This is a genomic window from Citrobacter freundii complex sp. CFNIH4 (genome assembly GCF_002934505.1).
Taxonomy (GTDB): domain Bacteria; phylum Pseudomonadota; class Gammaproteobacteria; order Enterobacterales; family Enterobacteriaceae; genus Citrobacter; species Citrobacter freundii.
The window spans coordinates 1,262,159-1,317,253 of record NZ_CP026231.1 but is presented as its reverse complement, the minus strand read 5'-3'; the positions used below and the strand labels follow the sequence as shown (position 1 = coordinate 1,317,253).

General features: G+C 50.7%; 65 protein-coding genes, 3 tRNA genes and 1 pseudogene (2 of these 69 only partly in view). 24 read left to right on the top strand and 45 right to left on the bottom strand.

The features are described from left to right. From C2U41_RS29660 to C2U41_RS06580, 24 genes and pseudogenes are all read right to left on the bottom strand, one after another. Positions 1-417, bottom strand: the 5' portion of a protein-coding gene (locus tag C2U41_RS29660; RefSeq protein ID WP_224774996.1) for a Fur-regulated protein. It extends 285 nt beyond the left edge of the window; the window shows 417 of its 702 coding nt (coding positions 1-417); the start codon lies at positions 415-417; its stop codon lies off the left edge, out of view. 87 nt (positions 418-504) lie between these two features. After that, positions 505-621, bottom strand: coding sequence for a YnfU family zinc-binding protein (locus C2U41_RS29655; RefSeq protein WP_233592382.1), 117 nt, complete (start codon positions 619-621; stop codon positions 505-507). 210 nt (positions 622-831) lie between these two features. Beyond that, complete coding sequence (locus tag C2U41_RS06690) at positions 832-1,338, bottom strand: DUF2514 domain-containing protein (RefSeq protein WP_103848996.1); 507 nt, start codon at positions 1,336-1,338, stop codon at positions 832-834. Next, positions 1,335-1,883, bottom strand: coding sequence for a lysozyme (locus tag C2U41_RS06685; protein WP_103848997.1), 549 nt, complete (start codon positions 1,881-1,883; stop codon positions 1,335-1,337). Before C2U41_RS06685 ends, C2U41_RS06690 begins: the two co-directional genes overlap by 4 nt. Further along, positions 1,855-2,133 (bottom strand): phage holin, encoded by a 279-nt coding sequence (locus C2U41_RS06680; protein WP_016150433.1) that lies wholly within the window; start codon positions 2,131-2,133, stop codon positions 1,855-1,857. The genes C2U41_RS06685 and C2U41_RS06680 overlap by 29 nt, the downstream gene beginning before the upstream one ends. A gap of 393 nt (positions 2,134-2,526) precedes the next feature. Continuing rightward, complete coding sequence (locus C2U41_RS06675) at positions 2,527-3,126, bottom strand: hypothetical protein (RefSeq protein WP_103848998.1); 600 nt, start codon at positions 3,124-3,126, stop codon at positions 2,527-2,529. After that, positions 3,123-3,482 carry a RusA family crossover junction endodeoxyribonuclease gene (locus tag C2U41_RS06670; RefSeq protein ID WP_103848999.1) on the bottom strand — a complete coding sequence of 120 codons (360 nt, stop codon included), beginning with the start codon at positions 3,480-3,482 and terminating at the stop codon, positions 3,123-3,125. Before C2U41_RS06670 ends, C2U41_RS06675 begins: the two co-directional genes overlap by 4 nt. Next, the gene (locus tag C2U41_RS06665) at positions 3,475-3,783 is read right to left on the bottom strand and encodes a Ref family recombination enhancement nuclease (protein ID WP_103849000.1); all 309 of its coding nucleotides are present in this window, start codon (positions 3,781-3,783) and stop codon (positions 3,475-3,477) included. The genes C2U41_RS06670 and C2U41_RS06665 overlap by 8 nt, the downstream gene beginning before the upstream one ends. A 145-nt stretch (positions 3,784-3,928) precedes the next feature. Then, on the bottom strand, positions 3,929-4,111 hold the full coding sequence (locus tag C2U41_RS06660; RefSeq protein WP_103849001.1) for a hypothetical protein: 183 nt from the start codon (positions 4,109-4,111) through the stop codon (positions 3,929-3,931). Between the two features lie 121 nt (positions 4,112-4,232). Further along, positions 4,233-4,469, bottom strand: coding sequence for a DinI family protein (locus tag C2U41_RS06655; protein ID WP_103849002.1), 237 nt, complete (start codon positions 4,467-4,469; stop codon positions 4,233-4,235). Between the two features lie 310 nt (positions 4,470-4,779). Next, positions 4,780-5,037 carry a DNA polymerase III subunit theta gene (locus C2U41_RS06645; protein WP_016247099.1) on the bottom strand — a complete coding sequence of 86 codons (258 nt, stop codon included), beginning with the start codon at positions 5,035-5,037 and terminating at the stop codon, positions 4,780-4,782. Positions 5,038-5,129: 92 nt separating this feature from the next. Then, the gene (locus C2U41_RS06640; RefSeq protein WP_048997999.1) at positions 5,130-5,366 is read right to left on the bottom strand and encodes a hypothetical protein; all 237 of its coding nucleotides are present in this window, start codon (positions 5,364-5,366) and stop codon (positions 5,130-5,132) included. 272 nt (positions 5,367-5,638) lie between these two features. After that, positions 5,639-5,884, bottom strand: a complete 246-nt coding sequence (locus C2U41_RS06635; RefSeq protein WP_103849004.1) for a hypothetical protein — start codon at positions 5,882-5,884, stop codon at positions 5,639-5,641. 775 nt (positions 5,885-6,659) lie between these two features. Then, positions 6,660-7,034, bottom strand: a pseudogene (locus C2U41_RS06630) (DUF550 domain-containing protein); the annotation flags it as partial. Between the two features lie 824 nt (positions 7,035-7,858). After that, a complete protein-coding gene (locus C2U41_RS06625; RefSeq protein ID WP_103849005.1) occupies positions 7,859-8,227 on the bottom strand; it encodes a hypothetical protein in 369 nt (122 codons plus the stop codon). Continuing rightward, on the bottom strand, positions 8,224-8,436 hold the full coding sequence (locus tag C2U41_RS06620) for a hypothetical protein (protein ID WP_103849006.1): 213 nt from the start codon (positions 8,434-8,436) through the stop codon (positions 8,224-8,226). Before C2U41_RS06620 ends, C2U41_RS06625 begins: the two co-directional genes overlap by 4 nt. Then, complete coding sequence (locus C2U41_RS29650) at positions 8,433-8,774, bottom strand: hypothetical protein (protein ID WP_233901291.1); 342 nt, start codon at positions 8,772-8,774, stop codon at positions 8,433-8,435. The genes C2U41_RS06620 and C2U41_RS29650 overlap by 4 nt, the downstream gene beginning before the upstream one ends. After that, a complete protein-coding gene (locus C2U41_RS06610; protein ID WP_103849007.1) occupies positions 8,771-8,995 on the bottom strand; it encodes a hypothetical protein in 225 nt (74 codons plus the stop codon). Before C2U41_RS06610 ends, C2U41_RS29650 begins: the two co-directional genes overlap by 4 nt. Next, entirely contained in the window at positions 8,992-9,654 is a 663-nt protein-coding gene (locus C2U41_RS06605) for a DUF1627 domain-containing protein (protein WP_103849008.1), read from the bottom strand. Before C2U41_RS06605 ends, C2U41_RS06610 begins: the two co-directional genes overlap by 4 nt. 13 nt (positions 9,655-9,667) lie before the next feature. After that, positions 9,668-10,123: a replication protein P gene (locus C2U41_RS06600; protein ID WP_103849009.1), complete on the bottom strand. Its 456-nt coding sequence runs from the start codon at positions 10,121-10,123 to the stop codon at positions 9,668-9,670. Beyond that, positions 10,107-11,141, bottom strand: a complete 1,035-nt coding sequence (locus tag C2U41_RS06595; RefSeq protein ID WP_103849010.1) for a DnaT-like ssDNA-binding domain-containing protein — start codon at positions 11,139-11,141, stop codon at positions 10,107-10,109. The genes C2U41_RS06600 and C2U41_RS06595 overlap by 17 nt, the downstream gene beginning before the upstream one ends. Next, positions 11,138-11,380 (bottom strand): DUF4222 domain-containing protein, encoded by a 243-nt coding sequence (locus C2U41_RS06590; RefSeq protein ID WP_103849011.1) that lies wholly within the window; start codon positions 11,378-11,380, stop codon positions 11,138-11,140. Before C2U41_RS06590 ends, C2U41_RS06595 begins: the two co-directional genes overlap by 4 nt. Positions 11,381-11,392: 12 nt before the next feature. Continuing rightward, a complete protein-coding gene (locus C2U41_RS06585; RefSeq protein WP_103849012.1) occupies positions 11,393-11,869 on the bottom strand; it encodes a toxin YdaT family protein in 477 nt (158 codons plus the stop codon). Next, positions 11,869-12,108, bottom strand: coding sequence for a Cro/CI family transcriptional regulator (locus C2U41_RS06580; RefSeq protein ID WP_016152706.1), 240 nt, complete (start codon positions 12,106-12,108; stop codon positions 11,869-11,871). Before C2U41_RS06580 ends, C2U41_RS06585 begins: the two co-directional genes overlap by 1 nt. A gap of 80 nt (positions 12,109-12,188) precedes the next feature. Between C2U41_RS06580 and C2U41_RS06575 the strand changes: the two genes are divergently transcribed. Next, on the top strand, positions 12,189-12,599 hold the full coding sequence (locus tag C2U41_RS06575; protein ID WP_016150004.1) for a helix-turn-helix domain-containing protein: 411 nt from the start codon (positions 12,189-12,191) through the stop codon (positions 12,597-12,599). 373 nt (positions 12,600-12,972) lie between these two features. On the opposite strand, the gene C2U41_RS06570 is transcribed toward C2U41_RS06575, so the two are convergent. Further along, a complete protein-coding gene (locus tag C2U41_RS06570; protein WP_048217444.1) occupies positions 12,973-13,473 on the bottom strand; it encodes a hypothetical protein in 501 nt (166 codons plus the stop codon). Between the two features lie 626 nt (positions 13,474-14,099). Between C2U41_RS06570 and C2U41_RS06565 the strand changes: the two genes are divergently transcribed. The 9 genes from C2U41_RS06565 to potD all read left to right on the top strand — a co-directional run bounded on the left by C2U41_RS06565 (position 14,100) and on the right by potD (position 20,256). Next, positions 14,100-14,294: a hypothetical protein gene (locus C2U41_RS06565; RefSeq protein WP_071696723.1), complete on the top strand. Its 195-nt coding sequence runs from the start codon at positions 14,100-14,102 to the stop codon at positions 14,292-14,294. Continuing rightward, positions 14,287-14,472: a hypothetical protein gene (locus C2U41_RS06560; RefSeq protein WP_047502010.1), complete on the top strand. Its 186-nt coding sequence runs from the start codon at positions 14,287-14,289 to the stop codon at positions 14,470-14,472. The genes C2U41_RS06565 and C2U41_RS06560 overlap by 8 nt, the downstream gene beginning before the upstream one ends. A gap of 458 nt (positions 14,473-14,930) precedes the next feature. Continuing rightward, the gene (locus C2U41_RS06555; protein ID WP_233901290.1) at positions 14,931-16,571 is read left to right on the top strand and encodes a hypothetical protein; all 1,641 of its coding nucleotides are present in this window, start codon (positions 14,931-14,933) and stop codon (positions 16,569-16,571) included. Then, positions 16,568-16,801 (top strand): hypothetical protein, encoded by a 234-nt coding sequence (locus C2U41_RS29295; protein WP_146051403.1) that lies wholly within the window; start codon positions 16,568-16,570, stop codon positions 16,799-16,801. Before C2U41_RS06555 ends, C2U41_RS29295 begins: the two co-directional genes overlap by 4 nt. A 60-nt stretch (positions 16,802-16,861) precedes the next feature. Continuing rightward, on the top strand, positions 16,862-17,125 hold the full coding sequence (locus C2U41_RS06550) for an excisionase (RefSeq protein ID WP_103849019.1): 264 nt from the start codon (positions 16,862-16,864) through the stop codon (positions 17,123-17,125). After that, positions 17,100-18,218 (top strand): phage integrase Arm DNA-binding domain-containing protein, encoded by a 1,119-nt coding sequence (locus C2U41_RS06545; protein ID WP_103849013.1) that lies wholly within the window; start codon positions 17,100-17,102, stop codon positions 18,216-18,218. Before C2U41_RS06550 ends, C2U41_RS06545 begins: the two co-directional genes overlap by 26 nt. Further along, entirely contained in the window at positions 18,197-18,406 is a 210-nt protein-coding gene (locus tag C2U41_RS06540; RefSeq protein ID WP_104427096.1) for a hypothetical protein, read from the top strand. Before C2U41_RS06545 ends, C2U41_RS06540 begins: the two co-directional genes overlap by 22 nt. Beyond that, positions 18,403-19,182, top strand: coding sequence for a spermidine/putrescine ABC transporter permease PotC (gene potC, locus C2U41_RS06535; RefSeq protein WP_003030794.1), 780 nt, complete (start codon positions 18,403-18,405; stop codon positions 19,180-19,182). Before C2U41_RS06540 ends, potC begins: the two co-directional genes overlap by 4 nt. Positions 19,183-19,209: 27 nt before the next feature. After that, the gene (gene potD, locus C2U41_RS06530; protein ID WP_103849020.1) at positions 19,210-20,256 is read left to right on the top strand and encodes a spermidine/putrescine ABC transporter substrate-binding protein PotD; all 1,047 of its coding nucleotides are present in this window, start codon (positions 19,210-19,212) and stop codon (positions 20,254-20,256) included. A 99-nt stretch (positions 20,257-20,355) separates the two neighbouring features. Here the strand turns inward: potD and cobB are convergent, their stop codons facing one another. From cobB to lolC, 5 genes are all read right to left on the bottom strand, one after another. Next, a complete protein-coding gene (gene cobB, locus C2U41_RS06525; protein ID WP_003030799.1) occupies positions 20,356-21,177 on the bottom strand; it encodes a Sir2 family NAD+-dependent deacetylase in 822 nt (273 codons plus the stop codon). A gap of 15 nt (positions 21,178-21,192) precedes the next feature. After that, on the bottom strand, positions 21,193-22,104 hold the full coding sequence (gene nagK, locus C2U41_RS06520) for an N-acetylglucosamine kinase (protein WP_003030802.1): 912 nt from the start codon (positions 22,102-22,104) through the stop codon (positions 21,193-21,195). Positions 22,105-22,193: 89 nt separating this feature from the next. Then, the gene (lolE, locus tag C2U41_RS06515) at positions 22,194-23,438 is read right to left on the bottom strand and encodes a lipoprotein-releasing ABC transporter permease subunit LolE (protein ID WP_103849014.1); all 1,245 of its coding nucleotides are present in this window, start codon (positions 23,436-23,438) and stop codon (positions 22,194-22,196) included. After that, on the bottom strand, positions 23,438-24,139 hold the full coding sequence (gene lolD / locus C2U41_RS06510; protein ID WP_003030805.1) for a lipoprotein-releasing ABC transporter ATP-binding protein LolD: 702 nt from the start codon (positions 24,137-24,139) through the stop codon (positions 23,438-23,440). Before lolD ends, lolE begins: the two co-directional genes overlap by 1 nt. Next, positions 24,132-25,331: a lipoprotein-releasing ABC transporter permease subunit LolC gene (gene lolC, locus C2U41_RS06505; protein WP_003030806.1), complete on the bottom strand. Its 1,200-nt coding sequence runs from the start codon at positions 25,329-25,331 to the stop codon at positions 24,132-24,134. The genes lolD and lolC overlap by 8 nt, the downstream gene beginning before the upstream one ends. Positions 25,332-25,592: 261 nt before the next feature. Between lolC and C2U41_RS06500 the strand changes: the two genes are divergently transcribed. The 3 genes from C2U41_RS06500 (at position 25,593) to ldtC (ending at position 31,337) form a co-directional block, all read left to right on the top strand. After that, on the top strand, positions 25,593-26,657 hold the full coding sequence (locus C2U41_RS06500; protein WP_003846719.1) for an acyltransferase family protein: 1,065 nt from the start codon (positions 25,593-25,595) through the stop codon (positions 26,655-26,657). A 118-nt stretch (positions 26,658-26,775) separates the two neighbouring features. Next, positions 26,776-30,222 (top strand): transcription-repair coupling factor, encoded by a 3,447-nt coding sequence (mfd, locus tag C2U41_RS06495; RefSeq protein WP_032936145.1) that lies wholly within the window; start codon positions 26,776-26,778, stop codon positions 30,220-30,222. Between the two features lie 149 nt (positions 30,223-30,371). Next, positions 30,372-31,337 (top strand): L,D-transpeptidase LdtC, encoded by a 966-nt coding sequence (ldtC, locus tag C2U41_RS06490; protein ID WP_048241193.1) that lies wholly within the window; start codon positions 30,372-30,374, stop codon positions 31,335-31,337. An 85-nt stretch (positions 31,338-31,422) separates the two neighbouring features. Here the strand turns inward: ldtC and bhsA are convergent, their stop codons facing one another. Beyond that, entirely contained in the window at positions 31,423-31,680 is a 258-nt protein-coding gene (gene bhsA, locus C2U41_RS06485; RefSeq protein ID WP_003030810.1) for a multiple stress resistance protein BhsA, read from the bottom strand. 243 nt (positions 31,681-31,923) lie between these two features. Here bhsA and comR point away from each other — a divergent pair, with 243 nt between their 5' ends. Continuing rightward, positions 31,924-32,559, top strand: coding sequence for a TetR family copper-responsive transcriptional repressor ComR (comR, locus tag C2U41_RS06480; RefSeq protein WP_016149993.1), 636 nt, complete (start codon positions 31,924-31,926; stop codon positions 32,557-32,559). Between the two features lie 254 nt (positions 32,560-32,813). After that, on the top strand, positions 32,814-34,994 hold the full coding sequence (locus tag C2U41_RS06475) for a TonB-dependent siderophore receptor (RefSeq protein WP_032936147.1): 2,181 nt from the start codon (positions 32,814-32,816) through the stop codon (positions 34,992-34,994). A gap of 57 nt (positions 34,995-35,051) precedes the next feature. Here C2U41_RS06475 and C2U41_RS06470 read toward each other — a convergent pair whose 3' ends face one another. The 9 genes from C2U41_RS06470 to C2U41_RS06430 all read right to left on the bottom strand — a co-directional run bounded on the left by C2U41_RS06470 (position 35,052) and on the right by C2U41_RS06430 (position 42,259). Then, positions 35,052-35,591 carry a glycine zipper 2TM domain-containing protein gene (locus C2U41_RS06470; RefSeq protein WP_032936150.1) on the bottom strand — a complete coding sequence of 180 codons (540 nt, stop codon included), beginning with the start codon at positions 35,589-35,591 and terminating at the stop codon, positions 35,052-35,054. A gap of 168 nt (positions 35,592-35,759) precedes the next feature. Continuing rightward, the gene (gene ndh, locus C2U41_RS06465) at positions 35,760-37,064 is read right to left on the bottom strand and encodes an NADH-quinone dehydrogenase (RefSeq protein WP_003030815.1); all 1,305 of its coding nucleotides are present in this window, start codon (positions 37,062-37,064) and stop codon (positions 35,760-35,762) included. A gap of 236 nt (positions 37,065-37,300) precedes the next feature. Beyond that, positions 37,301-37,843, bottom strand: a complete 543-nt coding sequence (gene ycfP / locus C2U41_RS06460) for an alpha/beta hydrolase YcfP (protein WP_003030817.1) — start codon at positions 37,841-37,843, stop codon at positions 37,301-37,303. A gap of 21 nt (positions 37,844-37,864) precedes the next feature. Next, complete coding sequence (gene nagZ / locus C2U41_RS06455) at positions 37,865-38,890, bottom strand: beta-N-acetylhexosaminidase (RefSeq protein WP_003841848.1); 1,026 nt, start codon at positions 38,888-38,890, stop codon at positions 37,865-37,867. 10 nt (positions 38,891-38,900) lie between these two features. After that, a complete protein-coding gene (gene thiK / locus C2U41_RS06450; protein WP_103849015.1) occupies positions 38,901-39,725 on the bottom strand; it encodes a thiamine kinase in 825 nt (274 codons plus the stop codon). Then, entirely contained in the window at positions 39,706-40,347 is a 642-nt protein-coding gene (lpoB, locus tag C2U41_RS06445; protein ID WP_003846732.1) for a penicillin-binding protein activator LpoB, read from the bottom strand. Before lpoB ends, thiK begins: the two co-directional genes overlap by 20 nt. Before the next feature lie 13 nt (positions 40,348-40,360). Beyond that, positions 40,361-40,735, bottom strand: a complete 375-nt coding sequence (locus tag C2U41_RS06440; RefSeq protein WP_003030823.1) for a YcfL family protein — start codon at positions 40,733-40,735, stop codon at positions 40,361-40,363. Positions 40,736-40,737: 2 nt separating this feature from the next. Next, complete coding sequence (hinT, locus tag C2U41_RS06435) at positions 40,738-41,097, bottom strand: purine nucleoside phosphoramidase (RefSeq protein WP_003030826.1); 360 nt, start codon at positions 41,095-41,097, stop codon at positions 40,738-40,740. Between the two features lie 271 nt (positions 41,098-41,368). Continuing rightward, on the bottom strand, positions 41,369-42,259 hold the full coding sequence (locus C2U41_RS06430) for a LysR family transcriptional regulator (RefSeq protein ID WP_032936156.1): 891 nt from the start codon (positions 42,257-42,259) through the stop codon (positions 41,369-41,371). 146 nt (positions 42,260-42,405) lie between these two features. Between C2U41_RS06430 and C2U41_RS06425 the strand changes: the two genes are divergently transcribed. From C2U41_RS06425 to C2U41_RS06405, 5 genes are read left to right on the top strand one after another with little or no spacing between them, the layout of a single operon-like run. After that, a complete protein-coding gene (locus tag C2U41_RS06425; RefSeq protein ID WP_048216605.1) occupies positions 42,406-43,005 on the top strand; it encodes a cysteine hydrolase in 600 nt (199 codons plus the stop codon). Beyond that, positions 43,002-44,039 carry a hydrogenase expression/formation protein HypE gene (hypE, locus tag C2U41_RS06420; RefSeq protein ID WP_003846740.1) on the top strand — a complete coding sequence of 346 codons (1,038 nt, stop codon included), beginning with the start codon at positions 43,002-43,004 and terminating at the stop codon, positions 44,037-44,039. Before C2U41_RS06425 ends, hypE begins: the two co-directional genes overlap by 4 nt. Continuing rightward, positions 44,011-46,377 (top strand): carbamoyltransferase HypF, encoded by a 2,367-nt coding sequence (gene hypF / locus C2U41_RS06415; protein ID WP_103849016.1) that lies wholly within the window; start codon positions 44,011-44,013, stop codon positions 46,375-46,377. Before hypE ends, hypF begins: the two co-directional genes overlap by 29 nt. Beyond that, positions 46,370-47,089: an HAD family hydrolase gene (locus tag C2U41_RS06410; RefSeq protein WP_032936159.1), complete on the top strand. Its 720-nt coding sequence runs from the start codon at positions 46,370-46,372 to the stop codon at positions 47,087-47,089. Before hypF ends, C2U41_RS06410 begins: the two co-directional genes overlap by 8 nt. 17 nt (positions 47,090-47,106) lie before the next feature. Beyond that, on the top strand, positions 47,107-48,276 hold the full coding sequence (locus C2U41_RS06405; protein ID WP_032936161.1) for an MFS transporter: 1,170 nt from the start codon (positions 47,107-47,109) through the stop codon (positions 48,274-48,276). A 43-nt stretch (positions 48,277-48,319) separates the two neighbouring features. Here the strand turns inward: C2U41_RS06405 and C2U41_RS06400 are convergent. Further along, a tRNA-Asn gene (locus tag C2U41_RS06400) sits at positions 48,320-48,395 on the bottom strand. 160 nt (positions 48,396-48,555) lie between these two features. Here C2U41_RS06400 and C2U41_RS06395 point away from each other — a divergent pair. Both C2U41_RS06395 and C2U41_RS06390 read left to right on the top strand, forming a co-directional pair. Beyond that, positions 48,556-50,043 carry an EmmdR/YeeO family multidrug/toxin efflux MATE transporter gene (locus C2U41_RS06395; protein WP_003846749.1) on the top strand — a complete coding sequence of 496 codons (1,488 nt, stop codon included), beginning with the start codon at positions 48,556-48,558 and terminating at the stop codon, positions 50,041-50,043. Between the two features lie 99 nt (positions 50,044-50,142). Further along, positions 50,143-50,218, top strand: a tRNA-Asn gene (locus C2U41_RS06390). A 140-nt stretch (positions 50,219-50,358) separates the two neighbouring features. Here the strand turns inward: C2U41_RS06390 and cbl are convergent. Both cbl and nac read right to left on the bottom strand, forming a co-directional pair. Further along, positions 50,359-51,309: an HTH-type transcriptional regulator Cbl gene (cbl, locus tag C2U41_RS06385; RefSeq protein ID WP_003846751.1), complete on the bottom strand. Its 951-nt coding sequence runs from the start codon at positions 51,307-51,309 to the stop codon at positions 50,359-50,361. 101 nt (positions 51,310-51,410) lie between these two features. Next, the gene (nac, locus tag C2U41_RS06380) at positions 51,411-52,328 is read right to left on the bottom strand and encodes a nitrogen assimilation transcriptional regulator NAC (RefSeq protein ID WP_003030855.1); all 918 of its coding nucleotides are present in this window, start codon (positions 52,326-52,328) and stop codon (positions 51,411-51,413) included. A 326-nt stretch (positions 52,329-52,654) separates the two neighbouring features. Between nac and C2U41_RS06375 the strand changes: the two genes are divergently transcribed. Further along, positions 52,655-52,730 (top strand) — tRNA-Asn (locus C2U41_RS06375). Between the two features lie 72 nt (positions 52,731-52,802). Here the strand turns inward: C2U41_RS06375 and C2U41_RS06370 are convergent. Next, positions 52,803-53,135: a type II toxin-antitoxin system PemK/MazF family toxin gene (locus tag C2U41_RS06370; RefSeq protein ID WP_003836692.1), complete on the bottom strand. Its 333-nt coding sequence runs from the start codon at positions 53,133-53,135 to the stop codon at positions 52,803-52,805. After that, positions 53,136-53,393: an AbrB/MazE/SpoVT family DNA-binding domain-containing protein gene (locus C2U41_RS06365; protein WP_003836694.1), complete on the bottom strand. Its 258-nt coding sequence runs from the start codon at positions 53,391-53,393 to the stop codon at positions 53,136-53,138. Between the two features lie 614 nt (positions 53,394-54,007). On the opposite strand from C2U41_RS06365, the gene C2U41_RS06355 reads away from it, so the two are divergent. Continuing rightward, positions 54,008-55,095, top strand: the 5' end (the start) of a protein-coding gene (locus C2U41_RS06355; RefSeq protein WP_103849017.1) for a hypothetical protein. Its footprint extends 2,812 nt past the window's final position; 1,088 of the gene's 3,900 nt are visible here — the first part of the coding sequence; it begins with the start codon at positions 54,008-54,010; its stop codon lies beyond the right edge, outside the window.

Here is a 55,095-nt window from a genome sequence, read left to right as displayed (position 1 = left end):
TGCGTGGATCGCACCATTGGCGATAGTGGCGTCGTTGATGAATGGCACTCCATTGCGAATAAGTTCGAAGGAGACGGTGTCACGAATGCGCTGATCCAGCTCGTCGATTGCCTTCTGTGCAGCGGAGGTATAAATATCAACGCCAAGCGTCACCGAAGCGCAATATTGCTGCTCACCAAAGCGCGTATTGACCAGGTGTTCTACGGCAAATTTCTGCCCTTCTGATGTCAGAAAGGTAAAGTGATTTTCTTTCTGGTATTCAGTTGCTGTATGCCTGGTTTCAGCAAAACCCAGCTCGCGTAATTCAGCGGCACCAGATTTAGACGGCAGGTCACCTGACAGCAACGCGCCACGGAAAAAGAGCGCATAAAGCACTTCATTAGCAGCGCCAGATAGCGTAATAATTTTGTTACTCATGGTATTTTTCCTTTTACATGTGGATGTGTGATACGCATAAAAAAGCCTCGCAATTGCGAGGCCTGGGGTTATTTGTATCGCGACCCACTACCTGTGAATGACAAACAGCGATTTACATTTAGGGCAAAGTAACGCCTGTTGCTGGCGTACTTTCGTGGTCGAGTGTGTGGATTTATGTCCACATATCGGACACGTGACAGTCATATTGGCTACAAGCCCAACACGCTGCATTGCGTAATCGAAGAATGACATGATGGCTGACCTTTTAATGAATGTGGTTTATCATACCGCATTCCGTTCAATTATTAACCAATTACTGTCGTCCAACTAGCAAATGTGGATGCATAATGTACTCATGCTCAATAGCCAGTACATGCTTATTTTCTTTCATCTGGCGACTGCTGATTGCGAAGCTCATTGTTGGTTATTTGACTCTCTCACCGAGTCATGAATCCGCTCACACGTCATTCCAGCGCGGTAGCTTTCATCAGCTCGTCCAGCATAATATCGAGCTTCTTCTGCAAGGCGTCCGAGCATGTCGGCGAGCAATCCTGCGTCGGCTCCGGCTGTTTTGCTTCTGACGGCAGCGGCAAGATCTGCGGTGTGCTTTGCGGCGTCCAGGCGGGTGGCAAGCTTTGTTGCTTCGGTGCGCAACTGGCTAACAGTGGCAGACAGACCAGCAGCAGTGGCAGCAGCTTTTGCCGCTTGTTGTTGTGCATCTTTCACAGCCTCATCACGGGCAATAATTCGCCCTTGTTCAATCATGCGGGCGGCGGACTGCGCGTTCGCGGTTTGCGATGATTCCACGCTGTCACGCTCTGCCCACTTCTTTTCCCAACCGCGGCTGCTCCATACGCTACCGGCGATGAATGCAACGGCCACCAGCAACGAAATAGCAATGAACTGAAAGCGCAGGTTCACTGGTCTATCCCCCAGCACGTCAGCGCGCTTTCCTGGTCTCGTCGTTCTACCTGGCCATAGCAGCCATTTTTCTGGCCTTTGGTCAGACGACAGTCGCGGCCACCGTCTTTAACCCACCAGCGAATCGCCTCACATGCGCCTTTACGGTCGCCAGCATTTATTCGCTTATAGAACGTAGACGGGAAACATTTCCCGGGGCCAATGTTGTAAGGGCAGAAAGAAGCGATACCAGCTTTCTGCGGCTCGGTCAGCGGAACTTTTATATTTCGCTCAACCCACGCCAGTGCCTTATCACGCTCAATGGCGTTTACCTGAGCGCATTTTTCAGCAGACAGCTTCATGCCCTGAACTACTGGCTTGCCATCAACCATCGTGGCGCCACGGCAAATAGTCCAGAGTCCACCGCCGTCGCGATACGCCGTCAGACTATTACCCTCTTTCTCATCCAAAAACTGATCGAGAATCACGGGCGCGGAAGCCCCGGCAAGAATCAAACCAACGACCGCTGCGCTCAGCTTATTCCTCAGCTTTGGTGGCATACCCATTGCGCCGATCCTCCCGTTCTTTCCAGCGGAAATACCAGTTCACTGCACAAGTGATAACAGTGCATGCGATACCGACAATAATTGCCCAGTCGCTCAGGCTTAACCCTGCAATTCTGTCGGCCAACATCCAGGATACCTCTTTTGCTGTTTTAGCTGTTTCGGCGTATGCCTTCGCTGATACACCGCAGCCGGCAAGCGTGGTTCCTGATCCATATGAAAGTCTGCTGTAAATGGTGCTCATTCTGGTCATAGCCTCACCTCCGATTCTTCGGATGGCGCTGTGTGTGATGAAAGGGTCAGGCTTCACGGGCTGGATTTATCAACAAAGCACGCAGTGAGTGATACCCGTGAGCCTGAAATGAAAAAGCCCCGCAGAATTGCGAGGCTTTATATTTGTGGAAGATTAGATCGACGATATGACAGGGGTACTGGTGCAATGCACATCGCGAATACCCCTGTCGTATCGCCGGAAAGCAAAAACCCCGCGCTGGCGGGGTTCTCGTTATATTCAAATTGTTCGCTTTTCGTCGCTGCCATCGTGGCGCAGCTCTGCCAAGCATGAATGGATTATCTGATTTTCTGGCCCGTTTTCAACTCCACTATCAAAAAATAGCACTAATAGCTAAAAAATGGTTCATTGAGTCTATTCAGATAATTGTTTGCGGGCTTCCAAAAAGACCTTTGCTCTGAATATTTCCAGACACCAGCGCACGCGCTTTCTCGCCTCCCCGTCAGTTAACCACGGCGCAATCGCCTGCAGTTCCCGGGTTATGTCTGAGATTTTTTTTCGTGTGGTGTAATACTGAAGACCAACAACATAAACCGGATCATTTGTATCCAGCGCCTGCAGCACGCATTGCTCAACAAAATCGACATCGTCATTATGCAGGGCCTCGTCAATTACACTGGCAGGTGACTGGGGCCAGAGAATGCTGTGCGCCCTGTTCATTGCCTGCTGTCCACGGAATCCCTCTTCTCTCGCCTGATTCAACGCAGCAGTGAAACGCTCAAGCGCCTTATCTGACCAGTTACGTCCCTTAAGCACATTCCAGCACGCATGACCCCGCGGCATACGAGGTGCTGTTTTTCCTCCCACACTCTCGCCCCATGTAGTGAGCAGGGATTTAATCCATCCGGACTGAATCCCCGTCAGGAGAATGCATTTACCCAGCCAGCTTTTACGCGGCGCAGTTGCTGCTTTTTCAAGTGCTGACTGCTGTAGTCTTCGTTGGCGTGGGGTCATGCTTTTAGCTCCTCAATAATAATTCTCCCTGTTTCACCCCATAATTTTGATACCCGTGCATCCCATATATGAGCATCATTTTCGTAAATAGCGTCCATCAGGCCTTTCATCATGTTGTCGAAATCAGGTTTAACCTGGTGCGGTTTACCATTGAACTCAGCCCGTTTCTTTTTGCTCCAGCTCGCTGGCATCGGAAGGATGAAGGTGACATGCGAACCACTTTCCGGCAGCTCAATACCCTGCAGACGAACTTCATCACAGAAAGCCCGGTAACGCAGAACCTCGGGGCGCTTTTTCCATTTGTCAGCGCGGGTCATCCTGGGCTTACCGACTGGCATGATTTTATATTCAGGCATGAGTCGATTCCCCCAATTCATAGAAAACCTGCGCCAGCAGCTCTGTTTCAGTACCGTAATTGTCTTCCCATGACTGGCGCCCGGCATGAATGGCTACGCCGTGTCCGCCCTGGCGGTGATGGATTGGGCAAAGAGGAATAACTTTGAAATTGTCAGCGCGCTGGCCAACCCCCTGACCAGTTCGGATGTGATGTATCTCTGCTGGGGTTTCACCCAGATTCAGTTTTTTGCAGACAATGCAGCCCAGACCAGCTACGCGGGAAAGATGAAGTTTTTCGGCTTTGGTCTTAGATCTGCTCATGCTGCACCACCAGCACAAACAGCGACACCGCTCACGAAGGAACGGTGTGAATGGGGTAATTCAGTTTTATGCGCCATCGCGTTTTCCCGGTTGGCGCAGTGTTACTCAGCAGGCTGTTCAGACCCGTATTTGAGTATAACCCAACTTATCCTGCATCTGAAACAGGAAGGCCAGCTTTCTTTCTGGCCTCTTCCAGTGCCCGCAAAGACGTAACAAATTCATCTTTACGTAAAGCGAATCCCCTCACCACATTCCCCTTCACGAAATAAATCAGAACCGGGCCAGTGTGCTCCGGCAACCCTGGGATTAAATCATCCGGAATTTGCATGAGATGCCCCTTGCAAAGATTCCCACACCTGAATCGACCTGAATTGCCTGGCAATAATTGTGCGAGGCGATGCGGAAACTCGATTTAAAAAATGGCAGCAGGAGCTACCAGCTAAGGGGTGTTAGTTAACAAACCACTCGTCTGCACTTTCCCAGGTATCCTGGAGGATTGATTCAATTTTCTTTTTATCGTCCTTGTCACCACCAAAAACACTTAACCCATCGGACCCGGCACGGCGGATTGTGAGCCTGCAATTGTCATAGTGATCATTCAGGCGCTTAAGCAATTCTTTCTCCAGTGCTGGTACCGCGCCTTTAGGAAGTTCTTTCATGCGATCAATGCTTAATTCAACTTTCATAATGGCCTCCATTGCATGTACTGTGTTTTTATACAGTATACCTATGCACGGAAATGATCAACGTTTTAAGAGCACAAATTGTTAATTTTCTGTCAGTAGTAAAAAAAGAAAACCCGCCGTAGCGGGTTGAATTCGTGATGGTTTATAAAGATGTAATTTCTCTCTACTGACAAATCTATGGCTACCCATTTTCCCTCGAACGGGAATACGGCATATGCACCGACACACCGGTTATCAGCATGCGGATCCGGGTATGACTCACCTTCTGCCAGAACGTAAAACTTGATGCCGCTTACAATGAGACAGCCCATTACTTCTTCTCGTTCTGCGCAGCCATATCCAGATAGCGCGAATCGGATGCTTTCGGCAGCGTCAGGCTCTGCTCGCGGTAGTAACGAACGCGCTCCATGAAGTATTCGCGAAGATTCTCTGGCTGCTCGCGGGCCACCTGCTCAGCGATAACTGGCATGTTTAGGCGTTCTTTGTACGCCACACCAGAAGCAGCAAGGTCAACGTTCACCTTGTCCTGTTCTTCTTTTGATTTTGCTGCGATGTTATGGCTAGACATGATGAATCCCCCTCAATGCTTTGAGAAGGATTATACAAAGAAAAACCGCCGAAGCGGTTTTGTAGTTTTCAAATATTCATCTCAATATCTGGCTAGTTGATATCAAATGCCAGTGGATTTGGGCGAACAGCGTTTATTTGTCCAATGGCCCATTGATGATTGTAGGCGGTTCCTACAGGTAGAAGATACCCGTAAGTACCATCTTTAAGCGTCACATGCATACACAAATGGTCTCCACCATCTATATCGTAAATTGAGCCTTGAGGAATAAATTCCTCAGTTTTAATCAGTGTTATGCCGTTATTGCGTGGAAATATATAGTGATGCATTTTATAGCTCCTTTGTCGATTGGAGCCCAATTATATCAAGTTTAAATCTACGTCATTGAAGTAGCAGAATTTGTTACGCCCTGCCCTGAAACTCAGACTCTAAGCCGCTATTTGTTTCGATTAGCATAGTTCCGGCAAATTAGCACGCACCAGTACCTCAGTGAACGACATAGTCGTAGCGTTACTCTACTCTCCAGGTATGAAAAAAGCCTCCGGAGAGGCCTTTATTGTTGCAAGGAGAATCTCAGCTCCTCCCTGAGTCCATGGAAATATCAGCCTTCATCGGCTCTTTGATAAATGATCCCGCTTATACCAGCCATTCCGTCCTTAATGCCTTCAAAGAACATTGGCTCCTTAGCATCAACCCAGCGCCCAATAAATTCAGCTGGGCCAGTGATGTACATTTCCTTAAGGTACAAACCATCCCTTTCAACGACGATACGACTCGCATCTAGGGTGGAAGCTTGAACGGCAGCTTTTGTGCTGTATTGCAGCTTGCAGGTGGTGAAAGACATCATAATGAGACTCCAGTTGTTATTGGAGTCTCATTATATCAAGACAATAACCACTATGTAGGAGTGGGTATTAGCCGCATTTCACCTCCGACTGCGGTGCTGACGAATGATGCCCAAGACCTTTGTCCGTGAATGAGATAATGACCTTTGTAGGGTCAGCGCACTGAGGTTCCTCGCCATTCCTGAACACAACAAAGCTGCAGCCATGCATCTCGGCCAGTCGCTCTGCCTCTACCCTCCAACCATCCGGAGTTGCCGGAGAGTTGCGCATAGCAATCTTCAATGCCTCGTAGAAGCAACCCTTTAGGTTGTTGAACTGGTGACCATTAAGTGGCCCATGCTCTGTAAGCATGTCGTGTAATTTCCATGCGGCGTCATTAACTTCGTTAGATGACTGAGAAGGCAACTTGTAAGCATCACTTACAGGTTCGTTAAGTTTTTCTGCATTGCTTGCTGGTTGCTTGATTTCGCCGGCAGAAGCGTTGCTTTCACTGCCCTGATTTCTTGACGGGTGCTTGATGAGTTGTTCGGAATTACCGAACGACTGCATGGCGCGCTGCGGAAAAGCACTTTCACCATCAGCATGCAGAGTTGGCGCGGTATGGATGGCATGCTGCGGGTCGTTATCAACCATGTCGCCGCGACCACCATTGCCAATCATCGCTTTAAACTCAGCAATCCCTGCATCATGTTCTGCTCGCTGTTCCGGCGTCATAGCTTCCAGTTCAGCGTAATAATCAGCACGGCGGCGTAATGCGTCCATCAGGCACTGAGTGCGCACACCTTTGCCGAATTTAAGACCAGGCTCAAGATGTACAGGGCAAGGGAGAGTTTCCGGCACTAACGGCGCTGGTTGCTCTTTGATGTGCAGACGCGGCTCACCATCTTTCGGCTCAGGCCATTCGCGCTGTTTGTTAACCGCCAACTTTTCTACCATCGCTTGGGTAATCTGCTCATCACTGATACCGGCACGACGTTGCGCATCCCATAACAGGAATTGCATGTCAGCCCATTCAGAGTGGTCGTCAGGCTCGGCGGCGGCTTCCATTGCCTCTTTGCTGAGGTGCTTCAGCGGGCCAACGGGACCAACATCGCCGAAAGTAGCCAGTGACCACTCGGCGTGGGCGCTGCGAACTTGCTCGCGTTCGCTATCAGCCTTGCGGCGTTCCTGTAGCTCTGCGGCGTACTCGTTAGCCTGATTATCTGCCTCGTATAACTGTGACTGTACGTCCTCAATCTCGCCACGTAGCGCCAGATAGGAACGGCGAATTTCCTGCAGCTCAACCAGTGCTCGGCGCACAACTTGCTTACCTGCTGCGTTAATCCCTGCCGGATGCTCAAGAGCGTCAATTACCCCCAGCAGGTCTTTATCTTCTACCGCTGCCCGGTGTTCCTGTAGCTCTGCTGGTTCGTAGGTTGCCGAAAAAATATCAGGCTTGCACGGGTAGTGCTCACCATGGATGCCGCGAATAATCCAGTCACCGGGGAGCGCATCCATTACTCCTTCCAGGGTGAAAATTTTGAACCGGTTGCCGTCTCCACGCACATGAGCCACATACTCGTCCATATCCGCAAACCAGTCGCTCCAGCGCGGGTGCTTACCAGTAAATTCAATTACGGCTGGCAGATTGTCGCCTGTCCACTGGATAGCACTTATTGTCACTGGTTTTTTGGTGAACTGCTTTATGTCTGTTAGTTTGTTAGTTGTCATGGGTTAGTCCTCAAAGTTCACCGTTCTGTTTTAGCCAACGCAACTCACGGCGAGCAGCGGAGCTATTTGATTTGTACGCGTGACCACAATTTTTGCATTTGCAGATTGGTGTTCCGTTTTTTGTTTCACTAATGACAGTAACGTTTCTCCACTTGATATATTGACTATCTCTGTCACCGGATGCGGATGTGCCTGAAGATAACAGCCATGCTCGCTCCCACAACTTAAAGCATTTCATACATCTGAGACTATGATGCGCCGTCATCTCACTCCCCCTTCACGCCAATGCCAGCGGCTTGTAGTTCATCTTCGAGGCGACACACATCTTTCGCCAGCCTCATTTGGTTGCTTTCAGCGCGGTCCTTGTAGTCACGGAACTCTCGCTCTACTTCTAAGCGCTTCTCTCGGTGGATGCCTTCCAGTGATTTAGCTTGGTGTAAATCTTCTACCTGTCTCTCAAGCTTGAATCGCTGAAGTTCTACCAACTCATTTGCGGCATCCAACTCATCCAGCAGAGCCAGGACGGCATCAGGCGTTGCTTTGTCGTGGAAGTTGTCAGCATCACAGCCCCAGTCATCCTCCGTCTTTGCATGCATCGCAGCCTTGCGTAATGCGCGTTTGTCGATGTTGCTCATTGGGCGGACTCCCAGCAAATTTGTACTGCGTAGCTACTTTTAACGCGCTTAACTTTGCCCTCTACCTCTAACTTCTTCAGGCGTCGCAGTACGTAGTTTGTTTTGATGCCTTTGTAGTTATCACGCAGCCAGTGAGTGACCACATAAGTCATGCAGTTGCCATGGTCGCGAAGTACCTGAATGATTTCTTCATCAGTTGGCTTGCTCATAGCGCGGCTCCTTTGCGAACTTTGGCTGCGAATTCTGCGATGTCAGCTCTGGCCGTGTAGTGAGGTGGTAGAGAATCGAGAAGCATCTCCACACCCTGCGCCCGCACTTCAGCCAGGAAAGCGTCGGTGGCTGGGGTTTTGACATCACACATGAACTCAAGCGCATCGTTTCCATCAAGGTTGCAGAATTCCCACGCGGAAGAATAGAACTCGATGCCAGGCCAGGTTGCGAGCTTATTCATTTTGTCATTCAGCGCTACATTCTCCGCAGCCAGCTCCCTGCACTTGCTCTCGGCGTTAGCGAGCTGTACTGCCAGTTCTTCGTAGGTTGGTTTCATGCTGTTTTCCCCTGGCTTATTTTTTCGACAAGCTCAATCCACTGTGGCGCCAGCTTTTTTTCTGCCTGCGCGCGGCTGCCCGCTGGACCGTTCAAATTCACACGGTAATGGTCATACGGGCATTTTAATCCGCCCCATACCCACCCCATATGATTGGGCTTCAGTGCGTATTCAGGCATGTTCCCGCACTCCGGACAGCGTGGTAATTCAGACTGTTTCATTGCGCCAGCTCCTGCATCAGCGCGCCATGTTTGCGAATGCTGCGAACGGCTTCACGGAGTTTTTCCAGGTTGGCCAGCTTCGCTTTCGTGCGGCGAATTTCACTTGAGATACCGCGTACCGTTGGGATCAGCAGATCATCAGGACGGCTGACGAAAGCGGGGATTTCCTCGACAATTTCAGTGACGGATTTTTCTGGTACTGAGGAAGTTGATGTCTCGAGTTCCTGGGTAGCTGAGCTTTTGTTTTTCACTGACGCCATGGCCGGCACCGAATAAACAAACTTGTTGCCCACTTTTTCGCGGATGATTCGCCCTTTTGTCATGTGGTGGGTCAGCATTGGTGCCACACGCTTGGATTCAATACCTGCCAGTGTTGCCAGCTCAAGGGATGTCTGTGGTCCATGTTCAGCCAGTAAGGCGATGACGTCGCTGACAGATACACTTGCCGGTGTTTTGCTGACAGAACTGGTCGCCGTGGGCTGTGACTTCACCTCCCCGGTGGAAACTTTCCAGTACCCGTTAGCCTGAACAACCTCGTTACGCTCTTCGTGCTCACGCAGCATCCCGATCACCGCCGCCGGCTCAATTTTCATGCGCGCCGCAATTTCACGGGCAGTCGCTTTTTCCATCGCTTTCAGTACGTCTAAAATGGTTTCCATAAAATTCTCCAGGTTAAATTAAGCCAGCCGCTTTACGGCGTTTGTATTCTTCAAGCAGCTGCTGTGCGGGGGTTGGCCCTGCCGGGTGCCGCGGTGCCGCAATCTGTTTTCTTACCGGGGGGATCTTCCCGCCCTCTTCCAGATGCTTTTCCCATCTCGCCAGCTGGTCTGCCGCCAGCCTTTCCAGTTCTGGTTGGGTCATTTGTCGCTCAACACCGGTGCGGCGCAGTTCAGTGCAAATCTGGTACAGGACCGGGTTACATTTGCGCTCGATGAAATATTCCTCAGTGCTGCTGTAGCGGTACGATTCGTTGCGCCAGCGCTTGTATTCCGCCATTACGTCCGCCGTCTTAAGCCCCAGCCTGCTGCCGCCGCAGTCAGCCACAATGGTCACGAACTCAGCCAAGTCAGGCGGCCATGAGTTGCCCGCAGCGCAGCGCGCCACCAGCGCATTACAGACGTTCGTCATCCGGTCGCTGGTCAAATTCCCAATCTGAGCAATCCATAGGTCCGACGGGGCCGAGCCGTTTTTGGTCTCCCATCGGTTGGAATAGATTTCCATCATGAGCTCCCAAAACGTCCACGCCTTCTCCTCGAACGCGGAGTTGTGCTGCACGTACTGCGCGTGCTCGCTGTACAGCTGCGTTTGCTGTGGAGTTTGGATCCAGTCCTGCATGAGTATTACCTCGCGGTGGTGTTGATTTGGTGTTCTGCAGGTGGCGGGCAAACTTTTGCTCCCACTGCGTCTGGGTGAAAACTTTCTGCTCAGAAATCCAGTAATCCGTAAAACTGGCCAGTGCGGCTTTCAGCTCTTTTGCTGCAAGGTCGGCTGGGATCGGGAAATTCCAGTACGCAGCACGCTGGCGAAAATCTGCCGATGGCGCCCATTCCGTTGTCATCGGGAATTTTCCAAATGACTGTGCTGCTGGGTATGCGATTCCCGGTTGCCCAGGGTATTCCGGTACCGGGTTGTTGTTAACTGGTTCGACCTCTGACCCTCGCGCGTTATGTGTGGGGTTTAAGTCTTTAGATTCCTCTGGGGGATTCCGTATCCCGTTTTTGGGATCGTTTGACGGAAAAAACGGGATCGTTTCACTGCTTTTAATGCACCCGTTTTTGGGTTCGTTTGATTTAACAGTCCCGTTTTTGGGTTTCTTTAAAGCATCCCGTTTTTGGTAATGTTCCCGTTTTTGGGTTCGTTCTGCGTCTTCGATGCTTTCCTCAACGCCCACCAGCTTGTAAACGGGGATTTGCTTTGTGCGTCCGCGGCGTTCTCCGGTATCCTGGATAAAACCGTTTTCCACCAAATGCTGCAGGCTGGCCTGGACGGTTTTTTTATCCAGTTCGGTAGCCTCGGCCAGCGCCGCAATTGATGGATATGTTGTAAAGTCCGCGCCGCACATGTCCGCCATCCAGGTCAAAACCGACTTGGCAGACGATCGACCTGTTTTGGCTTTCTTAGCCCAACGCATGGCATCAAGACTCATTCCCGCACCTTCTTAAATTTCAAATCGAACTGATAGCGGCTCATTTCGCAAATGCCGCTGTAACCCTCTCGCTGATACACAACGCGATACTGAGAGCTACGGAGTACCGTCACCATGCCACCGCGTTCGTTGCGGTATTTCATCCCCGGAATCAGTTCAGCGCTGCGATCGACTGTCTCCGCCGGTACTTTGTGCTTCATCGCATTTTTCATGCGGTCTACTAATTCCTGGGCAAGCATGGGAGCCTCCTGTTACGCCGCGCGCGGACCAATATGGTTGAACTGGATGCTGACGCCGGGGATGAGATCGGCCAGCGCCTGAATCGCCTCTGCCGTTTCTTTGCGGATAACCTGCATGGGCTTACCAGTCAGCACCGCGCTGGTCGCCTCGATGCACTCGCGGTTCGCAATGGCCACCAGGTTATGTAAGTCATGTTGACCAGCCAGCTCTGCATCCATCGCAGCCCTGATTGCTGGCGCCAACGCAGCTGCCTGACCACGATAGTTCGGCGTGTCATTTCTAAATGCCCGCTGGATGATCTGCGTGTTGTTGTGCAGGCGACGCGCATACTCTGACGGGTCAACAACATCCGCCAGGCTGTCCAGCAAATCACCGTAGTGATGCGCTGTAATCAGCGGGACTATCTTTTTCCAGCCCCCTTTCCTGCCATCCTTCATCGCCCACTCTTCCAGCTCGATAGCCAGCAATTTGATCTCGTTGATTTTCATCAATCAGATTCCTTCTTGGTTGTGCAGGTATTCTGTTTACCAAGGCGTTTGGCCTGGCGGTAACGGTCATAAACGTCTTTGTCGTAGATAAGTACGCCACCCGAGGCTTCTTCCAGGCGACGGGCCCGACCTTCGGGGACAAGTGTTCCCCATTTGTAAAGAGACTGAAGTTCTACACCGGCGGCTTTCGCGAGTTTTGTTTTGGTGTCAAAAAAAGCAAGTGCTTCACATGTGAGCATGTGACCTCCATTTTGTTAGGCATGTCTAACATTAGCTTGCGCGGGATATCTAAGTCAATAAAATTTAGAATTGTCTAACTATGAAAAATTTAAACAGCCTTGGACAAAGAGCTCTTGCCAGACGTAAAGAGCTAAAGCTGACTCAGCGTGAGGCAGCCAAACTTGCTGGTGTTGCGCACGTGACCATTTCGCAATGGGAGCGTGATGAAACGCAACCTGTCGGCACCCGTCTGTTTTCGCTCGCAAAAGCCCTATCATGCACACCGACTTGGCTGTTGTTTGGAGATGAACAGCAAAATCCTGTCCCTGCCAATGAATTACCATCCACCACTCAGTTGACTGACAAGCATCGGGAGTTGATAGATCTCTTTGATTCTTTGCCTGAATCGGAGCAAGAAGCCCAGCTTCAGGAAATGCGAGCGAGAGTGCAGAACTTCAATAAATTATTCGAAGAGCTTCTCCAGGCCAGACAACGTCAAACCAAAAAATAATTTTCTATTTATCAGTAAGTTAATTTAAACTCGCTCATTTTGTTAGTTTTATCTAACAAAATTCCTTGCCTATTTCGTTAGACATATCTAATCTAAACCCCATCAAGTAACCACACGCAGTGATTACTCAGAATCAAAATGTTCCGCTTACCCTGGCGATACAGGGCCAGAAACAAAAAAAGCGCCCTACTGGACGCTTCGCTCTTTAACAATCTGGGTACCCCAACCAAGGTAATTGTTTATTTACTTGGTGGTGCAGGAGGACGTGGTTGTGTAGGTACGTGTCCATGTCTGTCTGGATGAGGAGATGTGTGGTCCATCAGTAATATCTCATCCTTTAGGTGCTGGTGGTCTGGGTTTCGGGGGAACATGGTTAGGAATTATCGGCACGGGTTTTGACATCTTTCTTCACCTTTTTTGTTCGAGGCAGGTCACCCGCAATCCAAGCAATCACGCTGTGTATGAATGATATTTCAGAATCATCATTACGTCCCAGTGCGATGCAGGTTCGCTTAAATGCAGCATCTTGCAGCGACCGCCAAGGGTTACTGTCGGCGTCCTGGATCTTCAGATATCTGGCTCTTAGTTCATCATCAGGAAGAATTGAGAATTCAACAAGTAAACGCTTGTATTGTCTCATTTGCTCCTTAGATAAACCCGCTTCTTGCCCAAATTGATAAACCAGCTGAAGTACAGACAGAACGGCAACAGAAACACCAAAAATAAACATATTGCTGAATGGAGCAAAGACAGAAAAGCCCAAGACGATAAGGATAAGGGTAATGCTTTTATCTATTCGATTCAGAAGGGTGTAATTCATTTTTTCAATGAAATACGAATAGTTAATATCAAACTCCAAATCGTCTCGGTTCATATAACACCTCAGTCTTCTTTTGGTGGAGCCGGTGGCCTTTGCTGAACCGGCATGTGCTTCTCTTCGTAATCAAGATGTTGCATCTCAGTTCCTTATGACTATTGGGGGTATCCAGATTATCGCATTCCTGACTGTTGGGGAATAGCAGGATCCACCGCGCCTGATGTGGTTAAAAGCAGGCCAAAGCAATAAGAAGTAGACCCCTGTTCTGGCGGCCCGGTGTTTTCCCGTGTATTTCCGGTAACCGCCAGCCTTTTTCATGGAATATCAGCCGGTCACGCTAAGCATCTCGCAGGGTTCTTACCGGGACTGGAAGAGTTACCACTTGGAGACGGTCCTTATAAATGTCCTGGACAGTGGCGGTGCCCGCACCGATAACAGCGGCGGCAACTATGCAAACATGAAAGGCCGTAAAAACTTGTTAGGCCGATGAGTTCAACTGGCAATAAAGAACTGACAGCCTGGAAAGACGGGCACACAACATGCAAGCGCACTCCTTCACTTACCAGTTATGGGTGACAGGTGTGAAACAGGCGGAGTGCGCTTGCAGATGTGATTAGTTGCTGTGTGTGCCGCGTGGTCTTTGCCCATCTCCCACGATGGGCACCTTTTTTACCGGAGGGTTTATGAAAAATTCACAGCCAGTTATACCGGACGGGGATCCTGATGTGGAAAGCTCAGTAAATAATTTTATTTATCAGTTAAGCGTTCCTGTTTTTCGCGACCGCCTTACAACTGAACTTGAAGCACTGTACGAACAACAGAAAGCTACTCTCGATCACACTGAATCTCTGCTCAGGATGGTGCGTGCCAATGGTTAAATTTACCAGAGAAGATATTGCCCAGCGCACAGCTGAAGCTGAATATAAAAAAGCTGTGGCTGATATAACCGGTGTTCAAAAATATAAAGATGAGGCGGTATTGGATATGTGTTTCATCAAAGTAATGACCAAAATAGTTAATGACCAGAGGGTTAATATTAGCGAGTTTTTACGCTGAACTTTTATTTACCCCTTCGATAACTTCAAACAATTAAGAGAGTTTTTATTTATGTCTTAACTGGCAGGGCTAACTATATCCATCAATGATGGCCCTGTCATAGCCAGCCATGCAGGGAGGGTGAGTGACACTTGAGTGCTGTCCATATTGTAAAAAATGGAGCTCTGCTGACTCCATGTATAAATCAACAAAAAGAATGCATAAGAGAGTAGTGACTGCTTATTTCTGTAGCCTTGAGCATGCCATCTCCTACAAACAAATTCATGAACCGCGGCGCTGCAATTTAAGCAGAAGCAATGCGCGCCATTCACATAAACATTATTGAGGTTGTTATGACTATTGAATTAAATATTTTTTCTGGAATGCTCGAACCTAAAAAGGGTTCGCTTGATAAAAATAAGGACCTTCCCGTTTACGCTGGCGCTGTGAGAGCAAAAAATAAATCCGCGGCACAGGTGATGTTACACGGAATTTTCCTGCAATCCGCGCCTGAACTTGCTGATGATTATTTCAAACCAAAGGTGTGGGAGGATGGCGAAGGCATCCCGCGCCCGGAGCTTATGGGGGTATTAACCCCTGATTTTTTCTCTGATGAAATAGTCTGGAATGCTGAAACAGGCAAACCTGAGCGCGTGCTGGTTGAGCCTGAACTTGCCGATGATGGCAATCAGATGATCGAAGGACAGACTGAAGAAAAAATGACGGCAGTTAAGCCGCTGCCAGCCAACTATCGCGCCGCCAGCCTGGTGCTGTTTGGGCCAGTTGAGGAAATCACAGCGACACAATACGGTCAGATTATGGATCTGGTTAATGATGAAGATAGCAGTCAGGCCCGCGAACTGATGGAAGCCATCTCCCGCGAACCTCGTGTGCTTGCACTGCTGCCGGAACGCCAGGAAGAACTGCTGGCGCATCTGCGCGCAACCGTCAAAGAAACAGCGCAATGGACCGATATCAAAAGGCCGATTAATAAATGGCTTGATACTCCGCCAGTAAAACGCGATGAGAAAAAACCAGGCATGAGCGAACTTGCTACCAGGCTGCGCTATCGCACCGCCATGGGCAAATTATCCCGCTCCATGGATTTCGACGTATGCAGTCCCCCTGTTGGCATTGAAATGCGCATCAATACCATGCTGTGCAGTAAAGATGTCGAGATTGATGACTGGTGTGCGCCATTTTCACGTACACCGGGTATTCATGATTATCACCCGGCGTCCATCGTGGCCATCATCAAAACCGCTGATGAAAAACTTCATATTTACCCTGGCGAACTGCGCCAATACATCGATAGCTGCATTGCGGGTTTTGACTGCGTTAATCCACCACAACTGGTCATTGATATTGCCTGCGGACGTACGTCTGCCCCGCTGCCACAAAAAAAAGATGGAGCAAAATCTGATGGTAAAACCGAACAGACGTTACAGGACGAAAATTTACCGCCAGCTGTCTGCCCGGCTCGCGCTGCAGAACTCGACAGGGAACTGGATGCAGCATTTGCCAATAGCGCCTCAAATGAGGGCGAAAAAACGGAAGTGACCGAACAGGAAGACTACCGGCAACTTCTGGATGCTCATGAAATTGAGATTGCCCACGCGCTGAACGATCTGCTTTCCGGACGTACCGACATTATGGGTAAAGAAGAAGCGGAAGGCGTTGTGACATGTACCGGTCATATTATCGCTGACATTCTTCCTCTGCTGATCATCGATATTGCCACCACTGAATTTTGTCTGTCGCCCAATTTCAGCGACGAAGAAGTTCACGATGTCGCAACGACAATTCTTGATAGCTGGTCTGATGATGCTGCCGTACGTCAGAAAATCGCCCTCGATGCGATCGTGGAATATCGTCGCCCGGAACCTCCAAAACCAGTGGTGATGGATCCTCCCGTGGTTACCATTAAGCCGAAAAAGGAACCAGAAACAGTATCTGCGCCAAAACCTGAACCGATGGCCCTCACCTACCGCCAGCAACTGACGCTCGCAGCTCTGCAGGGGATGTGTGCAAACCCGGCATACCGCGGCGATTTCGACGAATTGCCGCACATGGCCGCAGCGTTGGCCGCTGGGGTTATAAGTGCGGAGGCGGAGCAGTGACAGAGAATTTAACCGGCGATGAAGCCCTGATCCGTTCTCCGCACGTCTGTGATGACGGGCGAGACTGGACAGCAAGACTCGTGTGGATGATGGGGGATCGTAAGCGTATTAGCGAACATGCCCATTCTTTACCACCACCGCTACCGCAAATCGTAAAGCCAACGATAAAGCCTAAAGTCAGGAAAAAACGGCGCCGGGTTAAACCAGTGGTAAACCTGACTGATTTTTGATAATCAACCTGCGCCAGCCGTTGCGCGTATTGTAATGGCTGGCTATCGCGAGTGATGGCTATGAGTGAACAATTTCTGATACCGCTGACGGAATGGAAAACCGGTCGCTTTGGTTTTTCCATAACGAATACCACTCTGGTGAAATATGGCAAGTTGGGATACATAAACCCAAAGCCTGAAAAAATATGCGGTCGCTGGTGCGTTGATCGCAATGCCGTGTATGTTGGCCCAGGTGCTGTCGGCGTGGCGCCAGAAATTCACGATGACGATGATGATGCGTTAAAGGAGATCCTGGATCATGTCACCAAGGCCACGAAAAAATAGCATATCTATACCCGGGCTTTATGCCCGGTTTGATCGCCGCACCGATAAAACCTATTACCAATATAAAAACCCGGTGACCGGAAAATTTCACGGACTTGGTACCGATAAAGTCAAAGCAGAAAAGATAGCATCCACTGCCAATCAGCGACTGGCAGCAGCTGAGGCTGATTATTTCCTGAAGAAAATAGACGAAAGACCATCATCAAATAGGGCTCGTGGGATCAGTTTACAGGCGTGGATTGTTCGCTATGAAAAAGTGCAGCGTACCCGCGTAGATAACGGCGATTTATCAGAAACCCGACTCAAAGAAAAAATGAGAATGGCTAATCTTTTAGTTGGCCGACTTGGCAATCATCCGTTGCGTAGTTTGGAGGTCAGGGATTTCTCCCTGATACTGGAGGAATGGCTTGATAAGGGGCAGACAAGCACCGCACTAAATAACCGTGTGGTATGGGTGGATATATATCGCGAAGCGCAACATGCCGGCGAAGTTCCTCCGGGCTGGAATCCTCCGGAGGCGACGCGCAAACCGGTACCGAAAGTAACCCGTGCCCGACTTAGCATCGAGGACTGGAGATCCATATTCAATGTTACCCCTGAAGGGCATTACAACAGGAACGCCATGCTTCTCGCTCTGGTTACTGGCCAGCGAAGAGAGGATATTGTCAGAATGAAATTTTCCGACGTGTGGGACGATCATTTGCATGTCATTCAGGGTAAGACTGATATGCGCCTGGCGCTACCACTGTCACTTCATTGCGATGCAGTGGGCATGACACTGAAGGATGTGATTGCACGTTGCCGGGACAGAATAGTAAGTCCCTACCTGATTCACAGTCGGCAGCAGAAAAAAGGCCAGCCAATGAGCAAAGATAATCTGAGTGATTATTTTGCGGTTGCCCGGGATCTGGCAGGGGTTAATCCACCGGCAGGAAAAACGCCAACCACATTCCACGAACAGCGCTCTTTATCTGAAAGGCTATATCGCGCTCAAGGGATCGATACTAAAACGCTGCTTGGTCATAAAGTGCAGGCAACAACAGATCGCTATAACGATACTCGCGGCCAGGAATGGGTAAAGCTGGTCATTTAAATGGGCATTTTTTTCCGATCACCTGGAAAATTGTTGTAAAATTCGCGGCCTTAGTGATGGTCGCTTATTTTTTGGCTGTCTGTTTTGGTGGGAAGTTTTGGAGAGATTTTGGAGAAGAGAAAAAGTTGATTATTTTCAATGCTCTGAAAGCATCACGCCTTCTGAACAAGAAGGTGGAACTCGAATGATCGGTCGACTGCTCCGCGGCGGTTTTATGACCGCTATCTACGCGTATCTGTATATTCCAATCATCATTCTGATTGTGAACTCCTTTAACAGCTCGCGCTTCGGCATCAACTGGCAGGGTTTTACTACCAAATGGTACGGCCTGCTGATGAATAACGACAGCCTGTTGCAGGCGGCGCAGCACTCGCTGACGATGGCTGTGCTATCCGCCACGTTTGCCACCTTGATCGGCTCACTCACTGCGGTTGCGCTGTACCGCTACCGTTTTCGCGGTAAACCGTTCGTCAGTGGTATGCTGTTCGTGGTGATGATGTCGCCAGATATTGTGATGGCAATATCTCTGCTGGTGCTGTTTATGCTGATCGGCATTCAACTGGGTTTCTGGTCGCTGTTGTTCTCACATATCACTTTTTGTCTGCCTTTTGTGGTGGTGACAGTTTACTCACGCCTGAAAGGTTTTGATGTACGCATGCTTGAGGCTGCTAAAGATTTGGGTGCCAGCGAAGTAACTATTCTGCGCAAGATTATACTGCCACTGGCTATGCCTGCGGTGGCTGCAGGTTGGTTGCTGAGCTTTACGCTGTCGATGGATGATGTCGTCGTTTCGTCCTTCGTTACCGGACCGGGTTATGAAATTCTGCCATTAAAAATCTACTCAATGGTCAAAGTCGGTGTATCACCAGAGGTGAACGCGCTGGCGACCATTTTGTTGGTTCTGTCGCTGGTTATGGTGATCGCCAGCCAGCTTATTGCACGTGATAAAACCAAGGGCCGCTGAGGCCCTTAATTCAGGGGACGTTAAATGATGAAAAAATGGTCACGCCACCTGCTCGCGGCGGGTGCTCTGGCACTGGGCATGAGCGCCGCTCACGCGAATGACAACAACACGCTCTATTTCTATAACTGGACCGAGTATGTCCCGCCAGGGCTGCTGGAACAATTCACCAAAGAGACCGGCATTAAGGTTATCTATTCGACCTACGAGTCGAACGAAACCATGTACGCCAAGCTCAAAACCTATAAAGAGGGCGCATACGATCTGGTGGTTCCGTCCACCTATTACGTCGATAAAATGCGTAAAGAAGGCATGATCCAGAAGATCGACAAGTCGACGTTGACCAACTTCCACAACCTCGATCCGGAAATGCTCAACAAGCCGTTTGACCCGAACAATGACTACTCCATCCCGTATATCTGGGGTGCGACGGCCATTGGCGTAAACAGCGATGCTATCGATCCGAAAACCGTCACCAGTTGGGCCGATCTATGGAAACCGGAGTACAAAGGCAGTCTGCTGTTAACGGATGATGCGCGTGAAGTGTTCCAGATGGCGCTGCGCAAGCTGGGATACTCCGGCAATACCACCGACCCGAAAGAGATTGAAGCCGCCTATAACGAGCTGAAGAAACTGATGCCTAACGTCGCGGCGTTTAACTCTGACAACCCGGCCAACCCGTATATGGAAGGTGAAGTCAATCTGGGGATGGTATGGAACGGCTCCGCGTATGTTGCGCGTCAGGCAGGTACACCGCTGGAAGTGGTATGGCCTAAAGAAGGTGGCATTTTCTGGATGGATAGCCTGTCTATTCCGGCTAACGCGAAAAACAAAGAAGGTGCGCTGAAGCTGATTAACTTCCTGCTGCGCCCGGACGTGGCGAAAGAAGTTGCGGAAACTATTGGTTATCCGACGCCAAACCTGGCAGCACGTAAGCTGTTAAGCCCTGAAGTCGCAAATGATAAAACCCTGTACCCTGACGCAGAAACCATCAACAAAGGGGAATGGCAGAACGACGTCGGTTCCGCCAGCGCTATCTATGAAGAGTATTATCAGAAGCTGAAAGCAGGACGCTAATTGCCCTCCTCTTAGGCCGGATAAGACGCGCCAGCGTCGCATCCGGCGCATCATCACTGCCCGATGGCGCTGCGCTTATCGGGCCTACGCCATCCGTGTTCACAGACCTTTCAATAACTTCTCAACAAACTCTGGCACCACCTGGCTTGCCGGACCGTAATACTTCTCTTCAAACTCGCTGCCAACCTGGCTCGGTTCGAGATTTAGTTCTACCGTATGTGCCCCATGCAGCCGTGCCTCATGCACAAAACCCGCAGCCGGATAAACATGTCCCGATGTGCCAATCGCAATGAATACATCCGCCATTGCCAGCGCCATGTAAATTTCATCCATGCCCAGCGGCATTTCACCAAACCACACCACGTGTGGTCGCAGCGGTGCCGGAAATTGACAGCAGTGACATTTATCTTCCGGGGTCACATCGTCCTTCCATTCCAGAATCTGCCCGCTTTGCGAGCAGCGAACCTTGAGCAGTTCGCCGTGCATATGGATAACGTTCTGGCTGCCCGCACGCTCATGCAGGTTATCAATGTTCTGCGTCACCAGTAAAAAACGGTCGCCCAGTTCGGCTTCGAGTTTTGCCAGTGCGATATGCGCCGCGTTGGGCTGGATTTCTGGCTGTTGCAATTGATGGCGACGGGCGTTATAAAACGACTGAACCAGTTCCGGGTTTCGACTAAATCCTTCCGGAGTCGCAACGTCCTCAACCCGATGTTCTTCCCAGAGACCATCCGCCGCGCGGAAGGTTCGAATTCCTGACTCAGCAGAGATTCCCGCTCCCGTCAGTACCAGCACTCTTGGTTTTTCCATCAATTCAGGCACCACTCTGTCTCTGAAAAAGATTCGTTGACGCAGGCGATCGCGCAAATGGCGTTTATTTTTACGAAAGCGGCTTAACCGATGACCCCGACGCGACAGCATAACAACCTCTTTGTATTAATCGGTAAGATGTAGGAAAGCAGCCCCGCGCATCCCGCCGGCATCACCGTGCCGTGCCTGCTCAATACGCGGTACCCGGGCAACTGGCAACAGATGACGTGGCAGTCGGTCCGTCAGTTGCGTCGTAATAGCGGTAAAATTCGACAAGCCTCCGCCAATCACCACCAAATCAGGATCGACGATAGTCAGGATATTCCCAAGACACACCGCCAGCAAATCCAGATAGCGTTCAACGTGTGCACGCGCATGTTCATCGCCCTGCTCCCACAACGCGATAATTTCACGGGCATCCAGCGGTTGATGGTAGTAATGCTGATACAACCACGCAAATCCACCGCCGGAAAGATAGCTTTCGATGCATCCCAGTTGGCCGCATCCGCAGCGGCGCAGCGGGAAATCAAAGCCCATCAGCGTCAGCGCATCAACCGGCAAACGAATATGACCAAACTCGCCGGTGATATAGCTGCGTCCGGTGATGGATTTCCCGTTAAGCACCAGGCCGCCGCCAACGCCCGTACCGAGGATCAACCCCATCACCAGCGGATATTGGGTAAACTCGTCATCCCAGGCTTCGGAGAGAGCAAAACAGTTCGCATCGTTATCCAGACGCACATCGCGGTCAAGGCGAGCGCTAAGATCGGCGCGGAGCGGTTTGCCACTGGCGGCAGGAACGTTGGCCGCGTACAACGTGCCGTCTTCCGTTTCCGGCATGCCAGGAATCCCGATACCGACCGAACCTTTGATACCAAAACGCTGGTCAGCTTCCGTCACCAGATTGCAGACCGCATCAAGGAAAGCGTCGTAGCTGTCGCGAGGTGTAGGGACGCGAGTTTCCCATTGCAGACGACGTTGCTTATCAAACACGCCCAGCGCAATTTTGGTCCCGCCGATGTCAAATCCGTAATACATCACCGCTCCTTGATACACGTCATCCTTCAAGATGCCTCTGCGTTGGCTACGCCTTGATGCAGCATGAATGCTGTCGTGTATTATTGTTGTTATTGGCCGCTAAGTACTCTCGCAGGATCAATATTGCTGGCGCGACGCGCCGGATACCAACTTGCCAAAAGACTCAGCACGAGTGCTGTCACCAGCACGTAAATCACATCCAGCCAGTGTAATTCCGATGGCAGGAAGTCAATGAAATAGATATCGCCGGACAGGAACTGATGACCGATAAGCGCCTCGATTCCGTTGATGATCGGCGTCAGTTGCAACGAGACAACCACCCCGATGACGACGCCTATCAGGCTACCAAACAGACCCGCCAGCAGGCCGTACCAGACAAAAATGGCACGGATCAACCCATCTTTCGCCCCGAGGGTTCTTAATACCGCAATATCGCCGCTTTTGTCTTTTACCGCCATCACTAACGTGGAAACGATATTAAAGCAGGCCACACCAATCACCAGCACCATCGCCAGATACATAATGGCGCGAATCATCTGGATATCGCGATACATATAGCCGTAAGTACCGATCCAGCTCTTAATATAAACATAGTTATTGGTCACTTCGCCCGCGTCCCGCACCAGCTTATTGGCGTTAAACACGTCGTTAACTTTCAGCGCAATCCCGGAAACGCTGGTTCCCATATCCAGATATTGCTGCGCATCTTCCATTGGGATCATGGCAAAGCTGTGATCGAGTTGGCCGCTCAGTTGCAGGATCCCAGTAACGTGTAAACGCACGCGTTTGGGCTGCTGTAACTTATGATCCGCGCTGGCGTTAGGGATCATAATCGACACCCAGTCGCCCTGCTTCACTTTCAGCGCATCGGCAATACCCTTACCAATGATGATTTGTTGTTCACCGGCTTTAAAATTATCCCAGGCGTGGTTTTGCACGAAAGATGGCAGTGCGCTTAAACGCTGTTCCTGTTTTGGGTCAACGCCCTTCACCTGCACCGCGCGTAAGTTCGCCCCGCTCTCTACCAGTCCGGTAAAGTTGATATAAGGCGCCGCGGCGACAATACCCGGCACTTTTTGTACTTTGTCGAGCGCTTCCTGCCAGTTATCCCACGGCTGATTTACGGCTTCAATCTCTCCGTGTGGGACTACGGCCAGAATACGGTTGTTCAGCTCACGCTCAAATCCGTTCATGGCACTTAAACCAACGATCAACACCGCCACACCCAACGCGATGCCAACGGTGGAAATCACAGATATCAGCGAAACCATACCGCCGCGCCGCCGACCACGGCTAAAGCGCAGACCAATCAATAACGATAAAGGCGAAGCCATTACTCAGCTCCCATCAGGCTCAGTTCAGCCGTCAGGCGACCATCGCGCATTTCAAGCTGGCGGCTCATCCGCTTCGCCAGTTGCAGATCGTGCGTCACCACCAGAAATGCCGTGCCCTGAGAGCGGTTCAGCTCGCCCAGAAGCTCGAAAATGCTATCCGCGTTACGCGCATCCAGGTTACCCGTTGGCTCATCCGCCAGGACCAGACGCGGGTTATTCACCAGCGCACGAGCGATGGCCACACGCTGGCGTTCGCCGCCAGACAGTTCAGACGGGCGATGACTGGCACGATGATCCAGTCCTACGGCTTTCAGCATATCCCGTGCGCGCTCGGTTATTTCAGCCGGTTTTTTCTTGCCGATCAGCAGCGGCATCGCTACGTTTTCCAGCGCGGTAAAGTCCGGCAGTAAATGGTGGAACTGGTAAATAAAGCCCAGCTTCTGATTGCGCAGTTCCGCTTTCGCCGCCGACGAGAGCTTGCTCATCGGCTGACCGCTAAAAATCACGTCGCCGGAAGTCGGCGTATCCAATCCGCCCAGCAGATGCAGCAGCGTACTCTTTCCGGAGCCAGAGCTGCCGACAATCGCCATCATCTCACCTTCGCCGACGCTAAAACTGACATCGTGCAGGACATCGGTCTGCACAGTGCCTTCCTGATAGCGTTTGCACAGGTTGTCGCATTGCAACAGGATCTTATTCATAACGTAAAGCCTCAGCGGGTTGAGTGGCGGCAGCGCGCCAGGAAGGATAAAGCGTAGACAGCAGCGCGATGGCCATCGCCACCAGCGCAATGACGATAACCTGCAGCGGCTCGATAGCGACCGGCAGCGCCGCGCCATCCAGCAGCACACCAATAATTGGCATTAAATTGTTCAGTTGACTGGCGAGCAATGCGCCCAGCACCGCGCCAAGCAGCGCGCCGATAATCCCGGCACTGGCCCCCTGAACCATAAACACCATCATTATCTGACGCGGCGTTAGCCCCTGCGTTTGTAGAATCGCCACTTCCCCTTGCTTCTCCATTACCATCAGACCCAGCGAGGTAATAATATTAAAAGCCGCCACAGCCACGATCAGGCTAAGCAGTAGCCCCATCATGTTCTTCTCCATGCGCACGGCCTGGAACAGTTCCCCTTTGCGCTCGCGCCAGTCCTGCCATTTGGTGCCCTGCGGCAGCGTTTGCTGGCTCAGCGTATCAACTTTTAACGGTTCGTTCAGCCACAGACGCCAGCCGGTAATATTGCCCACCGGATAGCGCATCAGGCGGGAAGCATCCTGAATGTTGGTTAGCATCTGGTAGCCGTCTACTTCGCTGTTGGCGGCGAAGGTGCCAATCACCGTAAACAGACGCTGGCTCGGCAAACGTCCCATCGGCGTAAACTGGCTGGCCGAAGGCACCATCACGCGAATTTGATCGCCACGGTTCACGCCCAACTGCCCGGCAAGCTGCTCGCCGAGGATGACATTATACTTACCCGGTTGCAGATCTGTTTGCTTCACATTGACCAGATACGGCGTTAACGGATCTTTTTGCGCCGGATCGATACCGAGCATCACGCCGACCGCCACGCTACGCGCGCTTTGCAGCACCACATCTCCCGTAGTTATGGGTGCAACTCGGTTGACGCCGTTCAACACCACCGCTTTTTCCGGCAGTTGTTGCGGGTTGAGGGAACCCTGTTCAGACGAGAGGACGGCCTGAGGCATCAGGCCAAGAATATTGTTTTGCAGCTCGCGCTCAAAACCGTTCATCACCGACAACACCGTGACCAGCGCCATCACCCCGAGGGTAATGCCAATGGTGGAGAGCCAGGAAACGAAGCGACCGAAGCGATCTGCTGCACGCCCACGCATATAACGCAGGCCGATGAATAGAGCGACAGGTTGGTACATGAAATCCGTCTGGTTGCTGTTAGCAAAGTCACGAGTATATAAGCGAAAGCGGAATGGGTAAATGACTGAACCGTAAGTGTTCGTCAGCACTATTCCTAAAAGTATAAATAAATCAATTCGCTAAAGTTGTCCGTCTTCCCTTCCATCCTGGTCCCTGATCTTTATCTTAAAAAATCAAAATGCAGACAGTTACGCATTACAGCGCACAGCGGGTTGCGCAGGATGGCAGGCTATAATCAACAATATGGATACGCCGTCTCGATGAATAAAAAAGAACTATGGATTAATCAAATCAAAGGGTTATGTATTTGTCTGGTGGTGATTTACCACTCGGTAATCACATTTTACCCTCACCTCACTACTTTTCAGCATCCGCTTTCAGAGCTGCTGAGCAAATGCTGGATTTACCTCAATTTGTACCTGGCGCCGTTTCGCATGCCGGTCTTTTTCTTTATTTCGGGATATCTGATCCGTCGCTACATTGATAGCGTCCCGTGGACCACCTGCGTGGATAAACGGATCTGGAGTATTGCCTGGGTGCTGATACTCTGGGGTGTGGTGCAATGGCTGGCGTTAGTGACGCTCAATAACTGGCTGGCCCCACAGCGCGATCTGAGCCATGCTGCCAACGCCGCTTATGCTGGTTCGATCGCAGGTTTTACCCACGGGATGCTGACCGCCAGTACCAGCTTGTGGTATCTGTACGCGCTGATTGTCTATTTTGTTCTGTGTAAAATTTTCAGCCGCTGGGCGGTGCCGCTGTTGGCGTTATTTGTGGCGCTGAGCGTGGCGATCAACTTTGTCCCGACGCCGTGGTGGGGAATGAACAGCGTGATTCGCAATCTGCCCTGGTACAGCCTCGGTGCATGGTTTGGCGCAACGCTGATGGTATGGATTAAGGAGGTGCCCCTGCGCCGCCATGCGCTCATTGTTCTGGTTAGCGCAATCGCCGCCATCGTCGCATGGCTGGCAAATGTCTCACTTTTACTTTCTCTTCTTTCCATTGTGCTGATCATGAAGCTGTTTTATCAATTTGAGCTGCGCTTTGGTATGCGTGAGTCCGGCCCGTTAAGCGTGATTGGTGCCAATACCATCGCCATCTACACCACCCACCGAATTCTGGTTGAGCTATTCAGCTTAACGCTAATCCCCAACATTAATCATGCCGCCTGGCCTGCATATGCAGAGCTGGCCCTGCTGTTGGTGTATCCATTCGCCTGCCTGCTGCTGTGCACCTTGTTTGGCCTGTTGGTGCGTAAAATTTCACAAAAAACAGTGGCCGACCTGCTCTTTTCCCCACCTTCTTTATCGGTCGTTTCGCGCTAACCCCAACGCGCTTTTTGCCCCCATCAGGGGGCGAATCAATTTGCTTATGAGAAACGATCACGGATAATAAAGAACATTGCTTATCAGATGTATATCTAAACGAGAACCTGACAACCGAATGCCTGAACAACATCGTTACACGCTCCCAGCGAAAGCTGGCGATCAGCGCCAGTTGGGTGAGCTTACCGGTGCCGCCTGCGCAACGCTGGTCGCCGAAATCGCCGAACATCACGCCGGTCCAGTGGTGCTGATCGCGCCGGACATGCAAAATGCTTTGCGCCTGCATGATGAAATTCGTCAGTTTACCGACCAGATGGTGATGAACCTGGCCGACTGGGAAACGCTGCCCTATGACAGTTTTTCTCCCCATCAGGAGATTATCTCTTCGCGTCTCTCTACGCTGTATCAACTGCCTGCCATGCAGCGAGGCGTACTGATCGCTCCGGTAAATACCCTGATGCAGCGTGTCTGTCCGCACAGCTATCTGCACGGGCATGCGCTGGTCATGAAAAAAGGTCAGCGGCTTTCGCGCGACGCCCTGCGCGAACAGCTGGATAGCGCTGGCTATCGCCATGTTGATCAGGTCATGGAACACGGCGAATACGCCACGCGCGGCGCGTTGTTGGATCTGTTCCCGATGGGCAGCGAGCTGCCTTATCGTCTGGATTTCTTTGATGACGAAATCGACAGCCTGCGTCTGTTTGATACCGACACCCAGCGCACGCTGGAAGAAGTCGATGCCATTAATTTGCTTCCCGCGCACGAATTCCCGACTGACAAAACAGCCATCGAGCTATTCCGTAGTCAGTGGCGCGATACCTTTGAGGTTAAACGCGACGCCGAACATATTTATCAGCAGGTCAGCAAAGGCACGTTACCTGCGGGTATTGAATACTGGCAACCGCTGTTTTTCAGCGAGCCGCTGCCGCCGCTGTTCAGCTACTTCCCCGCCAATACGTTATTGGTCAATACCGGTGATATCGAGACCAGCGCAGAACGCTTCCAGGCCGATACCCTGTCACGCTTTGAAAATCGCGGTGTTGATCCGATGCGCCCGCTTCTGCCGCCGGAATCGCTGTGGCTGCGGGTTGATGAGCTGTTTTCTGAACTTAAACGCTGGCCGCGCGTTCAACTGAAAACCGAGAGTCTGGCGAACAAAGCTGCGAATACCAACCTCGGGTTCCAGAAGCTGCCGGACATCGCCGTGCAGGCACAGCAAAAATCACCGTTAGATGCGTTACGTAAATTCCTTGAGGGCTTTACCGGCCCGGTGATTTTCTCGGTCGAAAGTGAAGGCCGACGTGAAGCGCTTGGCGAGTTGCTCGCTCGTATCAAAGTGGCACCGAAGCGGATATTGCGACTCGATGAAGCCGTAGATAACGGTCGTTATCTGATGATTGGCGCAGCTGAGCACGGCTTCATCGATAGCAAACGCAATCTGGCACTGATTTGTGAAAGCGATTTGCTTGGGGAACGCGTGGCGCGTCGCCGCCAGGATTCGCGTCGCACCATCAACCCGGATACCTTAATTCGTAACCTTGCAGAGCTGCATCCCGGTCAGCCGGTAGTGCATCTGGAACACGGCGTGGGTCGCTATGCCGGGATGACCACGCTGGAAGCGGGCGGTATCACCGGTGAATATCTGATGCTCACCTATGCCAACGATGCCAAACTGTACGTGCCGGTGTCGTCACTGCATCTGATCAGCCGCTATGCAGGCGGTGCAGAAGAGAATGCACCGCTGCATAAACTGGGCGGCGATGCCTGGTCACGCGCCCGACAGAAAGCCGCTGAGAAGGTGCGCGATGTCGCGGCAGAGCTGCTGGATATTTATGCCCAGCGCGCGGCGAAAGAAGGCTTTGCCTTTAAGCATGACCGTGAACAGTATCAGCTGTTTTGCGACAGCTTCCCGTTTGAAACCACGCCTGACCAGGCGCAGGCGATCAACGCTGTACTCAGCGATATGTGCCAACCTCTGGCCATGGACCGCCTGGTGTGCGGTGACGTCGGTTTTGGTAAAACCGAAGTCGCGATGCGCGCCGCTTTCCTTGCCGTAGAGAACCACAAACAGGTTGCCGTGCTGGTTCCGACTACCCTGCTCGCACAGCAGCACTTCGACAACTTCCGCGATCGTTTTGCCAACTGGCCGGTACGCATTGAGATGTTGTCCCGTTTCCGTAGCGCCAAAGAGCAAGCGCAGATTCTGGAACAGGTTGCCGAGGGGAAAATTGATATTCTCATCGGCACGCACAAACTGCTGCAAGCGGATGTGAAGTTAAAAGATCTGGGTCTGCTGATTGTCGATGAAGAGCACCGTTTCGGCGTTCGCCACAAAGAACGCATCAAGGCGATGCGTGCGGATGTCGATATTCTGACCCTGACGGCAACGCCTATTCCGCGTACGCTCAATATGGCGATGAGCGGCATGCGCGATCTGTCGATCATCGCCACGCCGCCCGCTCGTCGTCTGGCGGTCAAAACCTTCGTGCGCGAATACGACAGCCTGGTGGTACGCGAGGCGATCCTGCGTGAAGTTCTGCGCGGGGGACAAGTTTATTATCTGTTTAACGACGTCGAAAATATCCAGAAAACCGCTGACAGATTAGCAGAACTGGTGCCGGAAGCGCGTATTGGTATCGGCCACGGGCAAATGCGCGAGCGCGAGCTGGAACGCGTGATGAACGATTTCCACCATCAGCGTTTTAACGTGCTGGTGTGTACCACCATTATCGAAACCGGGATCGACATTCCGACCGCAAACACCATTATCATCGAACGCGCCGATCACTTTGGTTTAGCGCAATTGCACCAGCTACGCGGTCGTGTGGGACGCTCACACCATCAGGCGTACGCCTGGCTGCTGACGCCGCATCCAAAAGCAATGACCACCGACGCGCAAAAGCGTCTGGAAGCCATCGCTTCGCTGGAAGATTTGGGTGCAGGATTTGCGCTGGCGACCCACGACCTTGAAATTCGCGGCGCCGGGGAACTGTTGGGTGAAGATCAAAGTGGTTCCATGGAAAGCATCGGCTTCTCGCTGTATATGGAGCTGCTGGAAAACGCGGTCGATGCGCTCAAAGAAGGGCGTGAGCCGTCACTGGAAGATCTCACCAGCCAGCAAACCGAAGTTGAATTGCGTATGCCTTCTCTGCTGCCGGATGACTATATACCGGATGTTAACACCCGACTATCGTTCTACAAGCGCATTGCCAGCGCGAAAGGCGAAAACGAACTGGAAGAGATTAAGGTCGAGCTGATAGATCGTTTTGGCCTGCTGCCCGACCCGGCCCGTACGTTGCTGGATATCGCTCGTTTACGCCAGCAGGCGCAGAAACTGGGGATCAGAAAGCTCGAAGGTCATGACAAAGGCGGTACCATTGAATTTGCCGAGAAAAACCACGTCAACCCGGTCTGGCTGATTGGTTTACTGCAAAAACAACCGCAACACTTCCGTCTGGACGGCCCAACCCGACTGAAATTTATGCAGGATCTGGGCGAGCGTAAAACGCGGATCGACTGGGTCCGCCAGTTTATGCGTCAGCTTGAAGAAAACGCCGTAGCATAGTGAACAGGCCGGGTGAGCACACCACTCACCCGGCCTGATGAATTTACAAACTCTTTGCACTTCCCTGCACTTCCAGACACAGCAAACCGCCATAATTCTCGTTTACTTTTACATAATAAAAACCACGTAAAAACAATGGATTTATGGTGATGTTAAACAATAAACGACTCTCTCGCTGGCTCGCGTTTTTTACGCTGGCAGCGACCTTCGCGTTAGCACTTCCGGCTCAGGCAAACACCTGGCCGCTGCCACCGCCGGGAAGCCGTCTGGTGGGCCAGAATACCGTTCACGTTGTTGAAGATAATGGCGGTTCTCTGGAGGCGATTGCGAAAAAATATAATGTCGGCTTTTTAGCGCTGCTGCAGGCCAACCCCGGCGTTGATCCTTACGTACCACGTCCGGGCAGCGTGCTGACTATTCCATTACAAACTCTGCTACCTGACGCCCCGCGCGAAGGTATTGTTATCAACCTCGCCGAACTGCGTCTTTATTATTACCAGCCGGGGACCAATTCGGTGACCGTTTATCCTATTGGTATTGGTCAGTTAGGTGGTGACACGCTGACGCCTACGATGGTAACCACCATTTCTGATAAACGCGCCAACCCCACCTGGACGCCGACGGCAAATATCCGCGCGCGATACAAAGCAAACGGAATTGACCTGCCTGCCGTTGTACCTGCCGGTCCGGATAACCCGATGGGCCATCATGCAATTCGCTTAGCGGCATACGGCGGCGTTTATCTGCTGCACGGCACCAATGCTGACTTTGGCATCGGCATGCGCGTCAGTTCCGGCTGTATTCGTCTGCGCGACGGTGATATCGAAACCCTGTTCCGTCAGGTAACGCCCGGAACTAAGGTCAATATTATCAATACGCCGATCAAAGCATCCGTTGAGCCTAACGGCGTGCGGCTGGTAGAAGTGCATCAGCCGCTGTCCGAAAAAATCAATGACGACCCGCAACTGTTGCCAATCGTGCTGAACGCGTCCATGCAGACATTTAAAAATGCGGCGCAAACAGATGCCGCCGTCATGGATCATGCGATGGAGATTCGCTCAGGCATGCCGGTCGATGTGACCCGTCATCACGACGTTGCTCAACAGCCGCTGTAAACTCCGCACATAAAAAACCCCCGCTGGATTTTATTCCGCGGGGGTTTTTTATTTAACTCGCAGTGGCATTGCGATGGGTTAAATCTTATTTGTAGATAACAGCAGTCCCATGAAGGGTGTTAGGACCGGTAACGGAAGTAATACGGAAAGACTTCGCACCCATCTCATCGGCTTTCTGCGCCAGTTGATCTTCCAGTGAACCTAAGTTAGTCCCCGCATTCGCAGAAATAGTACCGACTTTCTCTTGACCCGCAGGTGTGGACTGAACTTCAACAGCGGCGAAGCTTGCAAATGACAGTGAGCTAAGAACAGCAGCAACAAACAGGGTTTTTACGTTTTTCATGATAGTGACCTTTAGCAGATGAATGGGTGTCGAAAAGATTAACTTAACGATCGATAGGTAAATCATAGATGTGATCCAGGTCACGCGTCAATACTTTTTTATAATGATCGTTATATAAAATATAAAGGTCTTATTTTTCATGACAATAGCTATAATTTATTTTTATCGTGAATCCGCTGGAGTGTGCAGTCGAATATTTTTATAATGGTTATTCAATAAACCCAACAAAGGTACATCGGCGCCATGACAACTGAAACGACAGGTTGTGCAAAAAAAAGCCGTGGCCGACCAAAAGTGTTCGACAGGGAAGCCGCGCTTGATAAGGCCATGACACTCTTCTGGCAGCACGGATATGAAGCGACCTCGCTCGCCGATCTCGTAGAAGCTACCGGCGCAAAAGCGCCCACGCTGTATGCGGAGTTCACCAATAAAGAAGGGTTGTTCCGTGCCGTGCTGGACCGCTACATCACCCGCTTTGCGGCGAAACACGAAGCTCAGTTGTTTTGTGAAGAAAAAAGCCTTGAGTCCGCACTGGAAGACTATTTCACCGCCGTAGCGACCTGCTTTACCAGCAAGGACACCCCGGCGGGATGTTTCATGATTAACACTTCTGCGACGCTGGCAGCCTCTTCCCGCGATATTGCGCACACGGTGAAATCCCGCCATGCAATGCAGGAACAGACGCTTACTCAGTTTCTTCATCAGCGTCAGCAACGAGGTGAAATCCCCGCCTACTGTGACGTGCAAAAACTGGCTGAATACCTGAACTGTATTTTACAAGGTATGTCGATCAGCGCCCGTGAAGGTGCAACGTTTGAAAAACTGATGCAGATCGCACGTACCACCCTGCGGCTGTGGCCCGAACTCGTCAAAGCTTAACCCTTTCCCGCAATTCCCCCACTGTACTAACACCCCCGGGAGCTGATAAAGCCCCCGGTTAGATTCCCGTTCCATTGCCCCTACATTTCTCATTGTTTTCATCGTGTTATCCGATCATTTTTGTAAAAGGTATTGATAACGACAATTGTTATCAGCAATATTCGCATTTGTTTTAATGCCTGTTTCACAATGTAACCATCGGTTTCTCTACCGCCATAACAAAAACAGATCGACTCTTTTTAAAAGGAATACAAATGAATAAGCGTCTCTGGGTGCTCAATCCTCTCCTGTTGTCTTTAACCCTCCCGGCCATTGCGGCTGAGGAAGAGAACCTCATCGTCAGCGCCAACCGTAGCCAACGCACCGTGGCAGAAATGGCGCAAACGACCTGGGTTATTGAAGGAAGCGAGATTGAACAACAGGTTCAGGGGGGGAAAGAGTTCAAGGATGTTCTTGCTCAGTTAATCCCAGGAATCGATGTCAGTAGCCAGGGGCGTACAAACTACGGCATGAACATGCGTGGTCGCGCCATTGTCGTGCTCATTGACGGTGTCCGTCTGAACTCCTCGCGAACCGACAGCCGTCAACTTGACTCCATTGACCCGTTTAACATTGCGCACATTGAAGTCATTTCAGGCGCAACCTCACTTTATGGCGGTGGCAGTACCGGCGGATTAATCAACATCGTCACCAAAAAAGGCCAGCCGGAGCGTGAAGTAGAACTCGAACTGGGGAGCAAAAGCGGCTTCAACAACAGTAACGATCATGATGAACGCGTTGCCGCGGCGGTGAGTGGAGGAACCGATCGCGCTTCCGGGCGTATGTCCGTCGCGTATCAACGATTTGGCGGCTGGTATGACGGTAATCACGATGCCCTGCTACTTGATAATACCCAAACCGGGCTACAGCACTCCGATCGTCTGGACGTGATGGGCACCGGGACGATTGAACTTGACGACAACCGTCAGTTGCAACTGGTTACACAGTATTACAAGAGCCAGGGGGATGATGATTACGGGCTGGATCTCGGCGAGAACATGTCCGCCGTGACCGGAAACGGTAAAGCTTATACCAGCAGCGGACTGAATTCCGATCGTATTCCCGGCACCGAACGTCATCTGATCAGCCTGCAATATTCAGATGCGGATTTTTTCGGCCAGAACCTGGTCAGCCAAATCTATTACCGCGACGAATCGCTGAAATTCTATCCTTTCCCGACACTCAGCAAAGGTAAGGTCACCAGTTTCTCCGCATCTCAGCAGGACACAGACCAGTTTGGCGCCAAAATTACCCTCAACAGTCAGTTGATGGATAACTGGGAGCTGACGTGGGGTCTCGATGCCGATCACGAGACCTTCGATTCCAATCAGAAATTCTTCGATCTGGCCTGGTCCCTGCCCTCCGGCGGCATGGATAACCGCACCGCTTATACCACCGGGCGTTACCCCGGTTACAGCATCACCAACTTCGCGCCTTTCCTGCAAAACAGCTATGACATTAACGACATCTTTACCCTCAGCGGCGGCGTGCGCTATCAATGGACCGAAAACAGGGTTGATGATTTCGTTGGCTATGCTCAACAGCAGGGAATCGCGACCGGGCTTGCGAACTCTGCCGATACCATTCCGGGCGGCAAAACCGATTACGATAATTTCCTGTTCAACGCCGGTATCCTCGCCCATCTGACTGACCGTCAGCAAACGTGGTTTAATTTCTCTCAGGGCGTGGAGCTTCCTGATCCAGGGAAATATTACGGTAACGGCACCTATTCGCTGGTTGGCGATCATTACCAGCTCCAGCGCAGCGTCAACGTGGCGGATTCACGTCTGGAAGGGATTAAAGTTAACTCGTACGAACTGGGATGGCGCTACACCGGCGATAGTCTGCGCACGCAACTGGCCGCTTACTACTCGACTTCGGATAAATCGATCGTTATCAACCGCAGCGATATGACCATTAACGTTCAACCCGACGATCGCCGCATTTATGGCCTTGAAGGCGCGGTGGATTATTTCATTGCTGATACGGACTGGAGCCTGGGCGGCAACTTCAATGTTATTAAATCGGAAGTGAAACAGAACGGTAAATGGCAAAAATGGGATGTGACTCTGGCCTCACCGTCGAAAGCAACCGCATGGGTCGGCTGGGCACCAGAACCGTGGACCTTGCGCGTACAGAGCCAGCAAACATTTGATCTGACCGACGCCAGCGGCAATAAGCTGGATGGCTATAACACCATGGACTTTATCGGCAGCTATCAGCTCCCGTTGGGTAAGCTGACCTTTAGCGTGGAAAACCTGCTGAATGAAGAGTACACCACGCTATGGGGACAACGTGCGCCACTGCTGTACAGCCCAACCTACGGCAGTCCGTCACTGTATGAATACAAGGGCCGGGGCCGCACCTTTGGTCTGAACTATGCTTTAACCTTCTGATAAAAAAAGCCCCCCAGCCTGAGCGAATGGGGGGCTAATGTTCAGGATAATGCTATTTTACGCTTTGTTATTCAGTATCAACTGTCCGTTGTTATCCAACGGAATTTGCGCGCCGGGGTCCTTATCCATACGGATTTTCCCCTGCTGATCGCCAATTTTGTACGTCACGTCGTAGCCCAGCATCTTTTCAGATTTGTCATACACCGTTTTACAACGCTGCTGCGTGGTGGTGTAAGTATCGTTTTCCTGCATCGAACCCTGAATCTGATTACCTGCATAGCCGCCGCCTAAAGCCCCGGCCACGGTGGCAATATCTTTACCACGTCCGCCGCCAAACTGATGGCCAATAACGCCACCCGCAACCGCACCCAATACGGAACCCGCAATACGGTTTTCATCTTGAACCGGCTTACGGTGCGTGACAGTTACGTTCCGGCACTCCTGACGCGGTGTTTTTACCGACTCTTTAATCGGTGTTGCAGAGACAACTTGCGCATACTGTGGGCCACGCTCGAAAACGTTCAGACTGGCCACTGCTGCAACACCCAGCGCAGCAGCTACGCCAATCCCTATACCCGCCAACATTGATTTATTCACGGGACTTCCTCCTTTTTTGCTATTAGCAACAACTTTGCAACAGAAGGTAAGGAATGCCAATCAGATTACGGATGAAAATAGCAGGATGAGGCACGAACGCAGGATGATTCGGAGAACTCTGAAGGAAGGCGCCGGATGCGTAAAATCATCCGGCGCCACAAGTCGATATTAATGCAGTTTCAGACGCGGGCGAATCACCCGGTTGATACTGCCGACCAGCATCATCAGGCCGGTTTTGAAGTAGCCGTGTAAAGCAATCTGGTGCATGCGGTACAGTGAGATGTATACAAAGCGCGCAATACGCCCTTCCACCATCATCGAACCACGGGTCAGGTTGCCCATCAGGCTACCCACGGTAGAAAAGTTAGAGAGCGAGACCAGAGAGCCGTGATCTTTGTACTGATACGCTTTCAGTGGCTTGCCGTTCATCTGTGCCAGAATATTGTTCATCGCACAGGTCGCCATCTGGTGTGCTGCCTGAGCGCGCGGAGGCACAAAACCCCCTTCCGGGCGCGCGCAGGAAGCGCAGTCGCCAATCGCGTACACGTCAGGATCGCGCGTGCTCTGCAGAGTTGGCTCAACCACCAGTTGGTTAATACGGTTCGTTTCCAGACCGCCAATGTCTTTCATAAAGTCTGGCGCTTTGATACCCGCCGCCCACACCATCAGGTCGGCTTTAATGTATTCGCCATCTTTGGTGTGCAGTCCGCCTTCGTCAGCGCTGGTAACCATCGTCTGGGTCAGTACGCGTACGCCCAGTTTGGTTAACTCATTATGCGCAGCACCGGAAATACGCGGCGGCAACGCAGGCAGAATGCGCTCGCCAGCTTCCACCAGCGTAACGTTCAGCGCATCGTTGGTCAGCCCTTTGTAACCATAGCTGTGCAGCTGTTTTACCGCATTGTGCAGCTCAGCGGAGAGCTCAACCCCCGTCGCACCACCGCCCACAATGGCGATATTCACTTTTCCGTTAGCGCCCAGATTCGCGGAATACTTCAGGAACAGATTCAGCATCTCCTGGTGGAAACGACGCGCCTGATGCGGGTTATCGAGGAAAATGCAGTTTTCTTTCACGCCAGGAGTGTTGAAATCGTTGGAGGTACTTCCCAACGCCATCACCAGCGTGTCATACGGCACTTTACGCTCAGGAACCAGCAGATCCCCTTTCTCATCGCGCAGCTCAGCGAGAGTAATGGTCTTCGCTTCACGATCGATATCTATCACCGAACCTAACTGAAACTGGAAGCCATGGTTACGGGCATGTGCCAGATAGCTCAGCGCATCCACGCCTTCATCCAGTGAACCCGTCGCCACTTCATGCAGTAACGGTTTCCACAAGTGACTGTGGTTTCTGTCTACCAGTGTGATTTTGGCCTTTTTCTTACGCCCGAGTTTTTTACCCAACTGCGTCGCCATTTCCAGTCCGCCAGCACCGCCGCCGACAATCACGATCCTTTTCAATGGTGTAGTCAACGTGACCCCCTCAAATTTATTAACCAATTGTTAATTAACAGTTATTGATATAGCTCTTAATTAACAACAAGTTACAGTAATGAAAATGTTCTTCGAGAGTGAGAATAACACGAACGGTGCATTGGTCATACCAAAATTGATGTGTATCAAGTTTTGATGCTGAAAAGATAGACAACCGGAACTTTAAGAACAAAAAAACCAGCCCGATGGCTGGTTTTTTACGCACTCAATAAGGATTAACCTAACGTCTTGAACGCTTTGATGCGCTGCAAATGCGGAGAGATATTCTTAAACTTATGCGTCTGCTCTTCGTCCCAGACTATCTCGTAAAAGTGATGCAGTTCTTCCGACGAACGCTGGCTATTGAGCGCTTCATCATGACGCGACAGGATAACCAGACAGCGATCGCGATTCTTTTCGCGGAAATTGGTCACGCATTTTGTTGCGATGTCTGCATACTCCTCAGGTCTGTCAATTTTGCCTTCCATGTTCTCATACGGAAACAGGTTAGGATTAAACACTACCTGACGAATATCACACAGAAAACCAATCCGTTCAGCCCAATATCCCCCGAGCCCCACACCACAAATCAGCGGACGGTCATCCACATTCAGCTGTAGCATTTTGTCCACTTCTTTTAGCAGATGCTGCATATCATGTTTGGGATGCCGTGTACTGTAGCTAATCAGCCTGACATCCGGGTCGATGAATTGCAGCTGCAACACCTTCTCATGGTTGCCCGGGCTGTTAGAGTCAAAACCGTGTAAATAGATAATCATCGCATCCTCGCCAAACTTGCGTTAATGACCTGCTTTCTCTTCCTGCCAGCGCTCATGAAGCTGGTTTAGCTGAGCGCTTACCGTCTTCCAGCGTGCCGAATCCATCAGTTCCTGACGTGAAAATGAACCTTTATGATACAAACGTGTAACACGTTCTGCATTGATCGGCGACAGATTATCTAACACACTGACCGCTCCCTTACGATTATTGCAGACCAGGATCATATCGCAACCTGCATCCAGCGATGCCTGTCCACGCTGGGCATAGCTTCCCATAATCGCCGCCCCTTCCATCGACAAATCGTCGGAGAAAATGACACCATCGAAGCCAAGCTCCTGGCGCAGCACCGTTTTCAGCCAGTGAGGTGAGCCACTCGCCGGACGCGGATCTACATCACTGTAGATAACGTGCGCAGGCATAATGGCATCCAGTTTGTTCTCAGTAATCAACGTCTGGAACACGGACATATCTTTCGCACGAATCTCGGCTTCTGAGCGAGGATCGGTTGGGGTTTCTTTGTGTGAATCCGCCGTCACGGCCCCATGACCAGGGAAATGTTTACCGGTCGTTTTCATGCCTGCGGCATGCATACCGTCAATGAAGCGGGTCGCCATCGCCAATGCTTTTAGCGGATCGGCGTGGTAAGAACGCTCGCCGATTGCGGCGCTGATATGGCCCACATCCAGTACCGGTGCAAAGCTGATATCAATGTCCATCGCGATCATTTCGCTGGCCATCAACCATCCGGCGTCCTGAGCCAGTTTGCCGCCCTCTTCCAGACCGTGCAGCGCGGCAAACGATTGAGCCGCAGGCAGGCGAGTAAAGCCTTCTCGAAAGCGCTGTACGCGTCCGCCTTCCTGATCTACCGCCACCACCAGATGGTTACGTGACGCAGTCCGGATCTGTCGCACTAATTCACGCAGCTGTTCCGGGTCATGATAATTTCGGGTAAAGAGGATCAACCCACCTACCAGCGGATGCGCCAGAATCTCACGCTCTTCTGCGTCCAGCTCATACCCTTCGACATCCAACATTACTGGGCCCACACTGCTCTCCTTATCCTTTCATTGTTAGCTGCCGCCAGGTTTCATCGGCCAGCCTGATAAATTGTCTATCGCCGGTTTGCCGCCAGCGATACTCAAACCACCCCGCCTTCAGCATCATTATCCAGGGTTGCCATTGTCTGACTTGTCGCCACAAAACGTCTGGCTCAATGTGCGCTCGTTGAGCGTAGGTGCTAACCAGCTGTTGGTGCTGGGATTCATCGCTGACCCATACCGCCGCCAGCTCCAGGGCAATATCACCGTCTCCGGCGTATTCCCAGTCAATCAGCCGCAGCCCTGAGGCTGTGCGTACGATGTTGTCACCGTGAACATCCATATGCAGCGGCCCCAGACGCAAAAGTCGAGGCTCACCTTGTTTCCTCAGCCGCTTCAGCGCGCGCAGCCAGCATGGTGTACGACGCGCCGGATCGCCACACTGCCAGTACTGTTCAAGTAGCGGCAGCAGGCTGATTCGCCAGCCCAATCGGGGTTGCTGGTGCAGATGATACAGTAAGCCTGTGAGTTCGTCGGCGTCCGGTAATCTGGATTCTACCTTACCGTGAAAAAACTCGACGGCCATCCACCCACGCGTATAAAAATAAGGACGTGGCGCAAGGTTTTCTGGCAGGTGTTTTAACGCATGATATTGGCGTAAGAAATGCGATTCCGGCGCATCAGGGTCGTGATGACAACGCAGTACCAGCCGGTGAGAATGATGCTCAATGATGCAGCTCCCGCCGCTCAGGCCAGTTTGGCTGGCTGCGACGGGATGATACTGCGGGAAATAGCGCGACAACACTTCGCCGCGCGTGAGTCTGTTATTGTTGCTGAACGGCACCTTTACCTGACCAGATTATCTCGCCAGTTTGTACCAGCATTAATTGCATTTGCAGCGCAGGCGAATTGACGTTGCCGGATGCGCTGGAATAAAGCACATACTGCGCGCCAACGTTACGGGCGATACCAATCGCTTTACTGCGCGTTCCCAGGCTATCGTTCGGCGACAGACCTAACTGCTGCTTGGCGACTGCCAGTTGCTGAGCGGAAACCAGAGTAAACTTACCGTTATTCGCCAGAGCATTACGTAAGGTTTCGGTGGCTTCACCCGCGTTCAGCGAGCCGTTGGTGCGGTTATTCACGCTATCAACCAGCAGAACACCGCCCGCTTTTACGCCGTCAGCCTGCAGCATTTTTCCGACCATCGGCTGCATAGCCCCGTTCCAGTCATAATGACGTTGACGTGGCGTCGGCTGCGCCGTTTGGTCCTCGTGCTCAATCGGACCCGGCTGCTGCGGTATGGTTGGCACCGTTGGCACTACCGGCACCGGCTGTTGCGGCTGCACAGGCTGTTCCGGCACCGGCTTGACTTCCTCTACCGGTGCGGGCTCTCGTTGCACCACACAGCCAGAGAGAAACATCGCCAGCGCGGCAATCAGTGCGTAGCGATTCATTTTGATCATCAAGATTCACCCCTTACAAATAAAGATAAAGTCTAACCTTGTGCGCCCCCAGAAAATTGGCGCTGCCGTACAGCGTCACCGACGAATGAGCTGGGATAGTCACGCTGCGCGGCGCTTCCAGAGGATGCATTTCCAATCCTCTGGCGTCATACCAGTAAAACCGATAATGAACGGTGACGGGTTCTTGTCTTTCGTTATAGAGTCGCGAGGATGCCGAGGCCTGAATATCAGACGTGGTTAACGTGGGCTGTTCTGCTGTTATACCTGCCGCCAGAATCGTTGACTCCATCACCAGCGACTGTTCATCACTTACCGGAATTTCTGGGTGTGTTCGACAACCCGCCAGTAGCAGCAAGCCCAGTGAAAGTGCAATGCATCCTCTGATCATGCCTACAGACCTTTATGCGCGAGCATTGGGCCAAGCGCACGGCCACCCAGCAGATGCATATGAATGTGATACACCTCCTGACCCCCGTGGCGGTTGGTGTTCATGATTAAGCGGTACCCATCTGCAGCAATGCCTTCCTGCTCAGCAATTTTCGCTGCAACGGTGATCATGCGGCCCAATGCCTGTTCATGTTCAGCCGTCACATCGTTGACGGTTGGGATCAGGATGTTAGGAATGATCAGAATATGCGTAGGTGCCTGAGGGGAAATATCACGAAACGCAGTGACCAGTTCATCCTGGTATACGATATCCGACGGAATTTCACGACGGATAATTTTGCTGAATATAGTTTCTTCTGCCACGACGTTTTCCTTTTTCATTAACAGCCCAAGCGTTTTGCCATGCTACGCCGGGTAACTCTGCGAGTATAGAGTATGAGCGAGTTACTCACGCTCTTTCAACTTTAACCCTCGATTTTTTAAGCGAAAACCCCAGTCAATGCTGCTCTTATAACCATTTCCCTGTGCTATTGCTTAATCATAGTACTGAAATCCTATTTCATTTATGCCCAAAGCGGTTTACACGTCAGGCATCAATGCGTGGCCGTTACCTTCTCGTCAGGGCGTATAACGGCTACATGACGATATCGGCCTCCCCGGCCACCACCAGGCGCAAGAAATCGTCCCGCCGATGGTTTTTAATTTTGGGGTTCCATGCCACACCAATGTTCCAGCGAATTTGTTTTTCAGCGAGCATCAATAGTCTCACTTCGGCAGGCAAAAAATGCCGGACACTTGTGGGTAAAAAGGCGACTCCGTTCCCCCCGGCAACCAATGCCAATAGCGTAGTCATGTCATTTGTTACAGAGACCGGTTCAGCGCTAAGTTGGATGCTTTGTAGAAAGAGTGAGGTTTGTTCCGCAAGACATGGGCTGGTTGATGGATCCAACTGGAGTAAGGGATATGCCGATAGCGCACTCTGAATAGTCATGCTTTCCATATAACCCTCCATCGGAACAGCAAGAGCCAGCGTTTCCTCATAAAAAATATATGAAGCCAGGCCTTTACTGACCGGCATCCGGACAAAACCGATATGCAAGCGTCCTTCCAACAACATTTTCATCTGAGCGCTGGAGGGAAGATGATTAATAACCACTTCACACTCGGAAAATTGCTGATGGAATTGATTTATCCACTTAGGTACTTGCTGAAAAGAGGAAAGACCAAATCCCATAAATAACTTTTCACGATTTCTGGTATTTATTTCTTTCGCATAGTTTAGAAATTCAATATGGGATTGTAAAAGTTCATTGGCTTTTGAAAAAATCTGTTGACCAAATACTGTCAAACTCGCGCCATGGCGTCCGCGCAAAAAAAGCTCACCACCGGTCAAATGCTCTAGCGTTTGTATCTGCTTTGACAGTGCTGGCTGAGTCAGGAAAAGTTCCTTTGCAGCATTGCTATAACTTCCTTTTATCGCCAACGTAACAAAGGCACGCAGCAATTTCATATCTATTCCTTTCATTTATCGAACCTTGAAAAAAATGGAATTATACAAATACCTATAATAAGCACATGATAGCAAAGCATGGCAATAAATAAACATAACTCTCCATAGAGAAATCGCAAAAAAAATTACGCCCATTATTTTAATGATAAAAGAATATAAATATGCCAAATGTAGCTGTGTTAACAAATGATCTGCAATATGAATTTACATATAAAATAACCCATTCGACTCAGGAATTAGAACAAAAATTGACTGCATTTAATCAGTTTCTTGACGGCATCAGAAATCAAAACCAGGCAGTCATCCATTTGCAGTTAATAAATGATCCTGCCGATCCCGCAGTACAACGGCGCTATAAAAATCGCGATGCAGGTATTCCCGCCCTCGCAGGACGACCTGAAAACCGAATAATCGACAGTATTTGCGCCCCCTCCGATCTCATCGTAGTAAAAGGCAGAGATAGCGGTTTCTTTAATAATAATCTTGATGAAACACTGCAAAAACTGGGTGTAAAAACGGTCATCGTGACCGGCTTACAAACGCATGTTTGCGTACAAACCACGGCCGCAGATGCATTTTTCCGCGGATACAATGTTTGGGTGCCGGAAGATTGCGTATTTGCCCCTTCTGCCGATGATACCACTCGCGCCTTAGAGTGGCTTGCCAGCTATTGCGCAACCGTTGCCCCCTCGGCTGAGATTTTATCGCTGCTAGCAAAACATAACGATCTTCCTGAGCGCAACGAAAGGAAAACCGCATGAAAAGTCCATTAACACAAGCAATGAAACCAACAGATACCGTCGTTCTGGACCATGGCACGGGCGCTCGCCTGAGCAGGGAACTGGTCGAATTAATTGCGGAAATTTTGGGCGATACTTATCTGGGAACCATGGAAGACAGCGCGTTACTGGAGTTACCGTCCCGACAAATTGCATTTACTACAGATTCTTTTGTTGTCACTCCGCTGATCTTTGGCAATGGGGATATCGGTAAAATTGCCGTATGCGGTACCGTTAACGATCTTGCGGTAAGTGGCGCACGTCCGCTGTATCTGACGCTGAGTCTCATTATTGAAGACGGTATGCCCATATCTGAACTGAGCGCCATTATTGAGTCAGTTCGCGATACAGCCATTGCTGCAGACGTCAAAATTGTTGCCGGAGACACGAAAGTTGTCGGCAAGGGTGAGGCAGATCGCTTGTTCATCAATACAGCAGGCGTCGGCGTTATTGAGCGCGCCCCCGTTTCAATCAAAAACGTGCGCCCAGGACAAAAAATCATCCTCAGTGGTTTTATTGGGAATCACTCCATTCATTTGTTATCTCTGCGTGAAGGTCTGGGGTTTGAACGAAATATTCTCAGCGACTGCGCCCCTCTCAACGCGATGATTCACCAGCTTATCGATGCCGTTCCTGCCGGGAAAATTGCCTCGATGAGAGATGTCACTCGCGGTGGACTTTCCGCGGTACTCCATGAACATGCCCGTGCAGCAAAGCATGAAATGCGCTGCGAACGGCAATCTTTACCCATCCAGCCTGAAACGGCGATGGCGGCAAATATGCTGGGCGTCGATGTCATCAATCTTGCAAACGAGGGATGCCTTTGCCTGTTTGTCGAACCAGACAGCGCAGAAGACGTGCTCAGACTATTAAAGACGCACCCACTTGGCCAAAAAGCCGCCATTATTGGCGAGGTATTAGCAACGCCAGAAGTGAGAGTCAGCATGCTTGAGCAGGATGGAACCGTATCGACAATAGAGGAGCTCTATGGTGCAGAATTGCCACGACTCTGCTGAGCAAGGCGGCGCTCTGGAAACCCGACGTTACCGCATTTGCGGAATTGTCCAGGGAGTCGGGTTTCGTCCTTTTGTCCATCGACTGGCTCGCACCTTTGCCGCGACCGGCTGGGTTCTCAATGATTCCGAAGGCGTGTTACTGGAACTACAGGCTACATCAGACAATATCGCGCAGCTTATTGATGAGCTGGCATCTAACCCGCCGCCAATGGCCCGCATCAATGGTATTGTGGAGGTACCGCGAGAAAATTCGGATCAACGTTACGCAGAGTTTAGTATCCGTAAAAGCCGTCAGCTTGCGAAGATGGATACCATTATCCCGCCAGACTCAAACGTCTGTCAGGATTGTCTGAACGAAATGTTTGATCCGCAGAACCCGCGCTATCGGTACGCTTTTATTAATTGCACAAACTGCGGGCCGCGATATTCAATTATCCAGGCAATGCCCTATGACCGTTCACAAACAACAATGCAAGCCTTTGCAATGTGCCCGGCCTGTCAGCATGAGTATGACGATCTCGATAATCGTCGTTATCACGCGCAACCCAATGCCTGCCCCGCATGCGGACCAAAACTGGATCTGAGGTCGCGTAATGGCGAGATCGTAATAACAGATGATATCGTCAAATTTGCCATAGCAAGGCTACACGAAGGGGCGATTATTGCGATTAAAAGCCTTGGCGGTTTTCATCTGGTTGTTGATGCGAGTAATGAAGATGCGGTTTCGCAACTGAGGCAACGCAAACGTAGAGATGCAAAACCTTTTGCCATTATGGTAAGGGACGCGGACAACGCGGCACAAATAGTCCACGTCAACGCTCAGGAAAGAAAACACCTGGAAAGTGTAGAGCGCCCCATCGTACTGCTGCGTAAACGCCGCAGTACGATGCCGGAAATCATCGCACCGCATAATCCGAATATTGGCGTCATGCTGCCATCAACGCCGCTTCAGTATTTAATGCTAGAAGATGCCACAATGCCAGCGCTGGTGATGACCAGCGGCAATCTTTCAGGCCACCCTATCGTATTTAATAATGTGAGTGCAATTGCGCAGTTGGGCGAAATCGCGGACTATTTTATTCTTAACGATCGTGATATTCACACGCGTATCGATGATTCAGTGGTCCGCGTTATGGCTCATCGTAACCACCTTTCATTCCTGCGACGTTCACGAGGTTATGCCCCCTATCCTGTACACCTTCCTTTCAACGTTGATCCGATCATCGCTCTCGGGGCGGAACTGAAAACCACCGTTAGCATTGCTAAAGGTAATAAGGTGTTTATGAGTCAACACATTGGCGATCTCAAAAATGACCTTACGTTTAAATCACACCTTGCGTGCGTCAATCACCTGCAAAAGCTCCTCGATATTGAGCCAACGATTGTGGCCTGTGACCTTCATCCGGTATTTCGCTCAACGCGCAATGCGCTGGAGCAATCGCAGCTGCGGGTTATTCAGGTACAGCATCATCATGCGCATATGGCTGCGTGTATGGCCGAGAACGGACTCAGAGGAAAAACAATTGGCGTAGTATTCGACGGTACGGGTTACGGCACTGATGGCACAATCTGGGGTGGCGAATTTCTTGTGGGGGATACCAGAAGCGTTGAACGTGCAGCACATCTGCGCCACATCGCTTTGCCAGGCGGTGACAGCGCAGTTAAAGAACCCATCCGGATCGCTATTTCGCTATTAACAGAAATTTTCGGCGAGCATATTCCTGAATCCTCAATTCCAGGTCTAAGCACGTTGCCGGCTCAACAGCGTGACGTCTTCGCCAAAATGGCTATGCGCAGGATCAACACGCCTGTAACCAGCAGCATCGGTCGACTTTTCGATGGCATCTCCGCATTAATGGGTATTTGTACGCATATTGAATACGAAGCGCAGGCCGCCATTGAATTAGAAGCGTTGTTGCAATGCGATCTTCATATGGCACAACCTTTTGCCTTCTCGATTGTGGAATCAGAAGGCCATCTCGAAGTGGATTATCGCCCGTTGGTCCACGAACTGATTTCAGCACTGACAACACGGCCTCTCGATTTACCTGAGTTAAGCCGACGCTTTCATTCGACCATCGTAGAGATTATTACCGCGGTCTGTATCCGTTTGTCTGTGCACGCAAAAACACGGCAAGTGGTATTAAGCGGCGGGGTTTTTTGTAATGAGTTTCTTCTCATCAATGCTCTTGACCGATTACACGCGGCAGGATTTGAAGCTTACTGCCATCAACTTGTACCCACTAATGATGGAGGGATCTCTTTAGGACAAATTGCCGTCGCGTCCAGACTAAGTCAAACGAGTCAAACTAATAATAAGGAAACCGAGTATGCATAATATCACCAACAGAGCTGCCGCCGTGTTATTTGACATGGATGGTGTGCTTATTGATTCAAATGAGGTTATAGAAAGAGCCTGGCGCGAAGCAGCAGATATGTATGGTAAGACAATATCTGAAGACGAGATTATCAAACATATCCACGGGCAACCTGGTCCACATACTATTCGGGCACTGTTCAGTGACCTACCGCTCGTGGATCAGCAAAAAGTTCAGGCTCATATTATTCATGTCGAAAACACGGCTTCCTACAACCCTATTCCCGGTGTCTCTGAGCTTATCACTGCGCTGGATGCAGCAGGCGTCCGGGTTGGTATTGTAACCAGTGGCTGGCGCGAGAAAATCGACCGTGTGACGGCGATGCTTCAGGTTCAGTCTTGCATTTCCGTTATTGTTGAACGCGATGACGTCTCCCGGGGAAAACCCTTCCCTGACCCGTATCTTCTCGCAGCCGAACGTCTTGATCTTCCTGCGGAGAAAACAATCGTCTTTGAAGATTCTAAAAGTGGCGTAACGTCCGCAGTTGCCGCTGGCGCGTTTTGCATTGGCATCGGTGGCGTTGAATTGATTCCATGTGGTGCCAGACTTGCTATTCCAGACTTTACCGGTGTTGAGGTCATATCACGACTGGACGGAAACACCGCGATTTCATTTTGTCCGGACCACATTTTGATCATCGATAAAAAAGATATGTCTCAGGCATCAGAGTAGAATTAAAAGGATCACTAATGGAAGTCGCGCAAAAAGGGCGCTGGGCTGTTACAACATTATTTTCAGTGAATGGGTTTGTAACCGGTGCCTGGGCAGTACAAATTGCCCAACTGGTTTCACGCTTTCACATTACTGATAAAGTAATTGGCCACCTGATATTGATTTTCGGGCTTGGCGCATTATTTATGATGCCGATGTCCGGCATGGCCATGGAAAAATACGGCTCACAGCGTGTCGTGCGCATTTTTTCCATTGCGGCATCCGTCGCCCTTATTCCTGTTGGATTCGCACCTGATATCTACTGGTTAGCACCAGTGCTATTTTTGCTGGGTGCTATGATTGGAGCAATGAACGTCGCAATGAACTCGAATGCCGTGGCAGTCGAAAAAGCACTGTCACGCACGGTGTTATCTTCATGTCACTGTTTCTGGAGCATTGGGCTTTTCATTTCAGGTCTTATTGGGGGGTATCTGGTTAAGCAATTCGGCTTTCTCATGCACCTGTTTTTAATTAGTGCTATTTCCTTAGCGATCACGCTGTCGGTATATCCACATATCATCAAAGATAAATCGATAAAAATAAAACGGTTAATCAAAGGAAAGCAGCCACATCGCTCATGCACGATCTACTTTATAGGCGTTATTGCCCTGCTCGCCATGATCCCGGAATGTGCTGTTGTGGACTGGTCGTCACGTTATTTATTGAAAAATCTCAATGCGACTACAGAAACGGCAAGCCTTTCCTTTGCCTGCTTTGCGGGAACAATGGCAATCTTTCGCTTCATGGGAGACTTCACTCGTAACCGCTTTAATGCCATTCTCGTGATGCGCTCATCCAGTCTGTTAGCTGGGATTGGGCTGCTGGCAGCCGCAATGGCTAGTCATCCCTGGCAAGCCACCGTTGCCTTCGCTATTGCCGGTATTGGCATAGCCAATCTGGTACCGATTGCTTTTTCCGCTGCGGGAAACCAGCCTGATATCTCGACCAACACGGGAATGAGCATCGTCACCACGATCGGTTATCTGGGTACGCTACTGGCCCCTGCACCTATAGGCCTGGTGGCTGAAATCACAGGTTTTCCTGCTGTATATACCGGGATGGCCGCCATGTTGGGCATGATTATGCTGCTTGCTCCCCTGATTAGGGTAAAGGCCAGCGTCAAATTTGATGCCAATTTGACGCGTTGAAAACAAAAAGCCTGCTTAGTTTCCTGAGCAGGCTTCTTAAATATGGCTCCTCTGACTGGACTCGAACCAGTGACATACGGATTAACAGTCCGCCGTTCTACCGACTGAACTACAGAGGAATCGTTGTGGAGGCTTATCTTAGCGGCGAAAAAAATTTTGTCAAACCTCATTTCTTCGAATGCGAATCAATTGATGCTTATCTCGACAGTTTGTTGCATTTACAGACATTTTAAATAGAAAAAACTTTGCAGCTTTTATGATTCTCCCTCATCATTTGAAATGAGGTTTCAACTTTCTTCGTTAAGGTCCACTTTGAACGTCTCCGCTGCCTTACGCCAGGTCGCTTCCCGCACGCCCTGGTATGCCAAACGCAAGAGTTATAAGGTTCTCTTTTGGCGCGAAATCACTCCGCTGGCTGTCCCCATTTTCCTGGAAAACACCTGTGTGCTATTGATGGGTGTTCTGAGTACCTTCCTGGTAAGTTGGTTGGGAAAAGAAGCAATGGCCGGTGTCGGACTCGCCGACAGTTTTAATATGGTCATCATGGCATTTTTCGCCGCCATCGATCTGGGTACCACCGTAGTTGTAGCATTTAGCCTCGGGAAACGAGATCGTCGACGGGCCAGAGCCGCAGCCAGACAATCGCTGGTGATCATGACAATTTTTGCTACCGTGCTGGCAGCGGTCATTCACTATTTTGGTCAACAGATTATTGACGTTGTTGCAGGTGAAGCAACGCCAGACGTTAAAGCTTTGGCACTTACCTATCTGGAGCTGACGGTGCTCAGCTACCCGGCGGCAGCCATTGCGCTGATCGGCAGTGGCGCACTACGTGGAGCCGGAAATACTAAAATACCGTTGTTGATAAACGGCGGTATGAACATCCTGAATATCATCATCAGTAGCATCCTGATTTACGGGATCTTTTCCTGGCAAGGTCTGGGATTTGTGGGAGCAGGCCTGGGACTGACCATTTCGCGCTACATCGGGGCGATTGCCATCATCTGGGTACTGATGATTGGTTTTAACCCCGCGCTGCGAATTCCCTTCAAAAGCTATTTTAAGCCACTCAATCTCGCCATTATATGGGAAGTGATGGGGATCGGCATTCCGGCAAGTATCGAGTCGGTGCTGTTCAACGGCGGTAAACTTTTGACGCAGATGTTTGTTTCAGGCATGGGAACCAGCGTTATCGCCGGGAACTTTATTGCATTTTCTATCGCCGCGCTTATCAATTTACCGGGGAATGCTTTAGGTTCCGCGTCGACAATCATTACCGGCAGGCGTCTGGGAAATGGCCAGATTGCCCAGGCTGAAATCCAGCTACGGCATGTGTTCTGGCTGTCGACGATTGGGCTAACGGCAATTGCCTGGCTAACCGCACCTTTCGCCGGGGTGATGGCCTCATTTTATACCCACGATCAGGATGTAAAAGAGGTCATAGTCATCCTGATTTGGCTCAACGCAGCATTTATGCCGATATGGGCAGCCTCCTGGGTGTTACCAGCGGGCTTTAAAGGTGCGCGAGATGCACGTTTTGCTATGTGGGTATCGATGCTGGGCATGTGGGGCTGCCGCGTAGTCGCGGGCTACACTCTGGGTATCGTATTAGGATGGGGAGTTGTCGGCGTTTGGTTAGGTATGTTCTTCGACTGGGCCGTGCGCGCCGCGTTATTTTACTGGCGTATGGTCACAGGCCGCTGGTTGTGGAAATACCCACGCCCCGAACGCGAAAAGTGCATAAAACAACCGGTTGCGTCTGAATAATCGGCGAAATGAGGAATATTTCAGCAAACGATCGCATTTATCCATTCAGGCTTTGACAACGCTGAGCGGCATCGCTAATATTCGCCTCGTTCAAACGATTCCTCTGTAGTTCAGTCGGTAGAACGGCGGACTGTTAATCCGTATGTCACTGGTTCGAGTCCAGTCAGAGGAGCCATATTTAAGAAGCCTGCTCAGGAAACTAAGCAGGCTTTTTGCTTTTCTGCGATCCCATTAGCCAGGTAGAGCGCTTCACTTCACACCCAGGCTTTTCCATACTGGCGACGATAGAAGCCCGTTTCTCACGGGCTTTTATTGTTAAATCTGATAATCAATCACCGCTTCATCTGGCTCCATCGCCTGACGCTTAATTTCATCGACGGATAACCCTGCGTTGCATAGCTCGATGAATCGCCAGACGTAGTTGCGCTGCAGTTGTCCGCGTTTAAGCCCTAGCCAAACGGTATTTGCATCAAACAAATGCCGGGTATCCAGACGGGTTAACGTCCCCTCTTCCTGCTCGCCGCTGGATTGCTCTGCCACCAGCCCAATCCCCAATCCCAGTGACACGTAAGTTTTAATCACATCCGAGTCCTGGGCGCTGAGAATAATATCAGGTATCAGCCCCTTGCGAGCAAACGCCTCATCAATACGGGAACGCCCTGTAATCCCCTGACGATAGGTAATTAACGGCCAGTGAGCGATGGACTCCAGCGTTAGCGGAGAAGCCTTCACTAATGGATGGTCCTGAGGAACAAGCAGGCTGTGGTGCCAACGAAACCAGGGAAAAGCCACCAACAATGGATCGCTGCTCAGCCGCTCACTGGCAATTCCGATATCTGCCCCGCCATTTTGTAGCAGGACATCAATCTCCTGTGGTGTGCCCTGAATAAGTTCCAGACGCACCTCAGGGAACAGCTCACGAAAGGCTTTTATCACCGCAGGCAAGCTATAGCGTGCCTGCGTATGCGTGGTGGCAATCGTCAAAACGCCGGACGTATCATTGGTAAACAGATCCGCCAGTCGACGAACATTGCTGGCCTCATTCAGAATACGTTCGGCAATGATCAGCAAGGCTTTACCCGGTTCAGTCATGCCCAACAGGCGTTTACCGCGACGGATAAAAATTTCGATGCCAAGTTCATCTTCAAGTTCACGAATGTGTCGGCTGACGCCCGACTGCGAGGTGTACAGTATATTCGCGACCTCCGTCAGGTTGTAATCCTGACGGGCCGCCTCGCGGATTATTTTGAGTTGCTGGAAATTCACGTTTCACTCCGGGCACATCAGACATTACGCTATTGTTAAAGTCTGATGCCCGGCATAACAAATAATAAAAACCTGCATCTTATTCCTCGCGGGAATAAGGTTTAGCTGACCAGCTGCAGTTCGCGATTTTCCAGCGCCGGACGGCTAACCAGCGATAGCAGGATCTCCTTCACTGCCTGCGCCTGGGGCGATAAGCTCCCTCTGGCTGATACGTTCAACGATAATGGCAGATTCATCGATGGGGTTGTGATGCGCGCCATCCAGCCGTTCGCTGCATTGCATAATGAACGGGCGGCCGACTCGGGCAACACTGTGACGCCCATACCACTGGCAATGGCGGCCGTCAGGGTGGAGATAGACTCAATTTCGCCAATCACTTTAGCCGTTAAGCGACGTAGCGAAAAAGCTTCATCCACGCGCAGGCGAACCGCGCTGTAATCCCGTGGCAAGAATAAATTCATCTGCGCCACCGCGGCTAAATCGACGCTTTGCCCCGGGCACTCACGCGTGCCGACCAGATACAGATCCTCTTTAAGCAACGGTTGACTGCTGATGCCCGCCACGGGTGAACGCTCATAGAGCACTGCCATATCTAATTGCCCGCTGAGCAGCTTGTCATTCAGCACTGCCCCACTGTTTTCATGCAGATAGACCTGCACATCGGGCAGTTCGGCACGTAGCGTCTGTAATAACGGCATGGTAATGGATGACGCTGCTGTCCCCGGCGCAAGGCCGATAGAGACCTGGCCTGTCAAGGTCTGTCCCACGTTATTAACCGCAAGTTGCGCCTGTTCACACTGACGTAAAATCGTCCGGGCGTGGGTATATAACACTTTTCCTGCTTCCGTCGGCGTGACGCCACGCTTGGTACGAATCAGCAATTGCTGATCAAGCTCACCTTCCAGCGTAGCGACCTGCTGGCTCAGCGCGGGTTGCGCAATGTGCAATACTTCCGCTGCCTGGGTCAGGCTACCAATATCGACGATTTTCACGAAATATTTCAGTCGTCTAAAGTTCATTTTGCCTCCTGTCGGAATACCAGAACCCGTGCTGGCAGTCATTGAATTCAGGATTGCAAGATACTTGCCACTTTCGTCTAAAACGGTGTTTTATGGTTAAAGCCGCACAAAGTCAGGAGTAAAAGCGAAGGAAGATCATTCTGCACACCGAAATATCTCATTCAGGCTGCCCTGGAAGAGGTAGACACGCACCAGAATGGGGCAAAAGCATAAAAAGACGGAAAGATCGCCGCTTTGCTGATTTTGTCAGCAAACGAACACACAAATGTATTTACCCCTTTGACAAGCCTCACCACCCTCGCTAATATGCGCCTCGTTCAAACGATTCCTCTGTAGTTCAGTCGGTAGAACGGCGGACTGTTAATCCGTATGTCACTGGTTCGAGTCCAGTCAGAGGAGCCATATTTAAGAAGCCTGCTCAGGAAACTAAGCAGGCTTTTTGCTTTTCTACGTTTGTTAATCACACCGAAAGCCTCAGCTTAGAATGGCTTCCAGTCGGGCCAGCACTTCATTTACAACAGCTTCGGGTATACGTTCCAGACACTTACCGTTCCGAGCCCCCATATCAATCGTTCTGGGTTGGTCGCAGCGAATAACACCCGTTGTTTTTGTTCCCGCACCGTCCAGGGAGACGGTAAAACCGGCTGCGCGGGCAAAGTTTCCGCCGCTAGTGACGGGAACGACAACAGGTAGCCGGGTGAACTTATTAAATGATGCTGGAGAAACGATAAGCACCGGACGTTTTCCACTTTGCTCATGTCCGGCTGTAGGATCCAGTGAGACGAGCCAGATTTCCCCTCTGTCCATTTACAGGATCTCCTTACCCACTGCAGGCGCATCAATCCATTCCCTATCCTCATCGCTCATTTCGGCGTGCGGATCGCACTGCGCCAGCAGTTCCTCAAGCGAATAACGAGGTCGTTTCTGGGGTTCAATAATCAGGCAGCCATTATCAATGGTCATACCCACTTCGCTGTCCGTCGACAGCTCCAGCGTTTTCAGCACGGCAGGAGGAACCGCCAGCATGATGGATCCGCCGACCTTTTTCAGGCGAGTGGTATACATAGAACACCTCCGAATATTATATTTTAATATAACATCACTGGCGGGTGGTGCGCAATTTTTAGTCAGATTCATTGTGATTTCCTCAGCGTGGCTAAGCGTGAAGAAGGCCTTAATCCGTCCGAAGACAGATCCGGCAGTTTTCAAAGGCTGCATTACCGGTAAAACGGCTACCCTCCTGATACATCAGGCGCTTCTTTCAGGTCATGAAGCATTTCGTGCAGGCGGGAGCTTAGTTCGTGGTAAGAAGGCCGATAATAGAAAACTGTTTTTGCGATTCAAAGGATTATGACGGTTCAGATAAAAGAAATGCGGCACAGCTTCCGGCTCGGACCTTCTCCGGAGAAGTATCTGCGATAGCGCAAAGGCCAAATTAGTTCAGATGTGACACCCGGCAATTAGGCAAGAGAAAAAAGGACGAAAACGCGTTTACAGAGAACATATGACCTAAAGTAACAATATGACATCAAGACTAATCATAACGTCACAAAATATATCATGTTCATTGATTTATAAAGAAAAATTAACCACATCTATTGCAATGTCATCCGAGCAGCGTAACATGAATTGTTGAAATATTAGTCGTCGAAAAGTCGAGATAATAGATGAGGTGATATGTGAATCCCCCTTTACTGCGTTCCTATAATGCCGTTATCGAACATACGTTATCCCAAGCAAAAAGATCCAGAACCACGAAACACATTGCCGGTTTTTGTCAGTTACAGGGGCCCACGGGCAGTGGAAAAACTAGCGCTCTCTACCGTTCTAGCTTCGCCGATAACACCCCTCCGGCGTTGGAGACAATAAAAAAATCAGGCTCTCAGGCCATTCTGGTTACCCATCGCTGGAATATACTCCACGACATTTACGAAAAAACAGCTTCGCATGAAGACAGCAATGGAAAACCATTTAACGTTAGTGTGCTTTACGCGCAGGATGAACAAATTGTTTCTGCAATCGAGGTTACGCCGCTACCTCATGAGAAAGATATTTCCGCAGATTCACTTCCGGATCCCTTTAATTCCATCAACGAACTTGAGGAAAAAAACTTATTTGTCGCCCCAGATATTGCAGACAAACTGCGTAAGAATTGCAGGAATATCCTATATATCAATAAATCATTGAAAGTATACCCGGCACATTTACGTGCAGCTATCGCCAGTGAAAAAGAGGCGTTAATAAAATCATGTGCGGCAGTTGAGATATCGATAATTCAAAATATCAAATTGCTGGAAAAAGAAGTCAGGAAACAAAAAGAAAAATATGGTGAAGAACATGAACTCTTACAGGCCGCCAAGCAACGAGTTGATGACTTCCGTCGTCATGCCTGGGTTAGACGCATTCTGCCCGCCATCGCCTGGCGCGACGAAAAACAACACCTGCTGATTATGACAACCCAAAAGCTCGTTTCATCATTTTACGATGGGCGGCGCAAAGTACGAATGTCCAGCAAAGAGCTGCGCAATTATGTCATTTTTATTGATGAATTTGATTATCAGGCTGAGGTACTACAGGAATATCTGGCGCAAGCTCAATGGGTTCAGGAACCGCCTGAATGCTTGGGGCAGTTACTCGAGGGGGGACGCAGATTACTGCAACGAATGCAATATGTTGAAACAGCACCTGCACCGATGATCCGTGAACGTCTTGGGACATTTCTTAACGAACTAGATAACGCCTTAAAAGGAAAAAAAATTGATTTAAC

Bases quoted from the DNA above. Each gene is read 5' to 3' on its own strand.
- C2U41_RS29655 (WP_233592382.1), bottom strand. From the start codon at position 621: ATGACTGTCACGTGTCCGATATGTGGACATAAATCCACACACTCGACC.
- C2U41_RS06685 (WP_103848997.1), bottom strand. From the start codon at position 1,883: ATGGGTATGCCACCAAAGCTGAGGAATAAGCTGAGCGCAGCGGTCGTT.
- C2U41_RS06680 (WP_016150433.1), bottom strand. From the start codon at position 2,133: ATGACCAGAATGAGCACCATTTACAGCAGACTTTCATATGGATCAGGA.
- C2U41_RS06675 (WP_103848998.1), bottom strand. From the start codon at position 3,126: ATGACCCCACGCCAACGAAGACTACAGCAGTCAGCACTTGAAAAAGCA.
- C2U41_RS06670 (WP_103848999.1), bottom strand. From the start codon at position 3,482: ATGCCTGAATATAAAATCATGCCAGTCGGTAAGCCCAGGATGACCCGC.
- C2U41_RS06665 (WP_103849000.1), bottom strand. From the start codon at position 3,783: ATGAGCAGATCTAAGACCAAAGCCGAAAAACTTCATCTTTCCCGCGTA.
- C2U41_RS06660 (WP_103849001.1), bottom strand. From the start codon at position 4,111: ATGCAAATTCCGGATGATTTAATCCCAGGGTTGCCGGAGCACACTGGC.
- C2U41_RS06655 (WP_103849002.1), bottom strand. From the start codon at position 4,469: ATGAAAGTTGAATTAAGCATTGATCGCATGAAAGAACTTCCTAAAGGC.
- C2U41_RS06645 (WP_016247099.1), bottom strand. From the start codon at position 5,037: ATGTCTAGCCATAACATCGCAGCAAAATCAAAAGAAGAACAGGACAAG.
- C2U41_RS06640 (WP_048997999.1), bottom strand. From the start codon at position 5,366: ATGCATCACTATATATTTCCACGCAATAACGGCATAACACTGATTAAA.
- C2U41_RS06635 (WP_103849004.1), bottom strand. From the start codon at position 5,884: ATGATGTCTTTCACCACCTGCAAGCTGCAATACAGCACAAAAGCTGCC.
- C2U41_RS06625 (WP_103849005.1), bottom strand. From the start codon at position 8,227: ATGAGCAACATCGACAAACGCGCATTACGCAAGGCTGCGATGCATGCA.
- C2U41_RS06620 (WP_103849006.1), bottom strand. From the start codon at position 8,436: ATGAGCAAGCCAACTGATGAAGAAATCATTCAGGTACTTCGCGACCAT.
- C2U41_RS29650 (WP_233901291.1), bottom strand. From the start codon at position 8,774: ATGAAACCAACCTACGAAGAACTGGCAGTACAGCTCGCTAACGCCGAG.
- C2U41_RS06610 (WP_103849007.1), bottom strand. From the start codon at position 8,995: ATGAAACAGTCTGAATTACCACGCTGTCCGGAGTGCGGGAACATGCCT.
- C2U41_RS06605 (WP_103849008.1), bottom strand. From the start codon at position 9,654: ATGGAAACCATTTTAGACGTACTGAAAGCGATGGAAAAAGCGACTGCC.
- C2U41_RS06600 (WP_103849009.1), bottom strand. From the start codon at position 10,123: ATGACGAACGTCTGTAATGCGCTGGTGGCGCGCTGCGCTGCGGGCAAC.
- C2U41_RS06595 (WP_103849010.1), bottom strand. From the start codon at position 11,141: ATGAGTCTTGATGCCATGCGTTGGGCTAAGAAAGCCAAAACAGGTCGA.
- C2U41_RS06590 (WP_103849011.1), bottom strand. From the start codon at position 11,380: ATGCTTGCCCAGGAATTAGTAGACCGCATGAAAAATGCGATGAAGCAC.
- C2U41_RS06585 (WP_103849012.1), bottom strand. From the start codon at position 11,869: ATGAAAATCAACGAGATCAAATTGCTGGCTATCGAGCTGGAAGAGTGG.
- C2U41_RS06580 (WP_016152706.1), bottom strand. From the start codon at position 12,108: ATGCTCACATGTGAAGCACTTGCTTTTTTTGACACCAAAACAAAACTC.
- C2U41_RS06575 (WP_016150004.1), top strand. From the start codon at position 12,189: ATGAAAAATTTAAACAGCCTTGGACAAAGAGCTCTTGCCAGACGTAAA.
- C2U41_RS06570 (WP_048217444.1), bottom strand. From the start codon at position 13,473: ATGAACCGAGACGATTTGGAGTTTGATATTAACTATTCGTATTTCATT.
- C2U41_RS06565 (WP_071696723.1), top strand. From the start codon at position 14,100: ATGAAAAATTCACAGCCAGTTATACCGGACGGGGATCCTGATGTGGAA.
- C2U41_RS06560 (WP_047502010.1), top strand. From the start codon at position 14,287: ATGGTTAAATTTACCAGAGAAGATATTGCCCAGCGCACAGCTGAAGCT.
- C2U41_RS06555 (WP_233901290.1), top strand. From the start codon at position 14,931: ATGTTACACGGAATTTTCCTGCAATCCGCGCCTGAACTTGCTGATGAT.
- C2U41_RS06550 (WP_103849019.1), top strand. From the start codon at position 16,862: ATGAGTGAACAATTTCTGATACCGCTGACGGAATGGAAAACCGGTCGC.
- C2U41_RS06545 (WP_103849013.1), top strand. From the start codon at position 17,100: ATGTCACCAAGGCCACGAAAAAATAGCATATCTATACCCGGGCTTTAT.
- C2U41_RS06540 (WP_104427096.1), top strand. From the start codon at position 18,197: ATGGGTAAAGCTGGTCATTTAAATGGGCATTTTTTTCCGATCACCTGG.
- potC (WP_003030794.1), top strand. From the start codon at position 18,403: ATGATCGGTCGACTGCTCCGCGGCGGTTTTATGACCGCTATCTACGCG.
- potD (WP_103849020.1), top strand. From the start codon at position 19,210: ATGAAAAAATGGTCACGCCACCTGCTCGCGGCGGGTGCTCTGGCACTG.
- cobB (WP_003030799.1), bottom strand. From the start codon at position 21,177: ATGCTGTCGCGTCGGGGTCATCGGTTAAGCCGCTTTCGTAAAAATAAA.
- nagK (WP_003030802.1), bottom strand. From the start codon at position 22,104: ATGTATTACGGATTTGACATCGGCGGGACCAAAATTGCGCTGGGCGTG.
- lolE (WP_103849014.1), bottom strand. From the start codon at position 23,438: ATGGCTTCGCCTTTATCGTTATTGATTGGTCTGCGCTTTAGCCGTGGT.
- lolD (WP_003030805.1), bottom strand. From the start codon at position 24,139: ATGAATAAGATCCTGTTGCAATGCGACAACCTGTGCAAACGCTATCAG.
- lolC (WP_003030806.1), bottom strand. From the start codon at position 25,331: ATGTACCAACCTGTCGCTCTATTCATCGGCCTGCGTTATATGCGTGGG.
- C2U41_RS06500 (WP_003846719.1), top strand. From the start codon at position 25,593: ATGAATAAAAAAGAACTATGGATTAATCAAATCAAAGGGTTATGTATT.
- mfd (WP_032936145.1), top strand. From the start codon at position 26,776: ATGCCTGAACAACATCGTTACACGCTCCCAGCGAAAGCTGGCGATCAG.
- ldtC (WP_048241193.1), top strand. From the start codon at position 30,372: ATGTTAAACAATAAACGACTCTCTCGCTGGCTCGCGTTTTTTACGCTG.
- bhsA (WP_003030810.1), bottom strand. From the start codon at position 31,680: ATGAAAAACGTAAAAACCCTGTTTGTTGCTGCTGTTCTTAGCTCACTG.
- comR (WP_016149993.1), top strand. From the start codon at position 31,924: ATGACAACTGAAACGACAGGTTGTGCAAAAAAAAGCCGTGGCCGACCA.
- C2U41_RS06475 (WP_032936147.1), top strand. From the start codon at position 32,814: ATGAATAAGCGTCTCTGGGTGCTCAATCCTCTCCTGTTGTCTTTAACC.
- ycfP (WP_003030817.1), bottom strand. From the start codon at position 37,843: ATGATTATCTATTTACACGGTTTTGACTCTAACAGCCCGGGCAACCAT.
- lpoB (WP_003846732.1), bottom strand. From the start codon at position 40,347: ATGATCAAAATGAATCGCTACGCACTGATTGCCGCGCTGGCGATGTTT.
- C2U41_RS06440 (WP_003030823.1), bottom strand. From the start codon at position 40,735: ATGATCAGAGGATGCATTGCACTTTCACTGGGCTTGCTGCTACTGGCG.
- C2U41_RS06430 (WP_032936156.1), bottom strand. From the start codon at position 42,259: ATGAAAGGAATAGATATGAAATTGCTGCGTGCCTTTGTTACGTTGGCG.
- C2U41_RS06425 (WP_048216605.1), top strand. From the start codon at position 42,406: ATGCCAAATGTAGCTGTGTTAACAAATGATCTGCAATATGAATTTACA.
- hypE (WP_003846740.1), top strand. From the start codon at position 43,002: ATGAAAAGTCCATTAACACAAGCAATGAAACCAACAGATACCGTCGTT.
- hypF (WP_103849016.1), top strand. From the start codon at position 44,011: ATGGTGCAGAATTGCCACGACTCTGCTGAGCAAGGCGGCGCTCTGGAA.
- C2U41_RS06410 (WP_032936159.1), top strand. From the start codon at position 46,370: ATGCATAATATCACCAACAGAGCTGCCGCCGTGTTATTTGACATGGAT.
- C2U41_RS06405 (WP_032936161.1), top strand. From the start codon at position 47,107: ATGGAAGTCGCGCAAAAAGGGCGCTGGGCTGTTACAACATTATTTTCA.
- C2U41_RS06395 (WP_003846749.1), top strand. From the start codon at position 48,556: ATGAGGTTTCAACTTTCTTCGTTAAGGTCCACTTTGAACGTCTCCGCT.
- nac (WP_003030855.1), bottom strand. From the start codon at position 52,328: ATGAACTTTAGACGACTGAAATATTTCGTGAAAATCGTCGATATTGGT.
- C2U41_RS06370 (WP_003836692.1), bottom strand. From the start codon at position 53,135: ATGGACAGAGGGGAAATCTGGCTCGTCTCACTGGATCCTACAGCCGGA.
- C2U41_RS06365 (WP_003836694.1), bottom strand. From the start codon at position 53,393: ATGTATACCACTCGCCTGAAAAAGGTCGGCGGATCCATCATGCTGGCG.